Here is a 54,837-nt window from a genome sequence, read left to right as displayed (position 1 = left end):
CTATTTGGACGTGATCCGCATCGAAGAGAGCATCTATCTCTCGGCTGCGGAAGGACGAAAGATCAACCTGGAGACGCCGTGAAGGGTCAAGACGCAAAAACTCTTTCCAATACGCAACGCGCCGTCAGGGATTTGCGGCAGATGATCCTGTCCGGCGAACTTGCAGCCGGAACGGACCACCTGGAGTCGGAACTCGCCGAAACCCTTGGTATGTCCCGCACCCCGATACGGGAAGCCGCGCTCATGTTGGAAAGCAAGGGGTTGCTGGAAATGCGGCCCCGCAAAGGCGTGCGGATACTGCCGGTTTCATCAGACGATATGCGTGAAATCTACGACATCCTGACGGAGCTCGAGAGCCTCGCTGCACAACGCGCTGCCGAAGCGGGTTATTCAGAAGATGAACTTTCGGTACTTGCTGGGTCAATTGCGAAGATGGACCGAGCCATCGAATCCGAAGATCTTGAAGCCTGGGCCGAGGCCGATGAGTTGTTTCATCAAGAGCTCGTTCGGTTGGGCGGCAACAAACGGGTCGAAGCGATTGTCGCCATGATGAGCGACCAGGTGCGCCGCGCGCGCGCAACGACCTTGTTCATCAGACCCCTGCCCGTCAAATCCAATGAAGATCATCGGGTTGTTTTCCAAGCGATTAGTGAAGGTCGTCATGATGTCGCCCGTGAACGTCATCGAGAACACAGGCTGCAAGCCAAGGCTATGCTTTGCGAGATACTCGAAAAGCATCGGCTCAACAGCCTCTGATCTTCTCGTATCCGGCCATTAATCATCTAAAGTAACTGCTGATTTCCGGTACTAAAGGCGCTCCGAATACTTGTCGATAACGGCAACCCGCAGTTGCCTCCGGCTGCTCTGATTTTCTTTTTTCTAGTCGCTCAAACAATCACTGCATCGATTGGGGTTGAAATAGTACGATTTCGTATTAATTTAGTTCGATATCGTACTATTGGAGAGTCAAGATGCCAAACCGAAGACGTTTTCTCAAGATTCTAGGCGGAGGCACAATACTGGCGGCAACGGGCGCGGCTGGGTTTCTCACGACACGTACGCCCCATGAAGCTTTAGCTCCGTGGACGCCAAAACCGTATGATGACCCACGCAAGGCTGCTTTGTCCTACGCAATTCTCGCCCCCAATCCGCACAATTTGCAACCTTGGCTGATCGAGTTGGTTGGGCAAGACAAAGTGCGCATCCACCGTGATCCTGAACGTGAGCTTCCTGAAACCGATCCTTACCACCGCCAGCTCTATATTGGCCTCGGCGCATTTGTTGAGACGATGGTTCTGGCAGCAGGTGCACAGGGGTTTGATACAGAGGTCGAGTTACTGCCAGGTGGGAATGACGGACCTATCGCAGAAGCGATGTTTGTATTTGGCGGGGCATCCGATCCACTCTCAGATCAAATCCTCAAACGGCATTCCAACAAAGAACCGTACACAGAACAGCGCCTCTCTGCCGATCAAGTGTCTACGCTTGGCAACTATGCAACTTTGATTACCGATGAAGATTTGGTGGTTCGTATTCGAGACCTCACGAAACGCGCTTTTGAAATCGAAATGCGAACACCGCAGACCTTGAAAGAATCCGTGGACCTCATGCGGATCGGGAAAGGAGAAATCAACGCCAACCCGGACGGGATTGAGTTACGCGATCCGTTTCTGGAAACGCTGCGACTTACTGGCCTATTAGACAACGAGACCCTGATGAACGTTGACCACCCAGGCACTCAATCACACATGCGAGGATACTTCGCCATGCTAGATGCGACGCCGCAATACGCAGTCCTCGCGACAGCCACAAATACGCGAAGCGATCAACTTGATGCAGGACGTCAGTTGATGCGTTTCTACCTGAAGACAACCGAAATGGGCCTAGGCGTTCATCCGGTCAGCCAGGCACTTCAAGAGTATCCTGAGATGGCCGATGAGTACGCTCTGGCGCATGAGCTTCTTGCGTCACCGGGCCACACGGTGCAAATGTTGCTGCGTTTGGGGTATGGACCTGAACCAATTCCCACACCACGCTGGCCGCTGGAGACACGAATTCTGAATGAAGCCTGAAGATGAGACCAACGAAGTTTACCGGTTCTTCACCGAGGTCGGGATCATCAATCAGTTGATCTCGACCAAGTTGGAAGCGTTCTTGCCTGGTAGAATGACGGCGACTCAATTCGGAATTTTGGGCCATCTGGTACGGCGTCCCGAGGGTGAAACTCCACAGCAACTTTCGAACGCGTTTCAAGTGCCTAAAACTTCGATGACGCACATACTCTCCAGTCTTGAAAATCATGACCTGGTTACTCTTGAAGCCAACCCCAATGACAAACGTTCGAAAATTGCTCGGCCTACACCGCAAGGCGCGGAGTTTTTGAAAGCTTGTATGGAGCGGATGTCGGAATCCCTGGCTCCAGTTTTGTCCGAAATCGGGCCTGAACCATTCCATGAATCATTGCCTAAACTGACGCTCATACGCGAAACTTTGGACAGCGAGCGCGACTAGCCGAAACCTGCGCCAGCCGAAGCAAGCAACCAAATTTTCAGAACATCATGCAATCCGCGCCTGGCGGGAGCGGCGGCGATCCTTCAGGCAAAGTGGGCGTGTAGTCAAATGTCACAATCTTCGCGCCGCCGTCGAATGCAACGAACAGTTGATTGGACCCCGGCCTAATGGCGATGCCTTCTGGATCGGTTCCGAATTCCAACAAACTTTGCTGGGCGAGAAGTTGGCCATCTGCCGTGAACTCATACAGGCTGTTTGACCCTTCCCAGTCATCAACAATCAACATGTGGCCGGTACGCGGATCAATCGCGATCCCCTGCGCCTCACTCAAGGGAGGAGAGAGCTTCATGGTATCCAACCTCGCCGTCAAAGCACCCTCTGAAGTGAACCACGACAACCGTTCGGGGTCATCCTCTACGGTCACGATCTGTCCCTTGGCGTTGATCGCAATTCCTTCCGTATCCGCGAAACCACCTTCCAATTCGAAGGGTGCTCCCAGGCGTGATCCGTCCTTGGTGACACGTTGAAGACTGCCGAGACCATCGCCCAGCAACAAGTGATCCCCTTCAACAGCAATTGCTTTGATCCGAAAGAGATCGCTGGATATACGGCGCAATTCATCACCTTGCAATGTAACGAGAATTGCCTCGGGCCCCTCGTTCGCAATCCACAACCCACAAAAGGTCGGATCGTAGTCAAGACTTGCGGGCTGATTAAGTTCATAACGCCCTGTTTCGCGAAGCTGCAATGCCGTGGCCGGGGTCGACACAGCAAAAATCACTAAGGCGGTGGTCCTCACAAACACTCAGGATGCTCCGAAAATCTGCATCAAAACTGTGGGGCGGAATCGTAACACGTCAATGCTAAGAGCACCTAAACTTCCAAAATCAGAGAGCATCATTTTACCTGATCAAAGACTTATAACACGGAAACTGGTTACGAGCGGTGTGGTTCGACGCATCTGGGTTCTGCCATATTCCGTTGGAACTAGGGGTGTGTCGAAATCGCAAACCAACAACATGGCGCATGTGAGAGTTACGAAATCAACACTAGCGAACGAAACAACCTCAGGCTTCATAGAACAAACTTGCAATCGCGTGCTCGGGCGTAGTCACCTAGGGCATAGGGTTGGAGAAAGCCAATGGCGCTGTGGAAGTTCGTGATTAGTGTTTATTGCGCGCTGTTTCTTGTCGCTTGCGCTCCGAAAACCCGCACGTATGAAAAGACTGTATCTGCTGCGCTACCGGCAAATTCCAGCACTGCTCTGGGTCAGGCGGCCAATCGCCTTGGGGATCCTAAAGACGGTCGGTCAGGCATCAAGCTGATCAGTGATGGAGAAGAAGCGCTCGTATCACGGCTGTTGTTGGCCACTGCGGCCGAGCGAACGATAGACGCGCAATACTATCTTCTGCACGACGACCCAACCGGTCACCTGTTCGCTGCCAGCCTATTGCAAGCGGCGGATCGAGGTGTTCGTGTCAGGCTGTTGTTGGATGATATGGATACGTCCGGCTACGACGCGATGACCGCCGCGTTGGACAATCACAAAAACATTGAAATAAGGCTATTCAACCCGTTCTGGCGAGATCAGAGCCTTTTGATCGCGGGTCTGACTGATTTCAAACGCATCAATCGCAGAATGCACAACAAGTCCATGACAGCAGACAACGTGTTTACGATTGTGGGTGGGAGAAACATCGGTGCCGAGTATTTTTTGGCGCGGGAAGAAATGAACTATGCTGATCTGGATGTGCTGGCCGCAGGCCCAGTTGTACGCGAAGTGTCAGGTAGCTTTGACGCTTACTGGAACAGCGAATTCGCTGTTCCGGCTCGCGTGGTGGTCGGAGAACCCGAAGAATTTGACCTGAGCGATGCACGCAGCAGGTTGAATGAGCTCGTCGAGGAAGCGAAGCAAACGCAGTACGGCGCAGCGCTCAGAAAGTCGGCAAAAGAGAACTTCGCGGATGGCGCCCTGTTACTGGATTGGCTGCCAGCGAAACTTTATGCTGATCCGCCTTCAAAGGCCGCGGGCCTCGAGAACTCAGGTCCCGTTCTTGCATCTCAATTGCTTCCGTACTTTGAGAATGCCAGCAGTGAAGTGAACATCGTGTCCGCCTACTTCGTGCCACGCAACAACGGTGTGAAATGGCTGACCGAACTCGAGAACCGTGGGGTCGACGTAAAGGTTGTAACCAATTCACTTGCATCTAACGACGTCGCACCCGTTTACGCACACTACGCCAAGAAACGCCGAGCACTGCTACGCGGTGGAGTAGAACTCTACGAGCTGCGACCCGACGCTTATCAAGTCCAACGCCGCGGTATTAACTGGGCTCAGTCCAGGTCAGGCCTGCACTCCAAGGCATTTGCAATTGATGACCAGTACTTGTTCGTGGGTTCATTCAACTGGGATCCGCGATCTGTCAACATCAACACCGAGATGGGAATTCTGATTGACTCGCCAGCATTGACTGCGCAGACGATGGGAGCCTTGGACGACGCACTACCCGCATACACATATAACGTGACGCTCGAGCAAGCTGGCCAGCTTAAATGGACGACAAGAGCCAATGATGGCACCATTCTTGAGTACCAATTCGAGCCGACAGGATCGGCCTGGGATCACATAGTTGCCGGGTTATTAAGTATTTTACCAATTGGGTCCCAGCTTTAGGTTTCTGCAAACTACCTGATCGCTTGGCCGTCACCGGCGCCTGCGAAGATGGCAGCAAAAAAGAAATAGGACATCAGTCGCAGATATTTCCCAATATCCAATTCTTAATACAGACTAGATATTCATTTCATCAAATGCTGGCGGGAAAATGCCTGCTACCAAAGTCAATGGCCATGTTCATTATTCCAGGGAAGCTGAACGACAACGGGCAAGTCCCGTTTTCCGGTTACGCAAACAGTTACGTTCAGCGTGCCGCGCCTTAGTGGATTTTTGCGCTTTGTGTTTCATTTCTAGCGATCGTCTAATCTCGTAAGATGCCGAAGGTAGATTGTTTTGAATAACTACAGCTGATTATTGTGCATCTTCAGTGAGTAAGAACAATTCAATGGGCTGCGCAAGGCCACGTATTTCGTGATCCCCACAGCTAACGAACATGTTCGGAGCAGCACTTGCAACGGCTGACGTCGCCAACACTCTCCGACCAGTTGATTTTGTTAAACCTTCAATTCGGCTTGCAACGTTCACCGCCCCGCCCAGAACTGTGAAATCAAGCCTGCCGGGGCTGCCGATATTACCATAGCTGACCTGCCCAACGTTAATTCCAATACCAACATCCAAAGGCGGTTTTTGAAGCCCGTCTCGTCTGGTGTTGAGAGCGTTCAAACCACTCAACACACTCTGCGCTGCAAGAGCCGCCATTCTGCAGCGGTCGGCATGGTCTTTTTGAGCTTCAATAGTAAAGATCGACAGGATGCCATCGCCCATGAACTTCAGGACGTCTCCACCGTTGTCCTCTACGGCTTTAACCACCAGATCAAAATAGTCGCTAAGCGTGTCGAAGATATCTTCTTCCGGAGAGGTCTCGGAAAGTGCTGTAAAGCCTCGCAGATCAGAGAACATCACCACGGCATCCAAAGTTGTTCGCTCTCCGCGCTTTATATTGCCGCTCCAGACGGCCTCGGAAGGTCCATCTCCTAAATAAGTTCGAAGCAGACCTTTAGACGATTTTCGCATCGTGACAGGTTCCAAGGCGGAAGAAAGGGCCGGTAAGGCCGCTTCAATCAGCATAAGATGTTCGGGCGAGAATCCATCCTTTGCCTGAGTAACGAACGTACATCCATGCAGCGATCCATCGCCGTAATAGAGCAAAGTAGCGTAGTAGTCGGTGCCACCCTGCTCTGCAAATTCAAGATAGGATGAATGCTCTGTTTCCGAGTCCAGTCGCCGTAGACTTTTGTGAAGTGGCTTTCTGTTCGCAAGAATATACTCGAATGAACTCCCGACATAGCCATCTGTCAACATCGTCTCATGCGTGACGTCGTAGCTGTCGGTGCCTTCAGGCGTCCAAACTACCCCCCAGGCAATAAGCAATGGGTTGGCAAAGCGCTGGCCAATGTTTGCCCGCCATAGCGGCACTCCGGCTTCGATCAAGGAGGAACAAAACTGTGACACCACCTTTACAGGATCACCGGAGCGGCGACCTTCTGTAATCATCCATTCGGTCAGTCGAGTGACTTCTTCCATGGACCCAATTTAGTCGCTTGGAAACGATGAGCAAAGACAATTGGATTGGCAATGTCGGTTGCTGTTGTTGAGCAGCCTGATCAGACCTGTCCATATTGATGCTCGGGCATCAACGGAATGTATTCCATCGGGAAGATGGTTTGTAAATTTAGATCCCGCGCGGTTCCAAACAGACCTATTTGAAGATTGCAGCCCTCTCTTGGGAAACCTTCAATAGAAACCAATCTCGCTGACATCTACGCGGGCCTCGTGATCTCTCCCGTAGGCTACAACTCCAACTGAGGTGATTTCGTCAGCAACGGGAATAGCGCGCAACATGGCACCTGAAGCCTTGAAGCCTGAGAGAGGTAACCAGACTTCGGTCCAGTTGTCAGAAGTTGCGAACGCGGCCTGATAGTATTGCCATGGAAGAACCGTGCCACGTGTCCTGAGGTGGACGAAGTATTGCCCGCCATTCCCCCGTACCAACAGCCTGACGCCCGATACACCCTCATCTGGTCGATCAGACAACTTGCGTCGGAACTGGATAAAGCCGCCGTTGTTTTTTGTGCTGACGGTTCCGGTCAACCGGGCGAACGCAACATCACGTTCCGAACGAAACTGCACCTGTCCTGAAGAAACTCCTCCCATGACGGTGTCGGCAACGTAGTCCCAACTCGTCTCCGGAGACTTGGAGAAGTCTTCTGCAAGATTTTCATCAGCCTGTGCCATTATAGATCCGATGATAACAAGACCTGAAACAAGCCCAGCGAAGTTTCCACGCATATCGTTTTTTCTCAGTTCAGTATTGCAATAGAAAGGTTCAAGACAGTGGCAAATGCGACCCATGCAAAGTACGGCAGGAAGGCTAGTGCGGAAACCTGATCCGAGCTCCTGACCAGAGCGATGAACATGACGATGACAGCCAGCAACGCGGCAATTACAACAAACGCAAACCACGGTAGTTGCAGTATGAAAAAGATTGGGGACCACGAAAAGTTTAGACCCATCTGTGCCCACCACAGCTTCATGGCAGTCGAGCTTCGGTCTGTTTCGAACTGGCGCCAACCCGCCATGGCGATCAAGACATAAAGCACCGTCCAGACCGGGCCAAATATCCAATTTGGTGGATTGAAAGCAGGTTTAGAAAGCTGCGCATACCAATCGCCAGGCGCGGTCAATATCCCGATCAGGATGCCGCCTCCCAACACGAGCGCAAGAAATGCTATGCGGACCATCCAATTCGACATTGTGGGATAGCTTTCAGCAGCCCTTGGTCGTCACGTTGACAAGCGCTTCGGAAGAGAAGGTCGCAGTACTGGTCTCATCCGCGTCGGTATATGACACCGTGGCGCCTTCGATCTCCGACTCCGTTACGGTGATTTCGCGTTGCCCGATCGTGTCGTCCACATCGATGGTAAAGGCTAATTTGTCCCCGGCTGCGAGGGAAACGATCTCAAGTTCAATTGTATTCTGCCCGTCCACGACCGAAGGAAATTGACGCAGTACATCCGCACCCTCAACGAATTCGAGCGGTTGGAATACCTCTACACCCGCACCTTTTTCGGTCACGTCGAAAATCAATCGTCCGGCAGATTGCGACAGGTCAATTTTGACGCTCGAGGCTTCAACTTGGCACGTTCCTACATTTGTCAGAACAAAACGATCCTTGGGTGCGCCCTCTATGAAGCGAATTTGTACTCCGGCTTGAAGCGAAGTAGCCACGAATAATCCAATGGTCGCCGCAAGAATGCTGGTCGGGAGCATATTTATCTCCTTGATAAAGGGTTCGTGATAGATACGCTTCGGCGGATTTCTTGGATCAGACTTATGACTTTTGACTATCGTGGTTCAGCCGACAGGACCTTTCGCAGGTCCATGCACCGCATTCAGATCGGATAAGTCAAAACATGCCGTTGTCATTCTCGCTGTTTCCCGGAACTTCCTGAAGAACATCCCAGTGTTCGACAACCTTACCTTCAGCATCCAGGCGAAAAATATCTATCCCTGCGTACTCGAGACCATCGGGCCAGATTTGATGGCAATGCAGAATAACGTGATCGCCTTCAGCAAACGTACGTTTGATGTCCACACGCTTTCCCGGGTATTCGGCGGCCATGCGCTCGAAATATTCGATAAAGGCTTGCTTGCCGTCGCCAACATGCGGGTTGTGCTGCGTATAGGTTTCCCCAACAAAGATCTCTATGGCCTCGGCAGGTCGACACGCGTTGAACATCATTTCGTAGAAAGCGATGACGTTTTTCTTGTTTGTTTCGAGGTCCGGCATGCTGATCTCCAAATCGACATTTGCACCGCCCCAAAATGTTGGTCCGGATAATTATTGGAAGCAACCCGTCAAGGATCTCAATCCCTATTCGGCAAGAAGTTACGAGCTTGATTTTGCGTTCCGGCTATTTCGAGTGATTGCCACTTACCCAGTTTCTTCGAAGTCTATATGAATATGATTTCCATCAGGATCGGCCAAATGGATTTGAACTATTCGAGCCCCCGGGACGTCAGTTTTGCGATACTGGATCTGACTCGAGATCAGTTTTTCCTCGAATGCGTCCAACCCTGTGGCTGAAAGCGCAAAATGCTCGAGCTTGAGCTTCACCTCGGAACCGACATTGGGCGTTCCTTCTTGACCCACAAGGTGCACCACAGCGTCATCGCCCGCATACAACCAAGCCCCAGGAAACGGAAAATCGGGGCGGACCCCGGGCTTTAAACCCAGGACCTCTGCATACCACGCGACCATGTCAGGCAACCTGGTCGTCACGATATTCACGTGATCCAGCCGTTCAATTCTCATCTAGAAGCCCTCAAGCACCAGCTTTCCTTTGGCCTTACCGCTTTCAAGGATCGTATGCGCTTTCATTAAGTTTGTAGCATTGATCCGACCAAGTGTATCCGTTGCCGTGGATCTGATCTTTCCATCGTCTATCAACCCGGCGACCTGATTCAGGATTTCGCTTTGACGGTTCATATCTCCAGTCCCAAAAAGCGACCGAGTGTACATGAACTCCCAATGCAATGAGATCGATTTGGGTTTGAACGGCGCGATGTCGAAGGTTTCAGGATCATCGATCAACCCAAAGCGACCTTGGGGTGTCATCACCTCTCCAGCTTGAGACGCATAAAGCTGGGAATGGTTTGTCGAATAGATGAAATCCACGCTGTCGATACCGAGAGCCTTGAGTTGTGAGCCAAAAGGTTCCGCGTGGTTGATGACTTGGTGTGCACCTAACTCTCGAACCCAGTCTTGTGTCTCGGGTCGGGACGCCGTCGCTATCACTGTCATGTCAGTGAGGGCCCGTGCTAATTGAATGGTGATTGACCCTACACCGCCTGCGCCACCAATAACCAGCAACGTATTGGTTCCGCCGGAAACGGCATCTTGGACCCGCAAGCGGTCGAACAGCATCTCAAAAGCAGTAAGCGTCGTTAGCGGCATCGCCGCAGCTGCCTTTGCAGGTATGGACTTTGGCGCTGACCCGACGATACGTTCATCCACCAGATGAAACTCGGCATTGGTTCCCGACCGGTTTATTGCCCCGGCGTACCAAACTGTATCTCCCAGACTGAAAGTCTCAACCGCTTCGCCAACTGCTTCGACGATCCCTACTGCGTCCCACCCCAGAATATCTGGTGCTGGACCTACAGGAGCACGTTTTTGACGAATTTTCGTATCGACTGGGTTCACTGACACGGCCTGCACCTTCACCAACAAGTCGTGCCCTTTCGGCGTCGGTTTATCGGCCTCGAAGTCGATTAAGGCGTCCGCCCGATCAATCGACCCTGTCTTAAGGTATCCCACGGCTTTCATAACGTGCTCCTTTGTCCGGTTCTTTATCAACCGATGACTGTCATCTCATTTAGCGTGAATTCTGCAACGGCGCCTTCTGTTGCTTCCAGGTAAGCCGCAAGGTGCTGAGCACCCATGTGGGTTTGCCAAAGCTCTCGGCTTTCCCAATTTTCGTAGAACACGAAATGAGCCGGGTTGTCGTTGTCCTGGTGCAGGTCATAGTTGATGCAACCCTCTTCGGCTCGGGTTATGTCGATGAGCTTGATCAGCTCGGCCTTTACGAGGTCAATTTTGTCAGGGTTGGCTTTGATGTTGGCGACGATTGTCAGCTTGGCCATTGGAATAGATCCCTTGTGTTATTGAGCGATGCGCAAGATTTACGCCGCAGCTCCTTCGGGATAAACAGGGCAAGATCGAACATATAATCCGGAAATTCCGTTTAATGCTTTTAGACAATCTTCGCTTGTTTCTGACCATAGCCGAGAAAGGCAGTCTGGTGGCCGCGGCGCGCGAGACAGGGTTGTCGAGTACGACAGTGTCCGAACGGCTCGCGGCTCTGGAGGCACATTACGGCGTGGTTTTGTTCAACCGCACCACCCGTTCCATTAGCCTGACCGAAGAAGGCCGGACACTCGCTAATGGAGCAAGAAACGTTCTCAGTGAGGTTGCGGACTTGGACACACTTGTTCGGCACGGCGCCGAAACTCTGTCTGGTCCAATTCGCATAAGCGCGCCCATTGACTTGGGACGGAGCATTGTCTCCAAGGTTATTGCCGAATTCACCGAAAAGAACCCTGCCGTCTCAATCGAACTGTCCCTCTCGGACGGTTATGTCGACCTCGTAGGCCAGGGTTTTGACCTCGCCGTTCGCTTCGGCAACATCACAGACAGCTCGCTCAGGTTGCGAAATCTGGGAAGCTACCAACGTTTCGTTTGTGCGTCCCCAAGTTACCTGGCCTCATTTGGAACGCCTGAAAAACCAGAAGATCTATTAAACCACAACTGCTTGGTCATGAGGTTTGGCGACATGATCGACAACGTTTGGGAGTTTGGATCAGGACCAAATGCCCAGCGCGTTTCGGTAAAGGGAAATCGAATAGTCAATGATGGTTCACTCATCCGCGATTGGGCGATTGCAGGCCATGGGGTCGTATTGAAGTCCGAACTGGATGTGGGCGACGATGTTCGATCTGGCAGACTTGTTTCTGTCTTGCGCGACTTCCTCCCACCGCCGAAACCTTTGCAAATGATGTTTCCACCGAGCCGGGCCCAACCACGTCGCATAACAGCCTTAGCTGAGCATTTGCGTCGCAAATTTGGTGTGAGTTGAGGCCGCAGGGGAAGACACTAATCTGATAGCTGCTATGTCTGCTCAATGAAATTCAAAGTCGCATGTGCTAGCTCAGTGCCAGCATCTTCTTGGATGAAATGCCCGGCTTTTGGCACAACTGTATGATTTTGACCAACTGCCCCAGGGACCGACTTTTGGAACAGTTTGTCTACGCCCGCCATAACCCTGTCGTCTTCTCCAAAAACAGTCAGAAACGGGGTGTTGAGGGTCTTGAGGGTTTCCCATGCGGCTCGGTTGGCTTCAGAAGCTGGATTATCAGGTGTGTCGGGCACCAACACTGGAAACTCGCGAGCGCCTGCCAGATAGCGCGCATCCGGGAATGGTGCGTTGTAGGCTGCGACCTCTTCTTCTGAAATTTTAGATGTCGTGCCGCCGAATACGATGCGTCCCGAATTAAATGCGGGTACGGATTGTGAGTATTCCCGCCATGAAAGAAATGCATCACCCAAGGGTGCGTCACCGGTGGGCAAGGCCGTGTTTGCCACAACTACGCGCGAGAACCGCTCGGGCATACTCGCAACCAACCGCAAGCCTATTAGACCACCCCAGTCCTGGCAAACCAACGTGATGCCCGTCAGGTCAACCTTCCGCAACCACTCGGACATCCAGTCTACATGGCGTTGGTAGGTGTAGTCGGATCGCTCTGTTGGTTTATCCGACCTTCCAAACCCAATCAAATCAGGAGCCAGAACTCGATGGCCAGCGTCCTTGAATAACGGAATCATGCGCCGGTAAAGGAAGCACCAGGTTGGCTCTCCATGCATCAACAATACTGGTGATGCATGAGCCGGTCCCTCGTCCAAATAATGCAGTCGGAGAAGACTTCCCTCGGTGTCATCCACATCAAGATAGTTCGGGCCAAAGTTGAAATCTGGCAGCCCGTCAAACCGATGGTCCGGTGTACGAAGGAACTTCATCGTGAACTCTCCAAAAATGCCGACGGTCTTGGTCCAATAACAGTGATCGATAAAACAAGAACGGTCCAGTTCCAGCGTATACCGACTTCAGGTTTGGTTGAGTTGGACACATTACTTCGGTCCCTCGCGGAGGAGGCCCTTTTTGCAGACGTTTTGAACCCGCGCCAAAAAATTTGGTCTCAAAAACCTTATATTGTGAGTTCTTCTGTACGGATCGCCGAGAGGCGGCTCAGAAGAAAATCGCAAGCCCGGTCATTGAGACAACCAAGAAAAGGAGAGTCATAATTCCACCGGAGCGAACGAAATCCACCACCCGGTAGCCTGCTGGGCCCATGATCAACGCGTTCACCTGGTGTGTTGGGATCAAAAATGAGTTGGACGTTGAAATTGCTACTGTGAGGGCAAATACAGCCGGGTTACCACCCGCCGATACCGCAATAGAAACCGCCAACGGCACCAGCAGGACGGTCGCACCTACGTTGGACATGATCAGGGTGAATGCCGTTGCCAAAACGGCTATACCTGCTTGCAACGACCAGATCGGCCAACCCTTCAGGAGGGCCAACACATGCGCGGCAATCCAATCCGCAGTGCCGGTGCTCTGGACTGCCTGGCCCAACGGGATCAGTGAAGCGAGTAGAAAAACTGTACTCCAACTAATCGACTCGTAAGCTTCGTCAATCGAGAGCACCCGGCTCAACACCATGCCAACAGCGCCAATTAATAGGCACAACGACAAGCGCAGATCTGAAAACAGAATTAGGCTCAACGCTATTAGGAAGAAGGCGAGCGCCCATCCGACCTTGTGGGGCCGCAACTCTTCCTGGGGAAAATCCGAGGTGACAACGACGAAATCCCTGTCTGACTTCAGTCGTGTCAGACGATCCCACTGCACGTGAACCACGCACGTATCACCGGCCTGCAAAGGGACTTGCCCGATATGCGTAGCTGAATGATCCTCGGTTTCTACATGGCTCAGTGTTTCTTCGCCGCGCTGAATGGCCAGCAGAGACAAACCATGTGTCTGACGGAGGCGCAAATCAATCGGAGTCTGGCCGATCACTGAAGAACCGGGTGGAATAACAACCTCTGCCACCCCAGACTGCGTCGCGGCGAAATCATCCGCAAAGACATCTAGTTGGGGTAGGATCTCCAAGCCGTAAGGCTCAGCGAACTGTTGCTCAACCACCCGACGCAGGCCAAGTACTGCAAGCCGCGCCGGGGCTTCGATCTTGGTATCAGCCATCGGCGCGATGACCTTGTGGCCGCGATAGGACGTGCCAAGAATGTACATGTTATGGGCGACCATTAGATCTGCGAGCGATTGCCCAATGATGATCGAGCCTTCCGGGACACGTATCTCGAACATATCAGCCCTTAGCCCATAGGTGTTTTCGACATAGGTCTGCATGGACCGCGCTGAGCTTGCGTCTTCTCCACGATCCCGCTGCGCAGGGAGAACCCAACGACCAAAGAGCACAAAGTAAAGCACCCCAGTCAGCACCAGCATCACACCGATAGGCGTGACTGAAAATAACCCAAATGTCTCCATTTGCTGGTTAGCAGGAAGGGATGAGTTTGCCGAAACAATCAGGTCATTCAACAGGATGAGGGGCGACGACCCGACTAATGTGATGGTACCACCCAGTATCGCGCAAAACCCCATGGGCATCAGCAACCTGCTCATCGGGATTTCCGTACGTGCTGAGATGCGGCTGACAACAGGCAGAAAAAGCGCAGCAGCTCCGACGTTCTGCATGAAGGAACTGATGACACCAACCGTTGTTGATATTATGGGGATTATCCGGGCCTCTGTCGTGCCACCATTCTTGAGGATCAAGGCCGCAACCTTTGACATAAGTCCAGTCTTATCAAGCCCCGCCCCAATTACCATAACTGCGATGATGGACATCACAGCGTTGGAGGAGAAACCTTCAAAGAGCTTAGATACATCGGCTAGATTACCCAGCCCCGGTAGATAGCTCAGTGCGCCAAGCAAAACCATAACAAGAATCGCTGCAACATCGATCCGTATGATTTCGGTAACAAAAAGTAAGACCGTAAAAGACAATAGACTCAGCACGGCTATCATTTCGTACGTTAGTGTTGGTAATTCCATATCTTACTCCCAAACTAACGTTACCTGACTACCAGCAAATACGAAGGACCAACTCTGCGCGGCAGATAAGGCCAATGGACATCGGGCCTGCTTACGCCGCTGTTTTCTCGGACGAGATATCTGCTGAAACCTGGATTCTGCCAACCCAAAGATAGGTAGATGACAAATTCATAAGCCTATCTAAGCATCACAATGCGAAATGAACTTTCACACTTTCTAAAATACACACATATGGATTTTCCGTATCGTTATCATTCATATCCAGTCAATTTTACTTGCCAAGTAGGGAACGCTCTGCGCGATGCCCTCACGACGGCTCAGCTCTGCATGCTGTCTTCGCCTTTTAGGCCGTCCAGCACGATCCTGATCTTCTCTACTGCGGAATACTGTTGCGGGTCGCACCGCGAAACGCTGCATTGAGCTGGAAGCGGCAGACTTCAAGCTTCACGTGAGCCACGATCATGGCATGAATCCAACTAAAATTTGCACTGTGCAGAATTATCTTTAGATGCCAAATTCAATGGGTGGCTGGTGCACCCAAGGTTTTGGTCCAAAGATGCAAAACTTTAGACGAAATCCAAAGCTATGTGCCCCCTACAAACCGCTGTAGGGACGCTCATAACGCTACATTCCCAACATTGATTTCATTGAAGAAAATCTTGGAAGCTTGCCCATAACTCTGCGCGGTATTTGCGCATAACTTTGCACGATTTGCCCATAAGTTTGCGTGCCACAGAGAACCCATCGAACAAACCAGATCGTATGGCTTATCTGCAATTCTCATATGCAACTTATTCCCAATCGCCAGCAGACGAGCGCCACGTCTTAGCGTCCGCATCCCAAACACTGGCCGTGACGCAAGGCGTTGGGTTTATTCCGTCGCAATTGGATCCATGAATATCTGCGACGACAACGCGTTGACGCCCAAAATCAACGACCGTCCAACCTTGGTTAAGCAAAGAGTGCACCTCTTCACTAACCCAAAAGTGCGACATGCATCCGCCAGTTCCGCAATAAAGAGATGCGGCGCTTGAACACGCGAAACCAGACTCATTCAGAACCCAGTCGTGTTGAAGATCTCCGTCGAGATCGACCCTTTCAACCGCGCCCCAGGCTATGTCAAACTGACCGTTGTTGAACTCCGCGCATGCCTGCGCCGCCAGATCAACCTTTGCTCGCAAACCGGTTGGAAGTTGCGAAACGTCAGCCGCGACAACTGGTGAGGTCCAAACCAGGCCCGAACCAAGCAGGATCGCAGATACCAAACGTTTCAAGTAGCTTGCCAATTGGGAAGCCGGTTGGAAGGTGGCTTCAGTTGCATTGTTCATACCTGTAATCCCCATATTCCAGCCAGTTTGCCGAGCCTTCGCTAAAAATCAGAAACTCGGACCTGTCTTCCCCAAGCAGGGCGACAACAAATCCCGCCGGCGGCTCAGAGTTTCCGAAGTAACTGTAGGCTGTCATGGCTCTAATCGACTCGCCGTTGACTGTTACTCTTGCGTCCCACTCCCCCTCCGAATTGTCCAAAATTACGGGTTCGATCACGCGTTTTTTCGCTCCTCCACCACAATAGACGATGCCTTCGGGCGCTTCGTAGGAGGTCTCTTGGCTAACTTTTAAATCGCACGCAGAACGAAGGGACCGAATTGCTGCGCTGGAACCTTTCAAGTCAAAAATTCCGTAGCTGACATCTTGATCAATCATCGACAGATTAACCGATGCATTGGCCGCAAGCTGGTCCAGAACAAAACCATAATCCGGCTGACTATTGAAACTGACCTCGACGGGATAGTTGTCGACGATCTGCACGGCAGCGTTTTTTGCGCCAACCTGAAATGCCCCAACTTCGGTGGTGCCGTTCTTCAAGAAACGAATGGAAAGCCCCTGCTTGTCCGCAATGTCCTGGCTGTCCTCGAATCCAGCCGGAGCAAAGCGAATACGGTCACACTGAAGTTCCAGCGTCATGTTTCCTGTCTGAATAAACGCATTGGGGTTGGGCCCGGAGCTGAACGACCACTCCGCTGATGCTGTGGTCGCCACTGCCATCAGTAGCATTCCAATGGAAATGGTTTTGCAGCTCATTTTTTTCTCTCCATTGAGTTACGGTTCGCACTGTCGTTCAGCAGAAGTTCCAGCCAATTGCCCGGACAGCCAGATCAGGAAACAGGTTCGCCGTATTCGTTTGCGCCTTCTTGGGAAGGTCGTGTCAGCCACCAGATCATCAGAATGGACAGAACCAATTGAAGGATTGAGACAACAACGATACCGGTCACACCCAGGACGGCCGCAGGTCCTCGCAATGCATCGGGATTTTCGGTCCCTTGCTCCAATACTGAAAAGAACGCTACCCCACCCAGCATAACAAAAAGCGTTGTAATACTGAGCGCCATCGGCAGCAGCAAGTACCAGCCAGGTCGTCCTGTATCATGCAGCCTCCGCCAACCGGCGGCCAGCATAGGTATGAGAACGGCCAGTTGGAAAACAGAGGACAGAACCCGAGATCCCTGCCCTGTTTCAGGGTTGGTCCCGAATATGATCGTATCCAGCACAGCTAAACCAGCACTCACGACAACCACAAACAAGAAGAACCACCAATATTCTGAGCGTAAAGCCCGGCCGGAGAACTGGAAGTACTTCGAGAAACACGTTTTAACGGCTTCACCAAATCCCATCTTTCAATCCTTTTTCAGTTTCTGTGCGGCCTCAGAACGCCTCGCCGAGCCAAAAGATCACATTCGCCCTTATGGACGCTCCCACTTACCTTTTTGTTTGAAAGCAGAAGCCTATCGCACGAAAGCGTAGTGAATTTTACGCGCGGAAAAAATATTGATTTATTAAAAATTAGATTCAAACATGCGAATTCGACACAACTTTATTTTACCTCCGTTGTTGTCGTTGCTGCTCGCTGTGCCGAGCCCTTCCGACTGCTGGAGTGAGTGCTGGCGGTCGGAAGGCACTTTACAATGATTGAGCGCTGGGAGGACGCGATGCTCAGACTAAACGTACTCGCCCTATTTCCAGAATTCGCTCGAGCTTTTGCCAGTGTCGTCATTCAGCTTTCACACGTTGTCGGCGGTCTCGGTAGTCAAAGTAATATCGCTCTGCCCGCCAAGCCCCCCGCGACAAGTTGTTGGGAAGGGAAATCACAGGGTCGAAGTATGTTCCATAGCCTGCTCTGACGCGAGAACTTCAAACAAGCCCATCCAATTTCACTAATTTCAAGGGAACCAGAGGGAGAAGAAAATGTCTAACAAGATGGTGATGATTGCAGGCACGACATGTTTCGCACTGCTTGCGGCCTGCGACGATACGAGTACATCAAGCGCGTCCGCCGAGCTCACGCCGGCTCAGCAGGCGTGTTTGCGAGATGTAGCCAACACGACCAACAATTCGCAAGTCGTGGTGCTCTCATCCGCGTTTAGCGAGGCGGGAACACAGGTCACAGTCGGCGTAGGCGAGGATCGTGCTCCTTGGAATTGCATTGCTTACAGTGATGGCGCGACAGCTGGTATCGAGTTCCTGGGCGACGAAGGCGCATTGTGACCTGTCTGCTGCGTAGCTGAAAACGGCTGCGCAGCACTGGCTTGATCTGCTGAGGCTCGACTTGGTTTGTAGAACCACCATCATCGTATTCGCGGTCATGTACCTGTTGGCGTTGGTTGCATTCTTGACGGGCACATTTGGCTGGTTGGGACAGGAACGAGACCCTTTGTCCGGAGTGTTCCTGCTGCCGTTGGGACTACCTTGGATACTTGTGGCGGACTTATTTTCGGATTCCGCCAAGCCGTGGTTCGCGGCGATTGCTCCGGCGCTCAACCTGTTAGCGCTGGTTTTGATTTGCAGATGGGCACGCAGATTGCGCCAGTAGTGGTGGCTGAACTCTTTCTCACCAAAAGGGAGGAAAACATGGGAAAGGTAATCTTGGGAATTGTGATCGGGCTCGTCCTCGGCGTGGTTGGGGCGATGACCTTGGGTGGCGGGGCCGCGGTGGGTGTCGGCGTTGCGACAGGCTTGTCTGCCGGTGTCTGCACCACATTGAAAGGAGCACAAGCTGAGAACCTTATCACAGCCGAGCAAGCGGATCAGATCCTCAACCGCGTAAATTCCGAAATGGCGTCACTGCAAGGAATTGAAACGACGGACGAGATCGTCGGCAGCGCGCAGGCATGCGATAAATTTCTGTCAAAGTTACGAGACGCGAAGTGAGGTTCCGCTTTGTACGGAACAAAACTGTAAGGACAAGCCAATAGGGAACCATCTGATGAAACTCGTTGTACTCAAATTCCTCGCACCGATGTTTGCTATCGCCGGCACGGCTTCGTTTGCAATGTCGGAAGCCGACGATGCGTGTATTGACCATTTGCGGCAGGTTGGAGGACCAGACGGTCAATCAGGTACGATTGAAAGCTCACAGTTCTCGGAAGCTGGTACGCTGGTCATGCTGCGAGATGCAGGTGGAACACTTTGGCGCTGCATCGCGTACAAGGATGGAAGCATCGGCGAGATGTCGGTTGTCGAAGCGATGGATGATGGCGGTGGAGCCATGGCAGGCGCAGCCGGGTCTACTGGTAGCCAACGTGTCAAATTCGATGCTGGTTCCACCGGCGCAGAACTAGTCGGTGAACTTGCGCCCGGAGCGTCGCAGCAATACGTTCTGGGTGCCAAAAACGAACAGTTCCTTTACGTTCGCGTTGCTCCGCGAAATGGCTCCTTGGACTACGTTATTCGCAACCCCGATGGTTCTGAACTGTTGGAATTGATGTCGGCGGACAATGAGTATCGAGGGCAGCTTTGGCAATCTGGTGATCATGTTGTGGAGGTTATAAATCGCAGCAACTCTTCCGTCGGCTACAACGTAATTTTCGGGATTGAATAGGTGATCGACCAGAAGCCCTTGAGCACGTTCCCAAAACAGCCAGGAAAAAACACATGAGAACCAATGTCCTAATGGTGATCGGCGCGGTATGTATTTCTGCACTGGCAGCATGCGATGAGAGTGGCGGATCGGTGGATGCAAGTGCACCAACTGTGGGCAGTTCTAGCGATCTTTCGCCATTTGAAGGGGCAAGAGCGGGCCAAGCTGAAATGGGCATCCAAAGTCTCGGATTTGAACTCATCCGAAGCGAAGGGCTGACCTCGTACTGGTTTAACAAGGATACAGGTGCATGTGCTCAGATCACGACGTCTGAAGGAAGGTACTCAGATGTAGCTATGCTGCCATCAGGTGACTGCTGACAAATTTCCATCAATCCCATATCCAAGAGAAGGAGCCCAAACTTGCAATTCGACCTGGCACACGCGGCGGTCATCGTTGTCGCCTTAATCATCACTAACCTGGCATTGAAATCGGCAGGCGTGATCAACGAAGAAAACAAGCACCAATGGAACTGGAAAGTTGTTCTAGCCTACTTCGTAGTCGTCGTTATCATCAATCTCGTGTGGCCTATTTAAAGTTTCACAGCGGAAAGTTATTTGCCCACTTGATATGGTTGTCATGAACTAGCCTTTCCGAGAGACTATCAGGTCGCAAGAGTTTGAGCATTAAAGGTTCAAGAATAGAAAGGATTTGGCATGCGGTTTTTGGCGTCCCTCATATTCATTGTTGTTTTCGCAACCGCTGCGAATTCTGACGTGACCAGTCGAAATGGCGGTCCAAGCAACAGTCAAATGCTTTCAAAGGGTGGTGACGGAGGCATTGATGGTGTCGCTTTCTTTCGCCCAGTCTTAAGCGGAGTGTTGTATCGATCCGGCTTCAAGGGCGGCGACAAGGATCGAACTGGCCTAAGTGAAGGTCAACGCGAAACTCTGTGCGGTGAAGGGTTTTCAACCGGGTTTTATGCGGACTTTGGCAAAAACACTGAATACGGTCGCACCAGTTGTGGAAGCGGATCCTTTGACTATCAAAGTGCCAGATCCTCCCGACCCGATGCTGTCATGGCGTCCATACACGAGGTGATTAAAAACCCTGGAAAGGGCCCTGTTCTGGTGCACTGCATGTGGGGCGTTCATTCCTCAGGTGCATTGTCGGCGATGGCGCTCGTTCAGTTTTGCGGTTGGACAGAAGAAAGGGCCAAGGAATATTGGAATGATGCCCGAAACGGAGCCCCTTGTTCAGGCGGGTGCGACAAGTGGATTGACTCAAAATTTTCCAACTTCAGTGTCGACCCAAAATTGAAGATCTCCAACGAGCAACAGGCAGCGATTTGCCCCAAATGATATTGGGAGGACTATCCAAATGAAGTTCAATCTTCTGGGGTCACTTGCTTTAATTGCACCCACTGTCTTGTGGGCGAACGATGATGTTCTCGGTGAAGCCACGACCTTTGATAGTCCCAACGGCGTTACTGAACGCTGTATCCGCATCGAAAAAGTTCCAACGGGCGAGTATAAGAACAGCGATCTTGATGAAGAAACGGCCTATTGCGAGATCGATTTCTATGCCTCCGAAATTGCTATTTGCCCAAAAACCTGGAGCACCAGCCCAGGAATGGCCGTCTACGATATCTCGGAAGGACCTTACGTGGGGAACCGTTCTGAATTCGAGAGAAACGCTTGCAAAGAGGGGAAGGCGGCGAAAGATCTAGCCAAGGACAGAGTGGCCAAATTCAAATCCACCATGAACCAAAAGGGCACCAGTGGAACCTTTTCCACCTCGTCGCTGCTTTACTATCATTTCTCCAGATATTTCGACGCGATTGTCAAAGTTCCAGTCGCCGTTTGGCGTAGCATGGACGCCCAGGCGCATTTTTCCGAGGTCGCCGAGCCTGGCCTTGCGATTTCCGGTGGATCTCATGGCGGGCGCATGAACCACGAAGGCTGGCGGGTCTTCGCAGCTGCGGATGCTGAACCGAAATCATACCAGCCAACCAACGATCTTTTCACCGCAGATCGAACGCAAATTTACGGTGTACTGCTTGATAGTCCTGGGCATCGATACGGCTCGGAAATCAACGGAACCCGAAAATCTGGTTGGGGAAAAGGACAAAACCGTGATTTTCAGGAAACTCCTGCTTTCTTGGCTTTGCGTTCTTCAAAACCCTTGCCTGAGGCCATTGTAGAGGGCGTCGGAGAAGGTCGAAGAGACCGGATGATCAACAAGGATCTCGGTCCCGATGTCAGCGACCAACAGATGGCATTTTGGATGCAAGAACTTACCGAGATTGTACTCCTCGATTTCATCTTTAGCCAGCAGGACCGCGTAGGAAACATAGACTTCACACCCTATTGGTATTGGGTTGAAGACGGAAAGCTGAAGCATAAGAAAGCCAAGCACCATGAGCCAAACGATGGAGACGTTCCCGACGACGCATTATTGATCCGTCGCAGCAATCTAAACGACAACGATGCTGGTGGGCGTGTCGAATACGCCAACTTCGCGAAATCTACTCAAATGCTGGAGAAAATTCGCCACTTCTCTCCAAGCACGTATCGGCGCTTGGTTGCATTGAATAGTGACCTTCAATCCCAAGGCCCAGTCTATGACTGGCTATCGCAAAGCTTTGGGTTGTCAGACAGTCAGATTGCACAAGTCGTCAAAAATACTGCGCTGGCAACGTCCATTCTTCAGAGCAATTGTTCAAATGGCGATTTGATGTTCGACTTGGATCCTGTCGCATTCTTTTTGAGAAACGGCACCGAGGTAGAGGCTGTGGACTGTTATGTACCGTAGGTGTTCTGCTCTTATTGCGGTGTTCATTTGGACCGCTCTGCTCGCCTGCAAAGCGGTGGCATTGGATGTCATCGTCATATCGGATCTGAATGGAAGCTATGGTTCGGTAAGATACGATGCCCGCGTCGACAAAGCGATTGAGCGGATAATCGAGATTGATCCAGATCTGGTTATTTCGACCGGAGATATGGTTGCGGGACAGCGCATTCCCAACTTGTCCGACAAACAGGTCAGGGAGATGTGGAATGCGTTTCACGAGGCCGTATCAGATCCATTAGAGGCTGCCGGCATTCCATTTGCGGTCACACCTGGAAACCATGATGCCTCCGCCTACCGAGGGTTCGAGCGTGAAAGGAAAATATACGCAGAGGAATGGACGCCGAGAAAACCAGGCGTCGACTTCCTGGTTTCAGATGACTACCCGTTCTTCTACGCATTTGAGATGCAGGGCATTACGTTTGCGTCTTTGGATGCAACGACCCTAGGACCCCTATCCGGTGACCAGCAGGACCGGTTACAGGAATTGGGTGCAGACGGAGACCCGATTGTCACTTTCAGTCACCTCCCACTTTGGCCGTTCGCGATCCAGCGCGAACGTGAAATAATCGGCGACCCAACACTTGAAAAAATCTATTTGGAAAGCGGTGTGGTTCTGCATCTGTCTGGCCACCATCATGCCTTCTACCCCGGTTGGAAAGACGGTGTGGCTTATGTCTCTCAAGCTTGTTTGGGAGGTGGTCCGCGGCGGCTTATTGGCGATAGCGCCAGATCACCTCACAGCTTCACTCATGTTACGTTCCAGCCGAACGGAGAGTTTGGGATAGCAGTACACCGAGGCCCTGATTTCGAAAGGTCGGTAAACTTCAAGGCGCTCCCGAAAGAGATCAGATCCCCGAACGCGGTATTGAAACGTTTAGACCTTGTTAAATGACTAGAGGTTGAGTTTCAGCTCAACTTTATCAGGGACCAGATCGTTTATCATCTCTTCGATTCGGGCTTCTGAAAGTCCACCCGAAGTGATGAAAAGCAAAGAGACGCGAGACTTTCCGGGGACGTGGTGTTTTCTGACCAGCTTCCAGCCAGCGTCTGCGGCCATGGCTTCAATGGCGCCGCTGACGTTCAATGAGTGCTCTTCGTCAGATGCCTTGAGGGAGACTTCGACACCCTTGTTGCGTCCACCCAGCCAAATAAAACACCAACACACAATCGCCACCAGTGTGGCCATCAGCGGCAAGCCCAAACCGACCGCAAGACCAAGAACCGTTACGATTATCATTTCGACAGTGTCCACCGGATCATCGAGATTGGAGCGGAACCTGAGCAACGCGCCGATGCCAAAGATAACGAAACCAATCATTGACCCGTGCTGGACTACCAGGAATCCCACAGCCATTCCAATTAGCGCGTAAAGGAAGAACAGTCTGGGCATAACTATGTCGCGGACGCTTCTACGGGCTTTACGTCTCACCGGATGATAGACGATCAAGCCAGCCAGAATGATCGTGACGATCACATCGAGAGTAAAAAAATACAGTTCCTGTTTGCCACGAAACTGCGTCCACCGGCGTTCGATAACGATTTCCGACCCCGAAGCCCCGGCCAGCATCGTCGCAGGGTCGACTTGTGACACCGCAGCACCTGGCAACAGCAGCATCAACAACACGGTCACAAATGTGAGGGTCGTATTCAACTTGTCTTCCTTCCTGCTCGCGCCAAAGGCTTACGCTTAACCAAAGGCACATCGTGCCCTATTCAATTCAATCGCAACAGGCGGGATCAGGTAAAGAGATTACAGTGCATTCCTCGGACATCGTATCCGGACTGTGATACGAACGCTGATACAGAGATGTGGTCCAAGCGCGAGAGAATCCAATGACAGAAAACAGAGTGTTTTCGTCAAAAGCTGAAATTTCACAGTGTTTCTGCAAACTTAGACGACTCGCTTTTGCGGCCAGCTTGGTTGCGGCAGCCTTCTTGCCTTGGACCGATTTTGCCTACGCTGAAAGTGCTGGTTTGATTCTGGTCGATAAATTCAAGGTGGCAGACAAATCAGAGGGATTTTCAGAGCCTTCCGGTTTGGCAATGTCCAACGCTGAAGGCTTCTTGTGGTCTGTAAGTGATGCCGAACCTAAACTGCACCTACTCGGAGTCGACGGGGTATTAGGAAACTCTTTCAAGTTACCAGCATTGGCAGGATCAGATTTGGAGGGTGTTGCACCTCGAAAAGATGGGTCTGTTTTGGTGCTTCAAGAAACTGACCGATCAATCCTAGTCGTTCACCCAACTGATCCCATTCAACTGACGACAATACCTCTCGCATCTCTTAAAGGTTACCCGACCGCCGCTGCATTACTCGTCGGCAACCCTTTGAACAAGGGACCCGAAGGCATCGCCGTTGACCCGGAATCCGGGCGGGTCTTCGTTGGCATTGAGGGACAACCAAGGTTGTTAATGGTGTTATCGCCAGAGCTAGACGAAATTATTGAGATCATTCCTTTAGCCCGCGATGCAGGTTTTATCTCCGAGCGTGTAGATGATGATGAACTGGATTTGAGCGGCCTGGCATGGTCCGGGTCCTCGCGTTCTCTTTGGATTGTGAGTGACAAAAGCCGTCAGATCTTCGTCTACAATCCAGAGTCCAAGTCCGTAAAGTCTATCAGTTTGACGTTCACAGAAGATGGAAAACAAAAAGAAGTTAAACATCCCGAAGGGATCGCGCTCGATGAGACCAGAGGGCTTCTCTATATCCTGACAGACGATGCCAAGAAATCGCGGCTTTATGTTTTTGAGCAACCAGAATTGTGAGGACTGTCCTACTAGTTCTCTACTCTAACTTGTTGAAAAGCCGAGTTGTGTAAGTGAGCGCCGTCTTATGTGCGGCATATTAAGTAAATCTGCGTTCTGTTCACTGTGTTTCTTAAAAACATCACCCATCAATACATTCGAGTAGCGTCAGGTTCACACATGCGAACCACATAATAACATTGGACTTCAACATGCTCAGTCACTTTAAGGTTGTCAAAAATGCGCGTATTCAGCTCAGTTGTTTTTGCGATCATTTGCACTCTTGTGGCCACTGCATCAGTTCCAAGAAGTAGCATTGCCCAAACCTGGGACATCGCGTCCCAGCACTCGGTCAGCGGCGTAACGGTGTATGATGCGGATGAGCTGTTAACTTTTGCCGGTCAATTGGCCTTCAATCGGTCAGGGCGCATCACAGCGGTGGAGGTCGCATCAACGATCACTCAGATCTACCGAGAAGACGGTTACTTCTTGGCTGAGGCCTGGCCCGGTCCCGATGGGCAGAGCATAATTGTTGATGAAGGGCGCATTCAAACCATCGAAATTGAAGGCGTAGATACTCGCACGTTCCAAACACTAGAGAAGATTTTTCAGCCCCTCACCACCGCATATCCAATAACTCTCAAACGATTTGAGCGGGCGGTTATGCTAGCCGAGGACATACCCGATTTGGACGTGTCGACCGAACTTGATTACCCGGATCAGGCTGGTGCTCGGCTGAGAGTATTGGGAGAACCTCTGCGCAAACAAGCCGGTAGTGCGACACTAGACAACCCTCCGCGTGAGCTTGGGGAAGCGCTCAGTTTCTATGTCGTACAAGAGTTTTATTCGACACTGACCGTTGGGGATCTGCTGCGATTTGAGGGTTCAGGCAATTACAATTGGGACAAAGACGATGAACACTCTTTATGGGGGGCTCTTACCTATCGCACGCCGCTGAACAGCAATGGTCTGTATGGTGAGATCTTTTATGGGAACATAAACGCAAAACGTGACCTCTCGGGGGATTTTGCAAGAACCGATATAGACGGCGAGAACTTCACCGTCGCGATGGGTTACCCTGTGATCCGCGATGTAGCTCGTTACGGATACCTTCTGCTGGACTATCGCCTTTCAAAAGCGGACTCAGTCAGTGGTGGCGTTCCACTATCCAGTGACGCGAGTGTCGTTGGTCTTACATATCTTTATGGGCAAAACTATCCAAAGGGACAAGCTCTGGAAGCGGGGCTAACCTTATCTTTTGGTGACAATGACAACGACACGACAGACGCGAATTTTGACGACGGGGACTCTTCGTTCTGGCATCTACGAGGCGGCGTCGGATACGAAAGCCCGCTAACGGGCTTGTCTCCCAACACAGCTTGGCGAACCGAGATCTGGGGGCAGTACACAACAGACCGGCTGCCCTCAGTCGAAGAGTACTTCCTTGGTGATCGTTATGCTTTGCGCGGATATCGTTTTGACGAAGTGGATGGTGATTCCGGGATTTCCGCGATTTTCGAAGTGTCTCATTCCTACTTCCCCAGTTCCCAGAGCATACATCGCTTAACGCCCTTTGCCTTTTTCGACGTGGGTTACATCTCGAACAATGACCCTGCGAGTTTCGAAGTTGATAATGCTACACTGGCATCGACGGGTCTGGGCTTGGACGTTGAGTTCAAACGAAACCTATTCCTGTCCGGATACGTTGGTGTCCCTTTGAGAGACGGCCCTTTGACCGACTCTGGCGATCCTGGCGCGTATCTTGCTCTGACAACAAGTTGGTGAGGATGTTATGAAACGGAACCGCATTGTTTTGCTTACCGCAGCTTGTTTGATTGCAGAACTGGCCGCTACTCAGGTCGTTGCCCGCGGAAATCACTACGGGTGGTGCCGAGGCGTAGGGAACCCGCACCAGTCGAGCCAAGGATGCGGGCAGGCTGGTGGGCAAGGGGCAGGTAATCAAGTTACTGGCCCAACTCAGCCGGTGGCAAATCAGTTGCCGCCTAAGGGAACGCAGCAAACGCCCACGTCCGTTACTGTTCCAGTCCTTGCGCCGGGCGCGGTCCCGAACGCAATTCCCGGTCAGGTTCCAATTGCAACACCAATAGCGGTTCCTGGTCAGGTTCCCACGCCGATAGTAGCGCCGACCCTAACTCCGCCTCTGGCACCAAACGCGACACCAAACCGGGTTCCGACAGCTGTTCCAAATCAGGTTCCGCCATTGGCTACTGGTCCCACCGCGGTGCCGCCGCAAGTTCCGACTGCAACTCCCAATCAAGTTCCGATAGCTATCCCCGGCCAGGTTCCGCCTCAACCTACCGGCCCAACAGCGGTGCCGCCACTTGCGCCCACCGCAACACCAAACCAAATACCAGTCGCAGTTCCTGGTCTGGTCCCACCTCAGCCCACGGGTCAAACTGCTGTGCCACCGCTAGTCCCGACTGCAACACCAAACCAGATTCCGGTCGCAGTACCCGGCCGTGTTCCGCAACCCAGCGGCACTACAGCGACACCACCGCTTGTCCCAACCGCTACCCCCAATCAGGTTCCCACGGCGGTTCCTGGTCAGGTTCCACAGTTGGCACCAAAACCTACGGCAACTCACGTGGCAGTCCCAGGACATCCGAAACCACAAGGCGTCGTGACAATCATGCGCCCTAAGCCGAGGCCGACAACCGGTACTGTCCAGAAATCTGGCACAACACAAGTAACCCACCATTTAACCCACCAAAGCAATGCGAAGAAACACGATCACGTCGCAGCAACACCTGGACGACATGACCCGCACGACCTACCGAGATTCCGCAACGCGGCGGCCAAGGAAGACTGGGAATGCGTTGCCAGCGGATTTGGACAGCGCCGGTATGATGCTGGGCGAGGCGTGTTGCTGAACAACGGAGCGTTGCGGCACCTCGGAAACGTGGACGCAATGGCACGGGATGTACCTGCTCGGCATCCAAAACACTCTGGATGCATTATTTCGGTCAAGCGAAAGCAGCAGTAGCGCCAGGCACATCTTGAAGCCTTAGAGGAATTCTTCCGAGTGGGAAACTGGTTTCCAACCAAGGTTAAGTTGACGAATAGACATCAACCGAAGGTGTCATCTTTCAGAAGGTTAATGAGGCATACAATATGCCTTTCTGAGTGCTGTTTGGGCATCCGGCTCGAATCATCGGATGCCCCAAAAAACCGACTAGGAATTTCGCAAAAAAGCGAAACCTCTACGAGAAGGAGTCCTCCATGAGTGCTAGATTGGTCCTTCTGCTTGCTGCCGTCGGCCTCATGCCAATCGCGTTATCATACGGTCTGATGCCAAGCAGTTCGATCCCAGTTTTGCTGGGATTTTCGGTGGAAGGAACGAACCAGACGCATGTCTTCCGTGCGATTATGGGACTTTACCTGGCAAACGCTTTGTTTTGGTTAGCGGCCGTGGTGAAACCAGATCTACAACGACCGGCGCTTTGGGTTCTTTTTTTGTTTATGTCGGGACTGGCCGTTGGACGCATACTAAGCATTCTTATCGATGGAGTTCCGAACGGGATACTTCTCTTTTATCTTGCGGCCGAGATAGCTTTTGCAGCTCTGGCGGCGGTTTCTCTAAAAAAAGTACAATGAAACAGGAAGTGATAAGGTGCTGAGGTTTTTCTTTGTTCTCTCGATGATTGCAACTTCATCAGTTTCGACATCCGCTCTGGCACAATCGTCATCTGCCCAGAGTGCGGTGGACGAAAACTTCTTAGTGCTTGAGACTGCCGTTGACGAAGCGGGAGCTACTCCAATCGCATCGATAGATCATTCGCGTCTGGCCAAAGCCGAAGACGTAGAAACGCCAGCGTCCCGTGTGCTCATTTTCTCTGATCCAGAGATAAACACGCCCATTCTGAAAGAGAACGTGCGAGCAGGTCTGGACCTTCCTTTTCGAGTTCTTTCCTTCGATCAGGATGGTCGTCCACAGATCGCCTACACAGACTCTCAGTTTCTCAAAGTGCGGCATGGTCTGAATGTCACCCAAGCGTTAAATGCATTTGAGAGCAAGATGCTCGAAGTTCTAAACGACTTGGATGCAACACCAGCGCCAACCAGCGGATTGTTTGCCGACTATGGGGTCATCGAACTGCAAACTCTGCTCAGCGTACCAGAGGCAGTAGAACGTCTCAGGACAGCTGTGATGGGGCAGGACGATACTGTGTGGTTTGGGGAAATCGATTTTGCGACCGAAGCGTCCCAACTGGGGGTGGACCTGCCGGAGGCGGTACTTTTACTGTTCGGCGGACCAGCACCCGGTGGCGTAGCTATGGCGGGCTTTCCGGCAATTGGTTTGGATGCCTTTTGCCAAAAACTACTAGTTTACGCGAATGAAGAAGGCGGCTCCGCAGTGATTTTCAATGACATCGCTGCATTGGCGGAATTGCACTACGGTTCTTCAGCCGAACCTCATTACGGTTTGAACAAACGGCTTACATCAACATTTCGCACTGCAATTGAGTAGCCGCTGGTTGGAAGTCACAATTTTTCTGAATTGCTATATTCCGTATTTAGCTGCCCATTCTGGGCTGGGTACAGACCATCGCTACACTTAACCCCTAACGGCAATTTGCGGGCAATGTTGCCCTGGGCGCGAGTACCCGGATCTGATGACGGCACCAGAGGCGTGGATGGCGCTTGAGTTGACAGAAGGTTCTGTACAGAAACTGAGTGGCAAGACAAAGGCAATCACACAGTTCATGCAATCTCATTGGTGGGACACTTCCCAACACGGGTGAAGCCCTTCCGGTACCGTCGCTGAAAAACCGGAGCCCGCACTTCAATACCGCTAGTTGAAGGGCGGGTTCATTTTGCGTGGTATGAGTTAGCGCAGCTCGAGATGGACAACACGTCCTGGAATTTTCTGAGTGCCAATGTCCTGACTGAAGCTTTGCCAATACCGCTAGCTTCAGTCTGCTATCATCAGACAACAAGGGTGGATTCGATGACAAAAACAGAGACCGAACAGTTTGAGCACATCCAGTTTAGGATTCCGAAGGCGAAACTGGATGAGTTTAACGCGATGGTCTACGAGCGCTACGGTATGAAGCATGGTGGTAAGACTAAGATGTTTCTCGATCTGATTGCGGAACATCAGACATCGCAGAGGATCGCTCTATTGAAAGCCGAGATCGAACGGTTGGAACAGCAAAGGCAGGGGAAGCACGCGCTTTAGGACAAATACCTGACCGCCGGGCCGATAGTTCCTGTGTTCATCGGTAACGAGAAGCAGTTGCAAATCCGGCACAAAGAAACGCGACTTTCCTGTAGTAATAGATACTACAACTTGCAGTTGACGCCCTAAGTAAAGACCCTTGTCCTATCAAAGTACTGCCGGAACCCAATCAGAACTGTCCCCCTACCGGCGGAATTCCAGGAGGGCGCGTGGTGTCTGCAACCGAAGCCACCATCAATGTGGTCGACTACGACGATATTAAAACAAGCGTTGAGCTCGAACTGGGTGAGACCCCACTGGGCTGGTCAGGGATCGTGACTGAGTTGTTTGAACACATCAAAGCGCGCAGTGACGAGATTGGGATAGAGTATCCACAGGTACTCCAAATCAAAGAAAAATTCGGGGAGCTCCGGATCTACTTCAGCAAGGCATCCGAGGACGAACGCATACGGGGCTGGGTCGCAGCCACTATCAATAAGGCAAACCAGAGTTGCGAGCGATGCGGGAACGCGGTACGCCCACAGAATTTAGAGAGCTGGATCATGACGTTATGTTGTTGGTGTGCGCATGAAGAAGCGGCCACGCGGTTCAATGAGCACAAACGCCGCTATTTCCGCAAAACGGACGCACCCGAGCACCTCGTCTGCTCGGTTTGCGGTTATGTTGGACATATGGACCGTTCCGATGACAGGCGGAGATGCCCCTGCTGCGTGAAAAAAGGCTGGTGAGATCAAGGCAGGTTCCACTTAGACCACGATACTGATCGCCTTGTGTGGAGTGACGTACGAGCTGATAATCTGCGGCTTCGGAAAAGACACGGAAACTGCAAACCAGTTCGCGCCGACTAAGACACCGGACTTTCGGGCGCTCTTCATAAGATCAGAATCACCTGCCGATTCTCTCTTTGAGCAGGAAATCTGTATTCCTGAGACGGTCGGAAGGCGGCAATATACACAACCCATGATAGAAATTTCCCGGAACTACGCGGTAAATCACGACGTTTTGCATTCTTCATGTTGACACGATGCCTCGCGCTGGTTCAGCTTCGCCCCATGTCCAAGACACGCATCCACTGCCAACGAATATCGACTTGAATCGATACCCCACGCGAAACACGTGGGAGGCAGCATTGGTGATGCGGGCGGGGCTTATACCCCTGTGATAGCTCCAGATAAGAGTGCACGAGTCGGTTCGATTCCGACGCCTCCTACCATTCTTTGGAGGCATTCCATGTCACAAAACCCCAAAACAAATGAACACCTGAAAAGACGCCTGAAGCTCTACGCCAACGACGAGCTTCTATCGGAAGTCAAAACGCGCATCGAGACTGGTGAGCTGAAAGAAACGCTTCTGTTCCACGGCGCTACAGGTCGCATGTACTCAGACGATGGGAAAGAAGACCGACGCCGTCTTCCTCCAGACGCCATTCTGCGATTGGTATTCCCTTTTCACGAATTCGATCCTGACAGTATCAGTCATCAAAACGTCTCTGAATGCCTGTTCGACTTACCGGACGAACACTTCTCTGCTCTCAAATCGACGGTGGCGGCAGAGACAGAAAAAGGCCTGCATCGTCTTGTTGCTGTGCTGGAGGAAATCGCTTCAGTTCAAGAATCCCAGCCCCCTAGAAAAGGGGATCCGGCGGATGAGTGACATCTTCGACTACGACGACATCCGCGGCTCCGTTGAGCGATATCTTGGGAAAGACAATCTGGGCTGGGTTCGGGTTGTCACTGAGTGCTTTGAAGCGATCAAGAATCACTGCGACCGGCGTGAGGAGAGCTATCCTTCGGTCGGCCAGATCAAGCAGAAATTCGGCTCGCTTCGGATCTACCTGGATGGCGCGCAGGAAGACACGTTCATTCAACTGCGGTTGCAGCAAGCTATGCAGGAAGCTGAGATGTCCTGTGAGCGGTGCGGTAACGCCTCTACGGTTCAGGTCATCGCTGCCTGGCATGTAAACCTGTGCTGTTGGCACGCGCATGAGGCGGCCACTGAGCGGATGGAGACCTTTCCCACAGTGCGTTTGAATACTCGTGCCAAGCGAGATGCGCTTCAATGTCGTAGCTGCGGCTATATCGGACAAATTGCCTGGGGCGCATCGGGTCACCGATGTCCCGCCTGCGTGGCGAAAGGGTGGTAACCCGATGAGTGGAACAACCTGGGAAGAAGATGAGATTTTTGCGCTGGCTGGCTTTTGCCATGACGAGGCAGACATCCTCCGCCCTGTTTTGAGCGCCGCCAACTCCTTTGCGTCCTGGGAAATCGTGAAGCAAATGATTTTGGAAAGAGCCAGTTCTGAAGATCTTCTCATGGTGATCAATAAACGATCTGAAGAAATCGCGAGATTTAGCGAAGACCCTGACAACTGGCGGCAGACGGAAATTAACCGTCTAAGGGAAATCGATCCTGCTCTGGCGGTCTTTGCCCAGGGTGCGGTGGAACAGATGGCGAGCCTGAAGCGTTGGAAGGAGGTCATGGGCCTCATCTCCGAACGTCATGCTGCCGACATGAACATGGAAGCCTCTCGCGCAAAGAGTGAGAAGACCATTGCCGCACGGTATCTTCTGGACAAGGTGGACTATGAGTACCTGCCGCGCACGCTCCGAAATGAGATGCCGGAACATATCAAGCAACTCACAACCTGGAGCAATCAATTCTCCCGGCTGGCCTCACTTGATGAGTTGAACGACCTTCGTGCAGTTTCACAAAGGTTCCCTCATTGCAACTTCGTCGTCGAGGGGATGACCCATGATATCGAGTGCCTATGGAGCATCGGATCTGACATCCTTCATATCCAACCCACCCTACTGGTTGGCGAGCCCGGCGTCGGCAAAACAGCTTTTGCAAAGACAGCCTGTAAAGCTCTAGGCCTTTACGTGCAGCGCGCAAATGTCGGCGGCAAGTCGGAGAACCATTTATTCGGTCTTTCCGTCGGATGGAGTTCTGCACATGCAGGGATCGTGACGGAGGCCGTGGCAACGGCACGGGTCCTTAACCCAGTGGTCATCCTCGACGAAATCGACAAGACGCACGCGAGCCGAAACGGAGATATCACCGGCGAACTTCTGGCGTTGCTCGAGCCCTCTGAGGCCAGGCGATATCGAGAGAAGTACCTGGCTGCCGACGTGGATGCCTCACATGTGAGCTGGATTCTGACGGCAAATGATCTGAGTGGCGTTCCTGCGCCTCTTCTCAGCCGCTGCAAAATCTATGAAATCCCTCCCCCGACACCAGAGCAACTACCTGCGATCATTCAAAGCCTGGTGAGCGAATTCGCCAATGAGTTTGGGTTGAGGCCTGAGTTCTTTCGGCTGGATCTGGGCGATGTTGAAGCTTTGGTGGGCACCTATGAGCAGCACAGATCAGTGCGGGTTCTGAGGCGGCTGGTACGGGGCCTCCTGCATCAAAAGACCAAAAACCACTCGTGGAACTAAGGCGGGCCCACGAGGCCCAAGCGTGCAGACACACCAAAATAGGAAAGGCGAAAATGCTAAGAGTTGTTGTTTATGTAAACCGCACCCCAATCGCGGAAGCCCGTGCAGGAAACATGTCCGGACTTGCGGATATTTCTGACTACAAAATCCGAGTATTCGAAGATGAAGCCCCACATCTCGACATCCCGGCGCAGGATGTAACCGGCTGGATCAAGGGGCATACACGCCGCAGCAGCGTTTGGTATCTGGTTCGAAAGATCGCCGAGTTGGCCGTTCGGGAGATTGAAGCAAAGTCTGACGATGAGCAGGATGTGTCACCAGACGACACCCAGAAAAACGAGCAATGAAGAGTCCCGGAGCCGGTCTCCCGTCCTTCTAAACCATTGCAAACTACTCGCGCTGAAGGACGAGGTTGTTTGCAGAATCAGAGCCTCTCCTGAAGAAGCGCTCGCTCGCCCGAGAACTGGCTTTTCGGGGGCGGTGAAGTATTATGCAGAGTTAGCCAATTGCCCGAAAGCGTCAGATACAGAGGGGAATGGGAATGTCAGAAAAAGGGCCCAATGAGACGACCGAAGAATTCGAGAAACGCTGCGAGCTAGACGCCATCACCGTGGCCTTTCTCCTCCTCAAAGCAGCGCAGTTCGCCTCAGAGGATGAGCTAACACGAAAAAGCATGAGCGCTGATGAGTGGAACAAGCTCGCCCCAAAGCAGGTCTAACAAGGGTTAGTCCCGGCATTTTCTTATATGCGCGCAGTAGGCCGCTATTCCCGTGCTAGTTCACTTAGTCAAAACTTCTTGCAAGTGCTTTGTGAAAGCGCGGGCTGAAGGCTTTGTATGACGACCACCCGCCAGTAACGCGTTCACTTCAACGTTTCCGATTGTCCAATCAGGCAGCAATTGCACGAGACTTCCTGCGTCCAACTCGTTCCTGCAACTCCAATACGACGTGCTGACAATGCCCAAACCGGCGACCGCGGCCGTGGTTGTGCTTTCATTGACGGAAATCATCAGTTGGCTTTCGACACGAACAGACTGGACTTTTCCGTCCTTCTCAAAGCTCCAACCCGCTTTTCCAATGCTTGACGGGCCGAGGATGACCTGATGATCCACCAAATCAGAGGGCTGCTTCGGGTTGCCAGCTTTTTCCAGATAAGAAGGGGCCGCAACAATGACCCTGGGTGTCGTGCCCAGCTTGCGCGCAACCATCGTTGAATCTTCCAATGGTCCAAATCGGATGGCAACGTCTATAGCCTCATCAATCAAGTCCTGCATCGAATCCGTCAGAACAAGATCCACTTTGAGTTTTGGGTGTTGTTCCAGAAACGGTGGCAGGGCGGGTATGATCTCTCTTTGGGCAAAGCTCGCTGCTGCGCCGATTCGCAAACGACCGCGCAGTTCGCCCGTGCCCCTGACGAAGTGGTTTGCCTCCTCGATGTCGGAGAGGATCGGCTCGATACGCGTCAGATATTCTTCCCCAGCTTCCGTCAGCCGAACGGCATGCGTCGAACGCACAAACAGTTGAACACCCAGCTCTTGCTCAAGGTTGGAAATGATCCGGGACACCGAAGGCTGAGATTTGCCGGTTTCTTTTCCCGCAGCGGTAAAGCTGCCGGTACGTGCGACCCGCGAGAACAAGCGTAACGTGGAGAAGTTGTCGGACATTCACATTATGAATAACAGTTAGGTTTTTTGGCAGCCTACCTTTCAATCTCCTTATGAGCAACATTTGAGCGCAACGGCAGGCGACAAACACGTCTGGCTGGTTGAACTCTGAAAACTCCGACGTAAACGCATTCTAGTAAGGAACATCAAATGGCAACCTACGCACAGCACACGGTAGACACAGCGCCTGAAGGGTCCGAACCGATCCTCTCAGCAATCAAAGGCAAAATGGGCTTTGTACCGAACCTGATGGCGACAATGGCGGAATCCCCTGTTCTGGTCGAAAGCTACATGACCATGATGGGCATTTTCGAGAAAACGGATCTGACGCCCACCGAACGAGAAATCATACTGATGACGAATAACCGTCTGAACGGCTGCACCTATTGCATGGCGGCGCACACGGCCGTGTCGAAAATGGCAGGAGTGGATGACAGTGTCATCACGGCATTGCGCGCGGGCACACCAATCGCGGACGCCAAACTCGAAGCGCTTCGCATTTTTGCTGAAACCATCAACGAAACGCGGGGGTGGGCCAGTGTTGAGCAGGTCGACGCTCTGATCGAGGCCGGATATTCAAAGCAGACCGTTCTTGAGGTCATCGCCGGAACGGCACTCAAGGTTTTGTCGAACTACACAACCCACATCGTGAACCCGCCGCTCGACAAGGCATTTGCGCCTATGGCTTGGAACCCTGAAACCCATGCGTCGGCAGAATAGTCAGAGTTCTTTTCGCCACGGGGGGCTAAATTCGCATTGGATCGCCAGAAATACGGACGTCCGGCAAACGAGCGTCGCGCTTTAAGCGCGGCGCTGTTTTGTTTTGCAGGCGGAGTTTGTTCCAATTGGGATCCGCGGATTGGATCATTCGTTTTTTGAATAACCCTTACTCGAATTGGTCAGCTACCACCGTTTTCTCAACGGGCCAAATATCAGAACAGGCGGCACGAAAAATCCCTGAGCCGACCAGAGAACGCAATTTGAGAAGTGGAAAAGACATGACCCTCCAAGACCAACTCGACGACTTCAAGGCCCAATTCAAGACCATGGCCCCCGAAGGCGCTTTCGAAGCCTTTGCCCGTTCGACACAAGAGCTGATTGACAGCGGTCAGGCCGAGCGCGCGTTGAAAGCGGGTGACGTTGTGCCTGACTTCGTACTGACGGATTCGGATCGCAATCCGGTCGCGCTGAAAGACTTGTTAGCCAGTGGCCCGGTGGTTCTGACGTTTTACCGCGGTGTTTGGTGCCCTTACTGCAACATCGAGCTGAAAGCGCTTGAAGCTGTTGCCGAGGACATTCGCTCACGTGGTGCGACGCTTGTTGCAATCTCGATGCAGGGCGCGGCTGACAGCCGGAAGTCCCAGAAAGACAATGAACTGAGCTTTCCAATCTTGACGGACAAGAACGGCGAACTGGCTGAAAAGCTTGGTATCCGCTGGACACTGCAAGATTACGTCATTCCGGTTCACGACGGGTTTGGCGTCCACTTGCCGCGCATTCATGGCGACGGCCAGTGGAACCTGCCGATGCCCGCGCGCTACGTCGTCGATACCGACGGCACAATCGCCTATGCCGAAGTGAACCCCGACTATACGCGCCGTCCTGAACCAGCGGATCTGTTCCCTGTTCTCGATAGTCTGTCGGCAACAGCCACTGCGTAACCTGGTTGCGCGCTTCGCAAGACGGGGCGCGGGCCATCCGACCTCTCAACCCCCTGCACTTACGTGACCGATGAGCCACCTCAGGCATCTCGGCAAGATCTCGAAAGGATTTTCGAAATGAAAGGCAAACTTATTCTTCCCTATATCATGCTGAACATGCTTTCAGGCATCGGTTCGGTCATCATGTTCTACCTGTCGGACTTCGATCCGATCTGGATCGGAACATTCCTTGCCACATTCACCATGCCATTCTTTCTGATGGTGCTGGCCGGTGCTTTGGGCATTTCCAGCACCTCCAAGAACCTGCCAATCATCCAACTCATCAACCTGGCTGCGGTGGCGTGGGTGATCTACCAAATCAGCGCGCGCGGTGGTTTCACAGCTGCCAGCGAATACGTCGCCATAGGCTTAGCCTTGTTTGGCGCGATCACTATGCAATGGTATATTCACATCTTCTCGAACTATGGCCGCAAGCCAAGCGCAGCCATCGTAAAGGGCAAAGTTCTGCCTGAATTGTCCCTGCAACGTCTGGACGGAACCAGCACGACTTCCGCGTCCTTCGCAGGCGAAAAGACGCTGCTGGTATTTTTCCGCGCCAACTGGTGCCCGTTCTGCATGAACCAACTCAAAGAAGTGAAAGCAAAGGCAGATCAACTGGCGAAGGCGGGCGTAAAAGTGAAGTTCATCTCCAACCAAGGCACCAAGAACTCAGAGAAACTGGCCAGAGATCTCAAACTGCCCGCACATTTCGAGATTTTCCAGGACAACGATCTGACCGCAGCCAAAGTCCTGGGCATCGAGGATTTGGGTGGCGCTCCGTCTGGGATGCCGGGCTACCCCATCGATACCGTCAAAGCGACCGTCATTGCACTGGATGAAGACGGCAAAGTGATCTTCGGCGATGAGACAGACAACTACCGCATTCGCCCTCATCCCGATACGTTCCTACACGTCTTCGAACCGCGAGGCAGTGTCCGAGCGTTCTCAGCAGCATAAGAACTGCAACGACCCAAAATTAAGTGCCGCGTATCACAACGCGGCACTTTGCCTTCTCAGCTCTTGGCAACCGTTCGCCTTCTTCGCTTCTAAGACCGTTCACAGCCCGAAGCAGACATTCACAATCAGGCTTTTCAGTTTTGCACCAAGCCATTCACTAGGACATGCGCGACGTTCGGGAAAACATGTTGTCTGCCGTAGCTGAAGCGCTCTCGAATGACGTTAACGCGGCCAAAGTAGCCGTTTGGTTTCGCCACTCACTGACTACCTTTCGATGAAATGAAACTAAGACCGATGGAAAAGCACTTTCCCATTAGTTGGGGGATGGCCCACTCACAAACCACCCCCCAGCCGCACTGGACTGCAATTGTCCAGGACGGTTGACTAAAATCGTTCAATTGCGGTTTCCACTTGGCCGCAAAACTTATCAATATCGCGCTTTAGCATATCGCTTTCTCGGGTCTCATCTCTGACCGCAGATAGTTCATCTACAACAGCTCGCAAATCTTCTTCTGGAGCTGCCTCCGCGATGCGCACCAAAGCTCGAATAAGGGCGGCCGTTACGAGGCCATTACCCCGGGTAGCGCGTCGCAGAGCTGGCATCGAGTCGTGAAACAGTGCCTCAGCCGTGATGGACGGGTAAATCACCCGCACGTTTCCGTCATCATCCCGATACACACCCGTGCAGAGCTTGGATGACCACGCTCGAGCCAGAGATGCTGATAGACGGTCGATGCACACAATTGCGGTAAACGTGTCATTTACACCCGGCGACAAAGCCCGAAGTGCGATTTCAACGAGGAGGTGGACAGAAAAGCGGATATCTCCATTAGGATCTCGCGCGGGGATCAACGGAGCAGCCGCTTGCACCAGATCATTCAGGTTTTCGTCACTGTCACCATAAACACTGGCCAAAGTGTCCGTTGGAACCATGAAGTCACCTGGCTGCACATCAAAAACGACGACCGCTCCTACCTTCTTGGCCGCTCTCACCAGACCTTCGGTATTGATCGAGTTCACATATCCAGTGCCAGAAGCCAAGACTTGGCGCTTGTCCCCCATCTCAGGGACTGCCTTTGAAGATGGAATATCTGCACTGTTTTCGATTGCGGTGCTGACTTGGCGATCCAAGGCTTCAGAAATCCGCGCCGCCTCCTGATCAATGGTTACGCGCGTCGATACTGTATGAACGAAGAGCAGCAGCAAAAGAACTGAGATGATCGAATAGACTATTCCAATCGCGACGGCCAAATTGACGGATGTGTCATCGCGTATGAGCCACAAGATCATCAAGCTGTATAAAAACGTCGCTCCAAGTGAGCCAACTGCAATCTGATTTACCCTGTCTTCGCCAAAGCGCTGCAAGAGCCTGGGTCCAATAGATCCTGCTGCCAAGGTGTAGACCAGCAAAACAATGGAATAGACCATGACCAACGCGGACATGGATGCTGCCGAGATTGCGCTCAGTACATCGCTCGCAGTGCTATTGGACACTCTGATCCAATCGGAAGCGGACCAACCCCAACTTACGAGCGCTTGCTCCATCTTGAAGACAATCCCAGCCACTAAAAGCCCTGAAAGACTAATAGCGGCAGGGATAGTTAGGAACCCGCGAAAGTACCTCACTAATTCTCTAGGTGTTTGCATTCCGGTCCCCATTTACGACACGAGCTTTGTTCACAAACCCAGCTCTACGAGAACCGGTCGGCCGCTTCTTTCAAAGCACTCTGCATATCGCTCCATGCAGCCTCGTAGCCCTTTTTGACATCTTCCCAAGCCTCGTCGCTGGTCGACTTCAAATCATTCAGTTGAGCCTCTGCGTCAGACCTTGCCTTGTAGAGCTTACTGAGCTGCTCCTCGAGCTCGAGTTTGGCGTCCGCTTCGGCCACCTTCAGCTTGGCTTCGAGAACATCAATCTGGGCATTCCAACTATCCAGTTGCAGCTGTGCCTTTTTCTCGTACCCAACACGTGTCATCGTTTTTCCTTTCTTCGCAAACCTTGGTTCAAATCGAGGGGAGCCGCCAATTAGGCCGCAACAATTGCCTTGAGCATCCAGACCGCTTCCTCATGCTTCGCCATCCTGGCGTTCATCAGATCCTCTGTAGCTCCATCGCCATAACGGGCAGCGGTCGCGGCAGTCTCACGCAGGTTCCGGGCAATCGCTTCGTTGTCTGCGACCAATTGTTTGATCATGCCCTCTGCATCTTTAACCGTCTCTTCTTCGGTCAGCTTGGCTTGGCTAACCATGTCCGTGAACGAGATCGGTGCCACCTGACCCAACGCACGCACACGCTCGGCCAAATCATCCGCAGCTTCGAACAGGTCGCGATACTGACGCTCTGTCAGTTCATGGATCGGCAGGAATAGCGGGCCCACGACGTTCCAATGTGTGCCTTGCGTTTTCACCATCAGGACCATGGTATCGGCCAGTACTTCCGTCACCGCGTTGGCGATCCAGGCGTTCTTGTCGATGCCTGTGTCGTTGGATTCTTCCTGAACTTCAGACTTCAAGACTTGCTGTATCATTTTCACTCCGTTTCGTTGCTTGCGGAGTAAAACCTAAGGGTGTCTCATAAAAATTCAAATAAAATCATATACTTAATATAGGTATCCGACACATCATGGGGCACCTCATGATCCTGGGTATCCGGCATAACATGCCAACATTGATGTAGACATGCAGGCCCATTGGCATACATGCTTGGAGTAACTGACGTAAGCTACTGAGGTCATGCCAGTGTCTGATCAAAATCGACCACCAAAGCGCACGGAAAAACTGCAACTGATGCTCGACCTCGAAGAGCTTAAAGCCATTGATGATTGGCGGTTCGAGAACAGACTGCCATCCAGAGCGGCCGCCATTCGAGAACTCATCCGTCGCGGTCTGATTTCCAATGAGTTCGAAGAACCACCTACTGATGCGCCTTCCGGTGAGTTTCGTGTTGTGGATGAGTGACAGGAACATTCACAGAGCCATGTTCGAAAACCCTTTTTAATCAGGGTGTTGTTCAACTCGCACCTTCGCGCCGGCAGTTGACCAGTATAGCGCGCCGCGAACACATTGGGGAAGATTAGGAAGGGCTGTCATTAGAATTAGCTCTTAGCGCCAGACTCTCCTTCACATCGGGACTGGCGCCCAACTCGCTCTCAGCGTCAGCAAGGGAGATTGCCTCATCTTCACCGACAGCAAGGACGGCAGTTTCAGGCGTAACCACCCTTGCAGGAGCGCTGACCCTAAATGCCGTCTTCTCGCCCTCGGGAACTGCGGACTTAGAAAGAATTCGCCAAATCGTAAATAGGATCATCAGGCAATGCGCTGCGACGGTTGTGAGAAACAAACCCTGCGGCCCGAGTGCTGCCATGGCGAAACCAGCGATCAACGGCCCTACAATTGAACCTAAGCCGAAAACCATCAAAAGGCCGCCTGAGACTTGGATGGACGTGCCAGGTGGTGCATGGTCGTTCGCGTGCGCAACGATGATTGGATACATCGCAAAAATTGCAGCGCCGAACATCCCGACCAAAGCAAGGTTCATGACGCGCGACTCCGGCGCAAGAAGGACAAAAGCCAGATCCGAAGCAAGAGCTACGACCGCTGTAAATAGTAAGACTTTACGCCGGTCCATTCGATCACTTGCAAATCCAATTGGAACTTGCGCAAAAGCTCCGGCCAAAACCGGAATACTCGCGAACAAAGCAATTGCAGTAAGTGATAGCCCAACGCGATCCGCATACACCGCAGCAAGAGTCCCAAAAGCTGCATTTGAAATGCCGACAAGAAAGACCGCGGCGACCGCAACTGGTGAGTTTCGCCACAATGCCGGTAGGTCGAGACGCACAGATGTCAGGGGTGCTGGCGATGCCGAAGTTGACAGGGCTGTTGGTATAAGCGCCAAGCAATACACCATCGCGCCAATGGCAAAGAAGATGAAACCCGTTGCATCTCCCAGTGAGATAGCCATCTGACCAGCCGTCACCGCACCCAGGTTGACCATCGTGTAGACGCCAAAGACTGTACCACGCGTATTGGGTTCAACCTTATCGTTGAGCCAAGATTCGACGATCATTGCTGCGCCAGCAAAACAAAATCCGGAAACTGCGCGCGACGGTATCCAAGCCCACGTATCCACTACAACGGCCTGGAAAAGGATCGTTACGGCGGCGAGAGCACACATTACGCCGAAGGTTCGAATATGCCCTACTGCCCCAACAAGCCGTGGTGCAACAAGGCATCCTGCTACATAGCCAACTGCCCACCCTGTTCCTAAAAGGCCGAGAGAGCTGGCGGAAAAACCCTCGAAGGATCCACGAACGGGAAGTATCAGACCGTGGACACCACCTGCGAACAGAAGAAGCCCTGATCCAAGAAGCAGCGCTGATATCGGTAAGAGCTGTCGGAACATCGGTTCCAGCCTAATGTCAAACTGGGAAATGAGAAGCTATTTTGCGCGCAATCGGGTATTCGCGAAGGTGATCAACGCTTTCTGTGCAGCAGCTTGGTCAACCTTTGGCAACCTACTTTTGCTACAACCACTTTGAGAGTTTGAACACGACGTAAAGTGCAATTCCGATGGCAGCCGAAGCCAGTGTCAGCGCCCAAAACGCAAAGGGAGCACTCAAGCCGGGCATGCCAGCAATATTCACGCCAAATAGACCAGTCAGAAATCCAAGTGGTAGAAAGATTGCTGCCACGACAGACAAAAGATAGCCGTTTCGAGCAAGCGCATTCGCGTGCTCGGCGTTCATTTGCTCCTGAAGCGCTGTCAACCGGTCCCGGCTTGCATCCAGTTCCTCAAGCGTACGGCGAGTGCGGTTCGCGGTTTCATTGACCAATACAGATGCGTCGCTGTGAATTACGCTACTTCTCAATGAGGCTAAAGCATCGAGCGCATCGCGTTGCGGACTGATATAGCGCCGAAGTTTGATCACCGTTTGCCGCAATCGCGCAATGCGCTCTGGTTTGATTTCATTTCCTGTAAGCCCGATCTCTTCGAGAGAGTCTGTCTCGTCTTCAAGTTCAAGCGAGACAGCCTCAATCCGCTTTGTGAGCCCCGCAGCAAGTTCTGCCAAAAATGCACCAACACTTTCTGGCCCGATACCGCTTTCGGCTTTTAGACGAAGACTGTCTGCTACCCAGACTTTGCGCACACGGGCAGATACGATGGTTCTTTCCGTGGCCCAGAGCCTTAGAGAAACCATATCCTCCGGAGACGCATCAGGGTTCAGGTTAACGCCGCGTAGGTTCAAAATGATGCCATCGTCGTGCATATCACATCGTGGTCGCGTTTCCGATTGAAGCAATGCTTGCGCGGCTATGTTTGGAAGTTGTTCGGATGCCCATTGCTTTAAGCCGCTGTCGGCGAGGTCGAAATGAATCCAGCGGTAACCGTTTTGCTGCCTTGCAAAGGGTTCTGGCCAATCTGAAGAGACGGGGACTGCTTGGCCGGCTACTATATCGAACGCGCAGATGGGAGTGACTATTTGGGTGTTCATTGGCAATCCTATTTTGCGTCGATTGGGAAGCCAATGCATACCAAAGATTGCGCTCGGACTGTCCCCTAAACTGGACAGACCATAAATGGTTTAGCGACCTATGCCACTATTGGTTACTGGCAAAACTAGGCGCTTTGAACACTAAGAATACCAAGGTGCGTTCATCTTTTGAAAGGTATCAGGTATCCGATCAATCCGATGTGTGATGGGTCATTTCCCTCAGCGCTTCCAGTTCAGCTTTATCGTCGTCGTGAATACGCGCGAGGATTTCTTTGCTGCTGACGACCGCAAACGGATCCCCTCGGCGTGTGACAACAAGGTTCCTGAAACCGTGTTTTGCCATAAGGCTAAGAGCCTTTGACAGGCTGGATCCTGAAGTGCAAGTGACAGGCTTTTCGGTCATCCAATCGCTAACAGTTTGTTCATAAAATGAAGAGCCGGAGTCGGCGAGACACAGCAGAATATCATGATCAGTGATAATCCCAACTAGCTTGTCATCTTCGAGAACAGCGAGCGCATTCACATCCAACAAAGCGATGGTTACGGCCGCGTCAAAGACTGTCGTGTCGGCACTACAGAATGGGCGTTGTTTAAATTTCTGAGCTTCAACTACTTTAGCGACAGTCACTGAGTAGACTCCTTAAAATATGCCCAATGCTAGTTGGATTATAGCACGACGCGGGGCGATTTCCCGCCCCGCACCAATTTACTGGATTGCACGCAATCCGCGGCTCTCCAGCACCTCCCAAGCGGCAAGCCCGATCAGCGCCGATCCCGCTATCCATGCATTAGCCGTCGCCACAATATGGCCCGTGAAGTTCAACGCCGCCGGCGCCACGATCAACAGGAACCCCAGTGCCGATACCGGAGCCACCCGTGCGAGAAGGTGGCTCCGGCCGTCGGCGCCGGACATGACCAGAACAACAATGCCAGTTGCCATGAAGGCGATTGCTTCAAGTTCAGCCATGCCCTGCAACAGTGTTTCCTCACGAAACAGGACAAAGGGGGACAAAACCAACCAAATACCCATCGCGGCAAGCAGCCATTTGTGGGGCGGGATTGGCTTCCTCATAGCCGTGACAACCTTTGCTTACTGATCACCTGTGGGACCAGGGAGAAGTTCTGCGTCAACGGCGGCAACCAATTCGTCGTCATTGATGAAACCATCAGCATTCGCGTCGATCTCCAGGAAGAGATCATCCGAGACTTCAGGATACTTGGTCTGAAGCTCTGCCAGCGACGCCAGGCCATCACCGTCCATGTCAAGATCAGCGGGCATGGCGAATGCCGGAACAGCAAACAGCGAAGAGAGAAGAGCAACAATAGAAACTCGACTCATTTTGTTTTCTCCATGAGAAAATGGGCTTCTTGCCCATTGTGGGGTTGGTGCAGCGCTCCGGTGTTGGTGGCAAATCCACAGAGGTCAGATTGCAACGATTTCTCAGCTCGGGATCTCCACTACAAAATGAGAAATGTTGATTAGCGTTCCGATCTGGTGGGGGCACTTTCGCGCTACACTCGGTATATCGCACGAAATTTTTGTGTTGAAAAACGAATTTTATTCTCGGATGATATCGAAAAATGGAATAGATAATCCTTGGATATCGAACAAGCTCGAACCTTTCTGGCCGTTGTTGAAACGGGCACTTTCTTTGATGCTGCGAAAAAGGTCCATGTCACCCAATCTACGGTGAGCATGAGAATTCGGACTTTAGAGCAGCAACTTGGGCAAGTGCTTTTCGACCGCAGTAAATCTGGCGCATCGCTGACGAACGCGGGACAGCACTTTCTCAAGCACGCACAGTTGCTTGTGCGAACCTGGGCACAAGCGAAGTTGGATGTTGGTCTCCCTGTTCCAATAAGAGCAGCACTAGAGATTGGCGCCGCCCCCAGCCTTTGGGATGGATATCTTATGGGTGCTTTACCTGAATTGATGGAAACGCTGCCAGATGTTGCAATACGGGCTTCCGCAGCTTCTTCCGAGGCTCTGTCGCAGGAGATCGAAGAGGGCGACCTCGACTTGGCCATAATGTACCAGCCCCGACGGGCATCGGGATTGTCTGCCCTCCAACTATTCCAAGATGAATTTGTTCTTGTAAGCAGCGGTCCCATCGGTCTGCCGAACGAGCTGGGAGACTCGTACCTTCTCATAGATTGGGGCCCTGAATTTAAGGCTGAGCATTTATTGAATTTTTCAGAGCTTGATGCACCTCGTCTTCAATTGGGTATTGGGACCCTGGGCCTTCAGTATTTGAAGTCCATTCCATCCGCCGGCTACTTTCCAAAACGGGTCGTAGAAGCGGAACTTAGGAGTGGTCAACTAAGCTTGATAAAGCAAGCCCCTCGGTTTGCCTTCGCAGCATATGCGGTTTTTGCCCATGATGACGAAAGTGAGCTTCCTGGCCAAGTCGCCCGGATGTTTCGCAGCATCGCGCGTTCGTTTGGTTGAACACCTCATACTGATCGCCCCACTGCTTCATTACCAAGGATGCTTTGTCGGTTGGTTCTATTCAACCGTTGCCACGCAAAAGGCAAAGTCGCGATATCTTGATCTCTTTCATCACCAAACTAACCTTTTGTTCTGAAGAGTGGAATTTTGGTTCGGTTATGAGTGCAAGAGAATGCAAGTTTCAAAGAACGGTGGAATTGCCTGAGCTGAAAGATGCTTTGCGTAATGGCTTATGCGACCATTGCGGTGCAACTGTTTCAGAGTTGATACCCCTGGGACAGGTTTTAGAGATTTGTGGCCAGGAGTATTGTTTTGACTATGAGACTGGTGAGGCCGTTGAGATCGCGGTTGCTCTATGCCCCACCTGTCACGAAGCCAATCATTTAGATGCGCAACTACGGCACAACCCATGCCATATTTCTGCAAGGCGCAGCCGGGAAAAACTGGAGTGAAGTATTGGTGTGCTAGTTTGACAGAAAAATGAACGTGGTCGCCCATCAATTTCTTAAGCTATATTTTTGCAATTTTAAGTTTCCTGTGATCGTAGGGCCGTGCCAGCGAATAGGCCCGGAATACCGCGAAAATAGGCTTCTGTTGCGACCCGTACCAAAGACTTTGCAAAGTCCGTTTACTGCGCATCGCAGACCTTCGCGCCCTGAGCGCCGCTGGCAACTTTGGGCTCAAAGCGGGCTGTCACGGAAAATCGTCCAAATAACCGCTCTGCGGACCAAGGCAGACTTTGTCATCCGCAACAACTATCGCCATTCTGGATCGGCGGGCAAGGCACCGTGGCATAGGAGCAGTAGACACAACAGTCCCCTTCCAACGGCTTCAAGACCGCTGCGCAAGACTTGCATTCATAGAACCACTGGCAAGCATCCGTCGGCATTATTTCGGTTTCGCTGTGACCGCATTTCGGGCACGTCAGGGTGCTTTCAAGCACTACAGTTTGCTCTGTCATTGTTTCACATCTGCATTATCAGGTAATCGTTGATCCGGGCCTCGTTAAAGACGACGACCCAAGCTAACGTGGTGATTGCGGTCGTCCCCGAAAGCCACCATTTCAACTTTGTTAGGGAACCACGCTGATAAGATACTAGCCACGATATAGCGACAAGCGCCGTCGAAATCGCCAATACGTAGTAGCTTGCCGCCGCGATCTTTCCGAAAATGGCCAGCCAACTGCCTCCTAGTCCCAGCAACATCATTGTCATGGGCAATACACAGCAAATCGCAACGCCGAGTGCTGACAGTGATCCCAGGTAACTAACGCTAAGGTACTTTTGCATTTCATTCCCTTGACTAGTCGGAGTTGTCGAAGTGTCAGCCTCTCGTATAACTTCTGTAGTCGCTACAGGATCAAGACGGGAAAACTCACATGTTTGCGATTGGGGAAGCATCCCGGCAAAGCGGTGTCGGCATTGAAACGATCCGCTACTATGAACGCGAAGGGATCGTGCCCAAACCAGAGCGGGCACCGAATAACCGGCGGATGTACTCAGCGCACGATGTTGGAAGGCTTCGTTTCCTGAAAAAATGCCGTGATTTGGGCTTTCCATTAGCCGATACAAAGACGCTTCTCAGCCTGTCCGAAGGCGTCGGAGAAGATTGCCGATCCGTAAAAGAACTGGCGGAGCTTCATATCTTCAATGTGCGTGAAAAGATAAACGAGCTGAAGCGATTGGAAGCGGCGCTAAACGAACTCACAGCCAACTGTGACAGCGGGAATGTCTCTTGCCCCATGCTCTCAAAACTGCGTACCGACTAGTGAAACTTTAGGCTCAATTCGGTCATGTGTCGCATTCTGAACGAATTCCTGCTTCGGATCGCGAGAGCGCAACCGCTCAATAATTGCGACTTATGTTAAATCCCAATCAGTCTCTGGATCGGGGCAAAATTCGCATTTCTTATACGTGAGATTAATTTCGACCTGCAATGGTTGCCCGGTATTTTACATGAGGATTTGACATGAAAAAACTTGCAACCATCGACCTGCCCAGGACAAGCGCCAATGCATTTGAAGTGCTGGCACGCTGCCAGGCCGCAGCCCAAAAAGCCGGAGCAGAGCAAGCGAGAATTCAGGCCTTTCTGGAAGACGCCGTCCAGGGAGACTATGAGCACTTGTTGCGTGTGGTGAATACCCACTTCGAGGTCTCTAGCGCCAGGACTTGACTAGAGAGGGCCTGGTATGCCGCCAGGCCCCTAACTCAAAATACTCTCAGTCACCGGTAAGGTTACCTGGCAGGCTGACAGCTCATGTTGTGTTTGAGAGCCTGATCATCGCCCACGTAAAACCGGTGCGAATTTCCGACAGTTTCAGGAAAACGAATGTTTCTTCCGGTGATATCTTGAAGGACGATGCCCGCAGTATCACTATTAGACTAAGCGTCCTAAAACCAAGTCTTGTTCATTGTTTTCACTCCCTGATTGGCTGCGTTCCAAGCCAAAGCAGCTCACCGAAGCAAAACAAAAGCCCGCAAGCGAGCTTGATGCCGAACCAGTTGCGAAGGTCGGCACCAATATCGACCGGCCGGTCATCAATCTTTATCGACCCCATATCACCTCCGGGGATTGTCTGATTGTCACCGGGTATCAGGACTTCTTGTCTTCGCTGTCGATTTTGATGAAGGAATTGCCAGAGCTGAGGGATCCCGAAAACGACAGCGATATCCGGATCCGGATATCGTTCGGGATCGACACAGCGAATACCAAAAGGCTGACAAACCCCAAGCCAGTCACCGAAGAAATGAAACTCTACTGGCTGGAGCGCTCCGGGCTTCAAGTGGAGGAGGATCACGATCTCATCGCAGTGCTGGCAAAACACGCCATCAAAACCGGGAAAATTGATCTGCGTGTCTTCGATCCGGAGCTCGCCAAACGCAAGTTGGGGATATCTGGGGATCGGCGGCTACACTCAAAAATCGTCAGCTCACCAAAAGGTGCCGTCGCCGGGTCCGCAAACTTTTCCTACTCAGGGCTCTACAAAAACATCGAGTATGCCGATGACCTGGATGCGGGCACTCATGAACTTCAGGTCGAACGCACAGAAGCCGCTGAGCAGGCTTGGGATGTGTCTGTCGATTGGAATACCGAAGCGCTGGAGATACTCGAAAAGCTTATCAAACCGGTGACCGCTGAAGACGCGATGGCGCGAACTATCTCGGAGCAAAAGGGGTTCGAACCCTGGCTCACCGGAGACCGAAAAGATATCACGAGCCACACGCTGTTTGGGTATCAACAGGAGCTGACCTATGAGGCGTGTTCCATCGTCTATGACCATGGGATCGCCTTCGTAGAAGCGCCAACCGGTTCGGGAAAGACAGAGATCGGCTGTCACCTGGCTGAAGCATTGTCAGAAACATTCTCAGAAGTCGTGCCCCGCTCCCCGGTCCATGGCGTTGCGCGAAAAAATGCAGCTGTAATTGCCCCGCCCAAAGTTATTCCCAGTTGGCGCAAGTACTCGACAAACTCGCTCCAACCTGTCGCAAATAGCAAACTTGCCAAACAACATCTCCGCGGCGCTGGCGATGAAGAAAAATCTGGGCTCAGGCTCGATCAGTTTGGCATTCTGATAATCGATGAAAGCCACACAGTTACTCCGGGCTTTGAACAAGCATCTCAAATGGCCTCAGCCATCGAACTTGCCCCGCCAAGCTGGAATGTCTGTCTGTCGGCAACGCTGCTCGGGAACCGGGATGTCGACTGGTTGACCCATATGCAGGAGAAGCGGGCGTCCATTTTCATGACCCCAACCTTCATTCAGGCCATGGGTGAGTTGTTCGAGCGCGAAACCCACGTTCCCAAGGATATCTTCAACCAGGATGCACAACTGGCCGTTTTGTCAGAACCTGACACGACGCTCACGCGAGAGGCTCGCACCGAACTCGCTCAACTTGTTTCACCGTTTTTGACACGCAGACAAAGGCGATGCATCGGCGAGGACGAAGATCCCAAGAAGCACAGTTACCCGAAACTTGAAAACCACGGGCGCCCGAAGAAACTTAAGGTGACAAAGCCTCAGCAAACGCGCCTGGATGAGATTGTGGCACTCTGTAAAGAGCTTGCGCCTGGCGGTAGGGTGACCGCTGTCGAGAAAAGCCGGTTCGGGCACGTCAGCACGCAACAAAGCACGCAGGACCAACTCTACATCCGCAACCTTTTGAACATTCTGCGCGTGAGCGCCGCCCAGGCCCATTGGGAGATGTCTCATGGGGCTATTGGCAAATCGCTTCGCGACTTCGAGCGTGGTGGGAAATCGAAGAAAAAGATATCCCACCGCGACCAGTCCGACATGTTCGAAGCATTAGGAATAGAAGCGCCTGAACCCACAAAGAAATGCGACGCTCTAAACCAAAAACTGGGTCTCAGTGTTCTCAAGGAGCTTGATGAGAAGCGGTATGAGGCGTGCCTGAGAATACAAAATGAAAAAGACAGGGTCGTCTTTCTCGCGGAACGGACGGACACACTCGAGATTTTTGCAGAAGCACTGTCGCGCAGAGGCCACCACACCAACTATGTCGTGGGAAACCAAACCAAGGGTGAAGATCGTGCCGTGAAAGCAATCTTTGGAGATGGCCCCGACAGCTTCAAGCGTATCAAACAGGGCAAGTCCGTGGAGTCTTACTTCCGACCAGGAGGAAAGAACGAACCAAAAGGATCTGCATCGGTTTTTCTGACTTACAAGATGGCTGAAGGTATCAACCTTCAGTCGTCAGACACGCTGGTGTTGCTTGGCCTGACCTCGAACCTGAAAGAGCTCATCCAAGGTCTGGGTAGGATCGACAGAATCGACAGTGAGTTCGGGGTCGTCAATTACCACCTTGTTGATGTGCCAGTAGGTCAGTTTGCATCTGACGAAAAAATCGCCCAGCGCATAGAGAACTACAAAACTTTGGCTGGGGAGGCGCTAATCGACGCCGTCTTAGAAGAAAGCACCGAAGACGCAGAACTGATCCTCAATAGTGTTGTTGAATATCTGCGATCCCCACGGCGGCTTCGCGACAATAACTTTCACGACGTGCTGGAACGCACCAAGCAAACAATCTCCGAAGACCGATACAAACTCATCGACAAGGCCAAAATCCAGGGCACCTGGGGTGCAGAGTTGGCGCTCCTATCGGCCCGTGAGAAATTCACGGCGCTACATCTCAAAGGACTTAGCAAGAGCAATAGCTTCTTTCCGCCTCGCCTGCTGCTTCTTAAGGATACTGCGTCAGGCCTTATACTGGAACGCGACCAGCTAGCCTGCGTCCAATCGCTGGAGACTGCATACGAACGGACCAGAAGCCTTGGCATGGAGCACGCCCACATGTCACTGGAAGATCTCTCTGAAGCGCTAGAGACGATTTCAGTGCAGATCGGCAAGCTGACCGAGTGGGACTTACGCCCGGCGCGCGTTGAAAGCCTCATGAAAGCCTGCGCCGAATTCATGGGACGCAAAGGTGGCATCGAACTCAGTGATCAGAAACTGTTTGGCCATCTGTCCCTGCCCGCCGTGGAAATGGTGTGTGAGGCATGGAGCCGTGAGCTTGATCCCTTCTGGGAACAAGCAAAACACGAAGTGCGTGACAGCTTCGCCTATGAGGATCTCCCCAAGGGGTACATCGCGCTTAAGGTTATCTTGGAAAAGCTCGAAAGCGATCATCAGGCGTCCGCTGAGATCCATGAAAAGATGGTCCGGGTCATCGAAGAAGCAGAACATGTTTCACGCGACCACGAACCCGCAATTGGACAGCGCATTTCAGTGGTGTTCTTTTCGGATGGCGCGGGCGAGCACTAGGCGGCCTCAGACAGCAGCGAAGCCAGGTCACTTAGTTTTACTAAGTGCCCTCGCGTCGTCTTACCCTCAATTTGCGCACCATGGGTCTCAATCCCTTTGCTCTCAAAATCAGACAGGAGCTTTCGGGACGTTGTTCCTCTCGACCTAGCCAGTGTCGCAACGGGCATGTACTCGCTTTGAAAGATCGCAAGCTGCTGCGGTTTGACCAAGAAAGACTCGCTTGGTCCATGCGGAACTGTGCGAGAACCGAGCAGGCCCAGCTTGCACCAGTGAGTTACAGCCTGGGCCTTCCAGCCCGTTAACTTCGCGACATCATTTGCAGTCCAGTCCAACGAGTGCCGTTCTGATCTGAGAAGTTCTTCAACAGCAGATTTTTGGAACCTGAAATCACCGAGTCGGACATCCTGATCTTCCAATGCGGCAGCGACAGAACCTTCACAAATGAGACGAAGGAGTTTCTTCAGCGCCGTCTTGTCGGTTGTTCGATTAAGCGTAAGCTCTTTGAACAAAACTGCCTCTCCCGTCATTTCGGTGGCCGATGCTCTAATCTTGAGGACAAGATCCTCTACAGAATTTGAGTAGAACCGGCCATCCACGAGCGGTGGCCGATCTGAAACTGGGACTTCGCCGACCACACCAAGTTCTTTGAGAAATTGGAATTGTGTACGTCCAACTCCTAGATAGTCACATGTTTCTGCCGCGCTCCATAAGCGCCGACGATCTGCTGCAATGTTGAGAACTTCGAACCTGGGAACGACTGTTTGATTATGTCCAAATCCGCGTTGACTGATCTTACCAGCGATCTCTTTTTTCTGGACTGCCGCAACGAGACGCTGTGCAGAAATTCCGAGTTGTCGCGCCGCTTCCGTTGCGGGCAACCACTCTCTCGATGAAGTAGACGCCAAATGACCCGGATGGAAGCCACTGAATTCTTTCTCGATCACACGAGCCACTGCGTCCTTAAACACATCGTATTCAGGTTCTCGAAACCGCATTAGGCGCTGATACCAGTTGCCAAGCCGCTCAGGAGCAGAAGTGGCAACGGGATCACCTTCATGGAGCAGCTTTTTCACGTAGTCTTCGAAACCATGCGGCCAATTTGCCAAAAGGTGCTCGACCGGTGCCATTAATCGAACGGCATCTTCAACGGTCTTCGGAATTTTCGTTTTTCCGGACTTTCCAGTACGGCTAGCCTGAAACCCAGAAGCTAGGAAATGAACGAACTTTCCGATGTTGCTCGGGGGGCTGGTTCCGGTTTCGGCATTTGGGACCAATGACGCGGTGCCTGAGATTGCGGATGCAATATCGCATTCGTGTTCTGAAGCTTGGTATTGCGGCAGTTTATCAAGGGCAAACCCACAACTGCACAATCGATAGCCACCTACCTTTGGTGTCAATCTCTCCGAACAGTTTGGACAAACATCAACCAGCCTCAATCGATGTTCATGACACGCAGTTACAAGGGAGTGCCGCCAATGCGCTTGATACGGTTTCTTTTCCGCCAGGCATTGGGGGCAAACTGGGTCAGAGTGAAGACGTTCGTATTGCCAATCTCGACTGGAATCTTTCGGTGGCGAGCTAGGTGCGAGACGTTCAAGTGTCCCGGGTGGAACTCCCAACTCCTCTTCAATGGCTGCGATATCATCAACCAATCGACGCCCGTATCGATTGCCAAGTTCTGTCAAGAAGTCCGACGTAAAGTAGTGTGCTTTTGCTCGCCCTAGTCGCCTAAAATAGCCCAACAAGCTTTCCGAATTTTCTGGTCGCAGGAAGTTGGAGCGTTTCGATGTCATGCGGCCTCTAACGCCTCCAGGTCAATGAGTGACTCTGGGGTCACATCCAAGCCAGCGTCCTGCATGACTTGAATGTAGGATCGAACAAGGTCGATTTTCTGAGGTGCTTCCTCCCCAAAAAAGTAATCAGCGTTTAGGCTCTGTTGCGTTAACTGAATTGCGCTGTCCGAGATAATCTTAGATGTCAGCGTCTTCGACTTCATCTTGAGAGCAGCCACTTGGAGGATGCGCACGAGCATTCCAACGCGACCTCCCGTTACGCCGTATAATCTGACCACCAGTTCCTCAAAATCAAAGTCAAACTGGCCACCGGCGGCTTGCATGTTGCATAGAGCTTCAGAGAACGCTGCGGCAAAGCTTGTAGCATCGGCGCCATTCGACCAAGCATACGGAAACAGCTCGATGGTCGACAGCGTTCTATCCCTCAATTGCTCGTTTTCATCAATGAGCACCTGAAACTTAGGCAACCCGGCGAGGATCAACGTGACCCCTGTTTGATCGATTAGCCATTTGAAATGGTCGGTGGCGCCACGTTTTGACAGATGAGCACCTCGTTCGGCGCAGTGGCTACATTCATCCAACGCGATTGTGCGAATACCTTTTTCACGCACTGCGAAACACAAACGGGCCTGTAGATCATGTGCGCTTTGATTTGGTCCCGCTTTAACGCCGACGGCTTCCAGCATCGCTGTAAGCAGTGTCTTACTATTTGGTTTGGTCGGAATACTTCCGATGACAAAATCACTCGCTCCGCCCAAACCAGAATACTCAAGCAAGTCGCTACTGAGATCTGGTGGCTTGCCGAGTTCAGCTTGAACGTCATTCAAGAGTTGCGTCTTTCCGCAACGTGTAGGCCCGGACAAGAAAATTGCGGCGCCGTTTAACTTGCGAGAGATGGAGACGGCTTCAACCAATTGGTCTTTGGCAACCACATAGCTTGGATGTTCAATTGTCCGGTTGAGAACTTCAAACACTCGCTCTGTCATTGCGGGCACCCTCCTTTAGAGACAAAACTTGGCAATTTGCTGGGCA

At 52.2% G+C, this 54,837-nt stretch carries 64 protein-coding genes and 1 tRNA gene (2 of these 65 running past the window's edge); 36 read left to right on the top strand and 29 right to left on the bottom strand.

From position 1 onward, the window contains the following. The 4 genes from ACR0BT_RS13115 to ACR0BT_RS13100 all read left to right on the top strand — a co-directional run. Positions 1–82, top strand: the end of a protein-coding gene (locus ACR0BT_RS13115; RefSeq protein ID WP_480763333.1) for a Gfo/Idh/MocA family protein. It extends 950 nt beyond the left edge of the window; 82 of the gene's 1,032 nt are visible here — the last part of the coding sequence; the start codon falls outside the window, past its left edge; its stop codon occupies positions 80–82. Between the two features lie 59 nt (positions 83–141). Next, on the top strand, positions 142–756 hold the full coding sequence (locus tag ACR0BT_RS13110; protein WP_480763332.1) for a GntR family transcriptional regulator: 615 nt from the start codon (positions 142–144) through the stop codon (positions 754–756). Between the two features lie 215 nt (positions 757–971). Continuing rightward, positions 972–2,072, top strand: coding sequence for an Acg family FMN-binding oxidoreductase (locus ACR0BT_RS13105; protein WP_480763331.1), 1,101 nt, complete (start codon positions 972–974; stop codon positions 2,070–2,072). After that, positions 2,062–2,511, top strand: coding sequence for a MarR family winged helix-turn-helix transcriptional regulator (locus ACR0BT_RS13100; protein ID WP_480763330.1), 450 nt, complete (start codon positions 2,062–2,064; stop codon positions 2,509–2,511). Before ACR0BT_RS13105 ends, ACR0BT_RS13100 begins: the two co-directional genes overlap by 11 nt. Before the next feature lie 37 nt (positions 2,512–2,548). Here ACR0BT_RS13100 and ACR0BT_RS13095 read toward each other — a convergent pair whose 3' ends face one another. Further along, on the bottom strand, positions 2,549–3,316 hold the full coding sequence (locus tag ACR0BT_RS13095) for a hypothetical protein (protein WP_480763329.1): 768 nt from the start codon (positions 3,314–3,316) through the stop codon (positions 2,549–2,551). Positions 3,317–3,652: 336 nt separating this feature from the next. On the opposite strand from ACR0BT_RS13095, the gene ACR0BT_RS13090 reads away from it, so the two are divergent. Further along, on the top strand, positions 3,653–5,185 hold the full coding sequence (locus tag ACR0BT_RS13090) for a phospholipase D family protein (RefSeq protein WP_480562745.1): 1,533 nt from the start codon (positions 3,653–3,655) through the stop codon (positions 5,183–5,185). A 351-nt stretch (positions 5,186–5,536) separates the two neighbouring features. On the opposite strand, the gene ACR0BT_RS13085 is transcribed toward ACR0BT_RS13090, so the two are convergent. The 8 genes from ACR0BT_RS13085 to ACR0BT_RS13050 all read right to left on the bottom strand — a co-directional run bounded on the left by ACR0BT_RS13085 (position 5,537) and on the right by ACR0BT_RS13050 (position 10,831). Further along, entirely contained in the window at positions 5,537–6,709 is a 1,173-nt protein-coding gene (locus tag ACR0BT_RS13085) for an adenylate/guanylate cyclase domain-containing protein (protein WP_480763328.1), read from the bottom strand. A 210-nt stretch (positions 6,710–6,919) separates the two neighbouring features. Then, entirely contained in the window at positions 6,920–7,420 is a 501-nt protein-coding gene (locus tag ACR0BT_RS13080) for a CIA30 family protein (RefSeq protein WP_480763327.1), read from the bottom strand. A 65-nt stretch (positions 7,421–7,485) separates the two neighbouring features. Then, complete coding sequence (locus tag ACR0BT_RS13075) at positions 7,486–7,926, bottom strand: TspO/MBR family protein (protein ID WP_480444246.1); 441 nt, start codon at positions 7,924–7,926, stop codon at positions 7,486–7,488. A gap of 25 nt (positions 7,927–7,951) precedes the next feature. After that, positions 7,952–8,455 (bottom strand): aggregation factor core, encoded by a 504-nt coding sequence (locus ACR0BT_RS13070; RefSeq protein ID WP_480763326.1) that lies wholly within the window; start codon positions 8,453–8,455, stop codon positions 7,952–7,954. A gap of 136 nt (positions 8,456–8,591) precedes the next feature. Then, positions 8,592–8,975 (bottom strand): nuclear transport factor 2 family protein, encoded by a 384-nt coding sequence (locus ACR0BT_RS13065; protein WP_480763486.1) that lies wholly within the window; start codon positions 8,973–8,975, stop codon positions 8,592–8,594. Between the two features lie 144 nt (positions 8,976–9,119). Beyond that, the gene (locus ACR0BT_RS13060; protein WP_480763325.1) at positions 9,120–9,476 is read right to left on the bottom strand and encodes a VOC family protein; all 357 of its coding nucleotides are present in this window, start codon (positions 9,474–9,476) and stop codon (positions 9,120–9,122) included. A 24-nt stretch (positions 9,477–9,500) separates the two neighbouring features. After that, positions 9,501–10,514: a zinc-binding alcohol dehydrogenase family protein gene (locus tag ACR0BT_RS13055; RefSeq protein WP_480763324.1), complete on the bottom strand. Its 1,014-nt coding sequence runs from the start codon at positions 10,512–10,514 to the stop codon at positions 9,501–9,503. A gap of 26 nt (positions 10,515–10,540) precedes the next feature. Next, complete coding sequence (locus tag ACR0BT_RS13050; protein ID WP_170336714.1) at positions 10,541–10,831, bottom strand: putative quinol monooxygenase; 291 nt, start codon at positions 10,829–10,831, stop codon at positions 10,541–10,543. Positions 10,832–10,935: 104 nt separating this feature from the next. On the opposite strand from ACR0BT_RS13050, the gene ACR0BT_RS13045 reads away from it, so the two are divergent. After that, on the top strand, positions 10,936–11,823 hold the full coding sequence (locus ACR0BT_RS13045; RefSeq protein WP_170567635.1) for a LysR family transcriptional regulator: 888 nt from the start codon (positions 10,936–10,938) through the stop codon (positions 11,821–11,823). A 32-nt stretch (positions 11,824–11,855) separates the two neighbouring features. On the opposite strand, the gene ACR0BT_RS13040 is transcribed toward ACR0BT_RS13045, so the two are convergent. Together ACR0BT_RS13040 and ACR0BT_RS13035 are read right to left on the bottom strand one after the other, a co-directional pair. Further along, entirely contained in the window at positions 11,856–12,761 is a 906-nt protein-coding gene (locus ACR0BT_RS13040; protein WP_480763323.1) for a haloalkane dehalogenase, read from the bottom strand. A gap of 229 nt (positions 12,762–12,990) precedes the next feature. Next, the gene (locus tag ACR0BT_RS13035; RefSeq protein WP_480763322.1) at positions 12,991–14,880 is read right to left on the bottom strand and encodes an SLC13 family permease; all 1,890 of its coding nucleotides are present in this window, start codon (positions 14,878–14,880) and stop codon (positions 12,991–12,993) included. A gap of 1,067 nt (positions 14,881–15,947) precedes the next feature. Here ACR0BT_RS13035 and ACR0BT_RS13030 point away from each other — a divergent pair. Continuing rightward, positions 15,948–16,103 carry a hypothetical protein gene (locus ACR0BT_RS13030; RefSeq protein ID WP_170685155.1) on the top strand — a complete coding sequence of 52 codons (156 nt, stop codon included), beginning with the start codon at positions 15,948–15,950 and terminating at the stop codon, positions 16,101–16,103. An 88-nt stretch (positions 16,104–16,191) separates the two neighbouring features. On the opposite strand, the gene ACR0BT_RS13025 is transcribed toward ACR0BT_RS13030, so the two are convergent. Further along, positions 16,192–16,962 (bottom strand): hypothetical protein, encoded by a 771-nt coding sequence (locus tag ACR0BT_RS13025; protein ID WP_480763321.1) that lies wholly within the window; start codon positions 16,960–16,962, stop codon positions 16,192–16,194. Between the two features lie 74 nt (positions 16,963–17,036). Continuing rightward, positions 17,037–17,552: a DUF805 domain-containing protein gene (locus tag ACR0BT_RS13020; protein ID WP_170555158.1), complete on the bottom strand. Its 516-nt coding sequence runs from the start codon at positions 17,550–17,552 to the stop codon at positions 17,037–17,039. Positions 17,553–18,123: 571 nt separating this feature from the next. Here ACR0BT_RS13020 and ACR0BT_RS13015 point away from each other — a divergent pair. From ACR0BT_RS13015 to ACR0BT_RS12980, 8 genes are all read left to right on the top strand, one after another. Beyond that, a complete protein-coding gene (locus ACR0BT_RS13015; protein ID WP_058282225.1) occupies positions 18,124–18,423 on the top strand; it encodes a hypothetical protein in 300 nt (99 codons plus the stop codon). Positions 18,424–18,624: 201 nt separating this feature from the next. Next, positions 18,625–19,086: a hypothetical protein gene (locus ACR0BT_RS13010; protein ID WP_480763320.1), complete on the top strand. Its 462-nt coding sequence runs from the start codon at positions 18,625–18,627 to the stop codon at positions 19,084–19,086. A gap of 55 nt (positions 19,087–19,141) precedes the next feature. After that, positions 19,142–19,756, top strand: a complete 615-nt coding sequence (locus ACR0BT_RS13005) for a hypothetical protein (RefSeq protein ID WP_480763319.1) — start codon at positions 19,142–19,144, stop codon at positions 19,754–19,756. 53 nt (positions 19,757–19,809) lie between these two features. Beyond that, on the top strand, positions 19,810–20,115 hold the full coding sequence (locus ACR0BT_RS13000; protein WP_170515823.1) for a hypothetical protein: 306 nt from the start codon (positions 19,810–19,812) through the stop codon (positions 20,113–20,115). Between the two features lie 42 nt (positions 20,116–20,157). Continuing rightward, positions 20,158–20,331, top strand: coding sequence for a hypothetical protein (locus ACR0BT_RS12995; protein WP_157054209.1), 174 nt, complete (start codon positions 20,158–20,160; stop codon positions 20,329–20,331). Between the two features lie 120 nt (positions 20,332–20,451). After that, positions 20,452–21,096, top strand: a complete 645-nt coding sequence (locus tag ACR0BT_RS12990) for a protein-tyrosine phosphatase family protein (RefSeq protein WP_170334798.1) — start codon at positions 20,452–20,454, stop codon at positions 21,094–21,096. 19 nt (positions 21,097–21,115) lie between these two features. Continuing rightward, complete coding sequence (locus ACR0BT_RS12985; RefSeq protein ID WP_480763318.1) at positions 21,116–22,549, top strand: hypothetical protein; 1,434 nt, start codon at positions 21,116–21,118, stop codon at positions 22,547–22,549. Positions 22,550–22,568: 19 nt separating this feature from the next. Next, positions 22,569–23,480, top strand: a complete 912-nt coding sequence (locus tag ACR0BT_RS12980; RefSeq protein ID WP_480763317.1) for a metallophosphoesterase family protein — start codon at positions 22,569–22,571, stop codon at positions 23,478–23,480. Here the strand turns inward: ACR0BT_RS12980 and ACR0BT_RS12975 are convergent, their stop codons facing one another. Continuing rightward, complete coding sequence (locus ACR0BT_RS12975) at positions 23,481–24,218, bottom strand: DUF4956 domain-containing protein (protein WP_170725286.1); 738 nt, start codon at positions 24,216–24,218, stop codon at positions 23,481–23,483. Positions 24,219–24,421: 203 nt separating this feature from the next. Between ACR0BT_RS12975 and ACR0BT_RS12970 the strand changes: the two genes are divergently transcribed. Continuing rightward, on the top strand, positions 24,422–25,354 hold the full coding sequence (locus tag ACR0BT_RS12970) for an SdiA-regulated domain-containing protein (protein WP_480763315.1): 933 nt from the start codon (positions 24,422–24,424) through the stop codon (positions 25,352–25,354). Between the two features lie 219 nt (positions 25,355–25,573). Continuing rightward, positions 25,574–27,118 (top strand): ShlB/FhaC/HecB family hemolysin secretion/activation protein, encoded by a 1,545-nt coding sequence (locus ACR0BT_RS12965; protein ID WP_480763314.1) that lies wholly within the window; start codon positions 25,574–25,576, stop codon positions 27,116–27,118. 248 nt (positions 27,119–27,366) lie between these two features. Here ACR0BT_RS12965 and ACR0BT_RS12960 read toward each other — a convergent pair whose 3' ends face one another. Next, entirely contained in the window at positions 27,367–27,555 is a 189-nt protein-coding gene (locus ACR0BT_RS12960; protein WP_480763312.1) for a hypothetical protein, read from the bottom strand. 1,018 nt (positions 27,556–28,573) lie between these two features. Here ACR0BT_RS12960 and ACR0BT_RS12955 point away from each other — a divergent pair. From ACR0BT_RS12955 to ACR0BT_RS12910, 10 genes are all read left to right on the top strand, one after another. Next, complete coding sequence (locus ACR0BT_RS12955; protein WP_171237122.1) at positions 28,574–28,948, top strand: DUF4345 domain-containing protein; 375 nt, start codon at positions 28,574–28,576, stop codon at positions 28,946–28,948. A gap of 16 nt (positions 28,949–28,964) precedes the next feature. Then, positions 28,965–29,822, top strand: coding sequence for a DUF302 domain-containing protein (locus ACR0BT_RS12950; RefSeq protein WP_480763311.1), 858 nt, complete (start codon positions 28,965–28,967; stop codon positions 29,820–29,822). 480 nt (positions 29,823–30,302) lie between these two features. Then, entirely contained in the window at positions 30,303–30,533 is a 231-nt protein-coding gene (locus ACR0BT_RS12945) for a DUF1192 family protein (RefSeq protein WP_480763310.1), read from the top strand. A gap of 212 nt (positions 30,534–30,745) precedes the next feature. Then, on the top strand, positions 30,746–31,261 hold the full coding sequence (locus ACR0BT_RS12940) for a hypothetical protein (RefSeq protein WP_480763309.1): 516 nt from the start codon (positions 30,746–30,748) through the stop codon (positions 31,259–31,261). Between the two features lie 390 nt (positions 31,262–31,651). Continuing rightward, a tRNA-OTHER gene (locus ACR0BT_RS12935) sits at positions 31,652–31,746 on the top strand. Positions 31,747–31,763: 17 nt separating this feature from the next. Continuing rightward, positions 31,764–32,186 (top strand): hypothetical protein, encoded by a 423-nt coding sequence (locus tag ACR0BT_RS12930; RefSeq protein ID WP_480763308.1) that lies wholly within the window; start codon positions 31,764–31,766, stop codon positions 32,184–32,186. After that, positions 32,179–32,676, top strand: a complete 498-nt coding sequence (locus tag ACR0BT_RS12925) for a hypothetical protein (protein WP_480763307.1) — start codon at positions 32,179–32,181, stop codon at positions 32,674–32,676. Before ACR0BT_RS12930 ends, ACR0BT_RS12925 begins: the two co-directional genes overlap by 8 nt. A gap of 4 nt (positions 32,677–32,680) precedes the next feature. Continuing rightward, positions 32,681–33,970 (top strand): AAA family ATPase, encoded by a 1,290-nt coding sequence (locus ACR0BT_RS12920; RefSeq protein WP_480763306.1) that lies wholly within the window; start codon positions 32,681–32,683, stop codon positions 33,968–33,970. Positions 33,971–34,023: 53 nt separating this feature from the next. Then, positions 34,024–34,317: a hypothetical protein gene (locus tag ACR0BT_RS12915; RefSeq protein ID WP_480763305.1), complete on the top strand. Its 294-nt coding sequence runs from the start codon at positions 34,024–34,026 to the stop codon at positions 34,315–34,317. Positions 34,318–34,511: 194 nt separating this feature from the next. Beyond that, complete coding sequence (locus tag ACR0BT_RS12910) at positions 34,512–34,688, top strand: hypothetical protein (protein ID WP_170725289.1); 177 nt, start codon at positions 34,512–34,514, stop codon at positions 34,686–34,688. 60 nt (positions 34,689–34,748) lie between these two features. Here the strand turns inward: ACR0BT_RS12910 and ACR0BT_RS12905 are convergent, their stop codons facing one another. Further along, positions 34,749–35,633 (bottom strand): LysR family transcriptional regulator, encoded by an 885-nt coding sequence (locus ACR0BT_RS12905; RefSeq protein ID WP_480763304.1) that lies wholly within the window; start codon positions 35,631–35,633, stop codon positions 34,749–34,751. 150 nt (positions 35,634–35,783) lie between these two features. On the opposite strand from ACR0BT_RS12905, the gene ACR0BT_RS12900 reads away from it, so the two are divergent. The 3 genes from ACR0BT_RS12900 to ACR0BT_RS12890 all read left to right on the top strand — a co-directional run bounded on the left by ACR0BT_RS12900 (position 35,784) and on the right by ACR0BT_RS12890 (position 38,290). Further along, on the top strand, positions 35,784–36,353 hold the full coding sequence (locus ACR0BT_RS12900) for a carboxymuconolactone decarboxylase family protein (RefSeq protein WP_480763302.1): 570 nt from the start codon (positions 35,784–35,786) through the stop codon (positions 36,351–36,353). 278 nt (positions 36,354–36,631) lie between these two features. Then, complete coding sequence (locus ACR0BT_RS12895) at positions 36,632–37,294, top strand: peroxiredoxin-like family protein (RefSeq protein WP_170725292.1); 663 nt, start codon at positions 36,632–36,634, stop codon at positions 37,292–37,294. A gap of 117 nt (positions 37,295–37,411) precedes the next feature. Further along, positions 37,412–38,290, top strand: coding sequence for a peroxiredoxin family protein (locus ACR0BT_RS12890; RefSeq protein ID WP_480763301.1), 879 nt, complete (start codon positions 37,412–37,414; stop codon positions 38,288–38,290). Between the two features lie 384 nt (positions 38,291–38,674). Here ACR0BT_RS12890 and ACR0BT_RS12885 read toward each other — a convergent pair whose 3' ends face one another. The 3 genes from ACR0BT_RS12885 to ACR0BT_RS12875 are packed head-to-tail and all read right to left on the bottom strand — an operon-like array spanning position 38,675 to position 40,817. Then, positions 38,675–39,937, bottom strand: coding sequence for a DUF2254 domain-containing protein (locus tag ACR0BT_RS12885; protein ID WP_480763300.1), 1,263 nt, complete (start codon positions 39,935–39,937; stop codon positions 38,675–38,677). Positions 39,938–39,981: 44 nt separating this feature from the next. Beyond that, a complete protein-coding gene (locus ACR0BT_RS12880; protein ID WP_170332122.1) occupies positions 39,982–40,266 on the bottom strand; it encodes a sll1863 family stress response protein in 285 nt (94 codons plus the stop codon). Positions 40,267–40,316: 50 nt separating this feature from the next. Next, on the bottom strand, positions 40,317–40,817 hold the full coding sequence (locus ACR0BT_RS12875) for a Dps family protein (RefSeq protein WP_170332120.1): 501 nt from the start codon (positions 40,815–40,817) through the stop codon (positions 40,317–40,319). A 205-nt stretch (positions 40,818–41,022) separates the two neighbouring features. Here ACR0BT_RS12875 and ACR0BT_RS12870 point away from each other — a divergent pair, with 205 nt between their 5' ends. Further along, positions 41,023–41,247 (top strand): hypothetical protein, encoded by a 225-nt coding sequence (locus ACR0BT_RS12870; protein ID WP_170819353.1) that lies wholly within the window; start codon positions 41,023–41,025, stop codon positions 41,245–41,247. Positions 41,248–41,362: 115 nt separating this feature from the next. Here the strand turns inward: ACR0BT_RS12870 and ACR0BT_RS12865 are convergent, their stop codons facing one another. From ACR0BT_RS12865 to ACR0BT_RS12845, 5 genes are all read right to left on the bottom strand, one after another. Next, positions 41,363–42,694 carry an MFS transporter gene (locus ACR0BT_RS12865; protein WP_480763299.1) on the bottom strand — a complete coding sequence of 444 codons (1,332 nt, stop codon included), beginning with the start codon at positions 42,692–42,694 and terminating at the stop codon, positions 41,363–41,365. A 121-nt stretch (positions 42,695–42,815) separates the two neighbouring features. Then, positions 42,816–43,784 carry a zinc transporter ZntB gene (locus tag ACR0BT_RS12860; RefSeq protein WP_170332116.1) on the bottom strand — a complete coding sequence of 323 codons (969 nt, stop codon included), beginning with the start codon at positions 43,782–43,784 and terminating at the stop codon, positions 42,816–42,818. A 190-nt stretch (positions 43,785–43,974) separates the two neighbouring features. Continuing rightward, the gene (locus tag ACR0BT_RS12855) at positions 43,975–44,412 is read right to left on the bottom strand and encodes a CBS domain-containing protein (RefSeq protein WP_170332114.1); all 438 of its coding nucleotides are present in this window, start codon (positions 44,410–44,412) and stop codon (positions 43,975–43,977) included. Between the two features lie 78 nt (positions 44,413–44,490). Then, the gene (locus tag ACR0BT_RS12850; RefSeq protein ID WP_170332113.1) at positions 44,491–44,856 is read right to left on the bottom strand and encodes an SPW repeat domain-containing protein; all 366 of its coding nucleotides are present in this window, start codon (positions 44,854–44,856) and stop codon (positions 44,491–44,493) included. Positions 44,857–44,874: 18 nt separating this feature from the next. Further along, on the bottom strand, positions 44,875–45,123 hold the full coding sequence (locus ACR0BT_RS12845; RefSeq protein WP_170332111.1) for an EF-hand domain-containing protein: 249 nt from the start codon (positions 45,121–45,123) through the stop codon (positions 44,875–44,877). 258 nt (positions 45,124–45,381) lie between these two features. On the opposite strand from ACR0BT_RS12845, the gene ACR0BT_RS12840 reads away from it, so the two are divergent. Continuing rightward, complete coding sequence (locus tag ACR0BT_RS12840; RefSeq protein ID WP_480763298.1) at positions 45,382–46,233, top strand: LysR family transcriptional regulator; 852 nt, start codon at positions 45,382–45,384, stop codon at positions 46,231–46,233. Between the two features lie 98 nt (positions 46,234–46,331). After that, complete coding sequence (locus ACR0BT_RS12835; RefSeq protein WP_480763297.1) at positions 46,332–46,685, top strand: hypothetical protein; 354 nt, start codon at positions 46,332–46,334, stop codon at positions 46,683–46,685. Positions 46,686–46,975: 290 nt separating this feature from the next. On the opposite strand, the gene ACR0BT_RS12830 is transcribed toward ACR0BT_RS12835, so the two are convergent. Further along, positions 46,976–47,194 (bottom strand): GDCCVxC domain-containing (seleno)protein, encoded by a 219-nt coding sequence (locus ACR0BT_RS12830; RefSeq protein WP_083828990.1) that lies wholly within the window; start codon positions 47,192–47,194, stop codon positions 46,976–46,978. A gap of 4 nt (positions 47,195–47,198) precedes the next feature. Further along, on the bottom strand, positions 47,199–47,438 hold the full coding sequence (locus ACR0BT_RS12825) for a hypothetical protein (protein WP_480763296.1): 240 nt from the start codon (positions 47,436–47,438) through the stop codon (positions 47,199–47,201). Between the two features lie 173 nt (positions 47,439–47,611). Here ACR0BT_RS12825 and ACR0BT_RS12820 point away from each other — a divergent pair, with 173 nt between their 5' ends. The 3 genes from ACR0BT_RS12820 to ACR0BT_RS12810 all read left to right on the top strand — a co-directional run bounded on the left by ACR0BT_RS12820 (position 47,612) and on the right by ACR0BT_RS12810 (position 52,012). Next, positions 47,612–48,001, top strand: coding sequence for a MerR family transcriptional regulator (locus ACR0BT_RS12820; RefSeq protein ID WP_480763295.1), 390 nt, complete (start codon positions 47,612–47,614; stop codon positions 47,999–48,001). Positions 48,002–48,201: 200 nt separating this feature from the next. Continuing rightward, positions 48,202–48,405, top strand: a complete 204-nt coding sequence (locus ACR0BT_RS12815; RefSeq protein ID WP_480763294.1) for a hypothetical protein — start codon at positions 48,202–48,204, stop codon at positions 48,403–48,405. A gap of 238 nt (positions 48,406–48,643) precedes the next feature. Next, positions 48,644–52,012 (top strand): DEAD/DEAH box helicase family protein, encoded by a 3,369-nt coding sequence (locus ACR0BT_RS12810; RefSeq protein WP_480763293.1) that lies wholly within the window; start codon positions 48,644–48,646, stop codon positions 52,010–52,012. Here the strand turns inward: ACR0BT_RS12810 and ACR0BT_RS12805 are convergent. The 3 genes in view from ACR0BT_RS12805 to ACR0BT_RS12795 are tightly spaced (each overlapping or abutting the next) and all read right to left on the bottom strand, a layout consistent with a single transcriptional unit that may run on beyond the window. Then, a complete protein-coding gene (locus ACR0BT_RS12805; protein ID WP_480763292.1) occupies positions 52,009–53,805 on the bottom strand; it encodes a TniQ family protein in 1,797 nt (598 codons plus the stop codon). The two genes, ACR0BT_RS12810 and ACR0BT_RS12805, sit on opposite strands and share 4 nt — an antisense overlap. Continuing rightward, positions 53,802–54,791, bottom strand: coding sequence for a TniB family NTP-binding protein (locus ACR0BT_RS12800; protein ID WP_480763291.1), 990 nt, complete (start codon positions 54,789–54,791; stop codon positions 53,802–53,804). The genes ACR0BT_RS12805 and ACR0BT_RS12800 overlap by 4 nt, the downstream gene beginning before the upstream one ends. Further along, positions 54,788–54,837, bottom strand: partial view of a Mu transposase C-terminal domain-containing protein gene (locus ACR0BT_RS12795; RefSeq protein WP_480763290.1) — the final stretch only. Its footprint extends 1,909 nt past the window's final position; 50 of the gene's 1,959 nt are visible here — the last part of the coding sequence; its start codon lies beyond the right edge, outside the window; its stop codon occupies positions 54,788–54,790. The genes ACR0BT_RS12800 and ACR0BT_RS12795 overlap by 4 nt, the downstream gene beginning before the upstream one ends.

This window comes from Ruegeria sp. CJ6, from assembly GCF_056536665.1.
This window is presented reverse-complemented; position numbering and strand designations above follow the sequence as displayed.

Excerpts from the sequence above, each read along its gene's own strand:
- ACR0BT_RS12990 (WP_170334798.1), top strand. The coding sequence starts at position 20,452 with ATGCGGTTTTTGGCGTCCCTCATATTCATTGTTGTTTTCGCAACCGCT.
- ACR0BT_RS12955 (WP_171237122.1), top strand. The coding sequence starts at position 28,574 with ATGAGTGCTAGATTGGTCCTTCTGCTTGCTGCCGTCGGCCTCATGCCA.
- ACR0BT_RS13045 (WP_170567635.1), top strand. The coding sequence starts at position 10,936 with ATGCTTTTAGACAATCTTCGCTTGTTTCTGACCATAGCCGAGAAAGGC.
- ACR0BT_RS13105 (WP_480763331.1), top strand. The coding sequence starts at position 972 with ATGCCAAACCGAAGACGTTTTCTCAAGATTCTAGGCGGAGGCACAATA.
- ACR0BT_RS13050 (WP_170336714.1), bottom strand. The coding sequence starts at position 10,831 with ATGGCCAAGCTGACAATCGTCGCCAACATCAAAGCCAACCCTGACAAA.
- ACR0BT_RS12890 (WP_480763301.1), top strand. The coding sequence starts at position 37,412 with ATGAAAGGCAAACTTATTCTTCCCTATATCATGCTGAACATGCTTTCA.
- ACR0BT_RS12865 (WP_480763299.1), bottom strand. The coding sequence starts at position 42,694 with ATGTTCCGACAGCTCTTACCGATATCAGCGCTGCTTCTTGGATCAGGG.
- ACR0BT_RS12945 (WP_480763310.1), top strand. The coding sequence starts at position 30,303 with ATGACAAAAACAGAGACCGAACAGTTTGAGCACATCCAGTTTAGGATT.
- ACR0BT_RS12895 (WP_170725292.1), top strand. The coding sequence starts at position 36,632 with ATGACCCTCCAAGACCAACTCGACGACTTCAAGGCCCAATTCAAGACC.
- ACR0BT_RS12815 (WP_480763294.1), top strand. The coding sequence starts at position 48,202 with ATGAAAAAACTTGCAACCATCGACCTGCCCAGGACAAGCGCCAATGCA.
- ACR0BT_RS12960 (WP_480763312.1), bottom strand. The coding sequence starts at position 27,555 with ATGGCGGAACCTGATTTGGAACAGCTGTCGGAACCCGGTTTGGTGTCG.
- ACR0BT_RS12830 (WP_083828990.1), bottom strand. The coding sequence starts at position 47,194 with ATGACAGAGCAAACTGTAGTGCTTGAAAGCACCCTGACGTGCCCGAAA.
- ACR0BT_RS12920 (WP_480763306.1), top strand. The coding sequence starts at position 32,681 with ATGAGTGGAACAACCTGGGAAGAAGATGAGATTTTTGCGCTGGCTGGC.
- ACR0BT_RS12825 (WP_480763296.1), bottom strand. The coding sequence starts at position 47,438 with ATGTTGCTGGGACTAGGAGGCAGTTGGCTGGCCATTTTCGGAAAGATC.
- ACR0BT_RS13100 (WP_480763330.1), top strand. The coding sequence starts at position 2,062 with ATGAAGCCTGAAGATGAGACCAACGAAGTTTACCGGTTCTTCACCGAG.
- ACR0BT_RS13085 (WP_480763328.1), bottom strand. The coding sequence starts at position 6,709 with ATGGAAGAAGTCACTCGACTGACCGAATGGATGATTACAGAAGGTCGC.
- ACR0BT_RS13035 (WP_480763322.1), bottom strand. The coding sequence starts at position 14,880 with ATGGAATTACCAACACTAACGTACGAAATGATAGCCGTGCTGAGTCTA.
- ACR0BT_RS13080 (WP_480763327.1), bottom strand. The coding sequence starts at position 7,420 with ATGGCACAGGCTGATGAAAATCTTGCAGAAGACTTCTCCAAGTCTCCG.
- ACR0BT_RS13065 (WP_480763486.1), bottom strand. The coding sequence starts at position 8,975 with ATGCCGGACCTCGAAACAAACAAGAAAAACGTCATCGCTTTCTACGAA.
- ACR0BT_RS12805 (WP_480763292.1), bottom strand. The coding sequence starts at position 53,805 with ATGACATCGAAACGCTCCAACTTCCTGCGACCAGAAAATTCGGAAAGC.
- ACR0BT_RS12985 (WP_480763318.1), top strand. The coding sequence starts at position 21,116 with ATGAAGTTCAATCTTCTGGGGTCACTTGCTTTAATTGCACCCACTGTC.
- ACR0BT_RS12915 (WP_480763305.1), top strand. The coding sequence starts at position 34,024 with ATGCTAAGAGTTGTTGTTTATGTAAACCGCACCCCAATCGCGGAAGCC.
- ACR0BT_RS12820 (WP_480763295.1), top strand. The coding sequence starts at position 47,612 with ATGTTTGCGATTGGGGAAGCATCCCGGCAAAGCGGTGTCGGCATTGAA.
- ACR0BT_RS13090 (WP_480562745.1), top strand. The coding sequence starts at position 3,653 with ATGGCGCTGTGGAAGTTCGTGATTAGTGTTTATTGCGCGCTGTTTCTT.
- ACR0BT_RS13070 (WP_480763326.1), bottom strand. The coding sequence starts at position 8,455 with ATGCTCCCGACCAGCATTCTTGCGGCGACCATTGGATTATTCGTGGCT.
- ACR0BT_RS12910 (WP_170725289.1), top strand. The coding sequence starts at position 34,512 with ATGTCAGAAAAAGGGCCCAATGAGACGACCGAAGAATTCGAGAAACGC.
- ACR0BT_RS12875 (WP_170332120.1), bottom strand. The coding sequence starts at position 40,817 with ATGATACAGCAAGTCTTGAAGTCTGAAGTTCAGGAAGAATCCAACGAC.
- ACR0BT_RS13025 (WP_480763321.1), bottom strand. The coding sequence starts at position 16,962 with ATGAGCTGCAAAACCATTTCCATTGGAATGCTACTGATGGCAGTGGCG.
- ACR0BT_RS12880 (WP_170332122.1), bottom strand. The coding sequence starts at position 40,266 with ATGACACGTGTTGGGTACGAGAAAAAGGCACAGCTGCAACTGGATAGT.
- ACR0BT_RS13110 (WP_480763332.1), top strand. The coding sequence starts at position 142 with ATGATCCTGTCCGGCGAACTTGCAGCCGGAACGGACCACCTGGAGTCG.
- ACR0BT_RS13015 (WP_058282225.1), top strand. The coding sequence starts at position 18,124 with ATGTCTAACAAGATGGTGATGATTGCAGGCACGACATGTTTCGCACTG.
- ACR0BT_RS13005 (WP_480763319.1), top strand. The coding sequence starts at position 19,142 with ATGAAACTCGTTGTACTCAAATTCCTCGCACCGATGTTTGCTATCGCC.
- ACR0BT_RS12930 (WP_480763308.1), top strand. The coding sequence starts at position 31,764 with ATGTCACAAAACCCCAAAACAAATGAACACCTGAAAAGACGCCTGAAG.
- ACR0BT_RS12965 (WP_480763314.1), top strand. The coding sequence starts at position 25,574 with ATGCGCGTATTCAGCTCAGTTGTTTTTGCGATCATTTGCACTCTTGTG.
- ACR0BT_RS12905 (WP_480763304.1), bottom strand. The coding sequence starts at position 35,633 with ATGTCCGACAACTTCTCCACGTTACGCTTGTTCTCGCGGGTCGCACGT.
- ACR0BT_RS12885 (WP_480763300.1), bottom strand. The coding sequence starts at position 39,937 with ATGCAAACACCTAGAGAATTAGTGAGGTACTTTCGCGGGTTCCTAACT.
- ACR0BT_RS13040 (WP_480763323.1), bottom strand. The coding sequence starts at position 12,761 with ATGAAGTTCCTTCGTACACCGGACCATCGGTTTGACGGGCTGCCAGAT.
- ACR0BT_RS12900 (WP_480763302.1), top strand. The coding sequence starts at position 35,784 with ATGGCAACCTACGCACAGCACACGGTAGACACAGCGCCTGAAGGGTCC.
- ACR0BT_RS12925 (WP_480763307.1), top strand. The coding sequence starts at position 32,179 with ATGAGTGACATCTTCGACTACGACGACATCCGCGGCTCCGTTGAGCGA.
- ACR0BT_RS12850 (WP_170332113.1), bottom strand. The coding sequence starts at position 44,856 with ATGAGGAAGCCAATCCCGCCCCACAAATGGCTGCTTGCCGCGATGGGT.
- ACR0BT_RS12845 (WP_170332111.1), bottom strand. The coding sequence starts at position 45,123 with ATGAGTCGAGTTTCTATTGTTGCTCTTCTCTCTTCGCTGTTTGCTGTT.
- ACR0BT_RS12870 (WP_170819353.1), top strand. The coding sequence starts at position 41,023 with ATGCCAGTGTCTGATCAAAATCGACCACCAAAGCGCACGGAAAAACTG.
- ACR0BT_RS12860 (WP_170332116.1), bottom strand. The coding sequence starts at position 43,784 with ATGAACACCCAAATAGTCACTCCCATCTGCGCGTTCGATATAGTAGCC.
- ACR0BT_RS12970 (WP_480763315.1), top strand. The coding sequence starts at position 24,422 with ATGACAGAAAACAGAGTGTTTTCGTCAAAAGCTGAAATTTCACAGTGT.
- ACR0BT_RS13020 (WP_170555158.1), bottom strand. The coding sequence starts at position 17,552 with ATGGGATTTGGTGAAGCCGTTAAAACGTGTTTCTCGAAGTACTTCCAG.
- ACR0BT_RS12800 (WP_480763291.1), bottom strand. The coding sequence starts at position 54,791 with ATGACAGAGCGAGTGTTTGAAGTTCTCAACCGGACAATTGAACATCCA.
- ACR0BT_RS13000 (WP_170515823.1), top strand. The coding sequence starts at position 19,810 with ATGAGAACCAATGTCCTAATGGTGATCGGCGCGGTATGTATTTCTGCA.
- ACR0BT_RS13055 (WP_480763324.1), bottom strand. The coding sequence starts at position 10,514 with ATGAAAGCCGTGGGATACCTTAAGACAGGGTCGATTGATCGGGCGGAC.
- ACR0BT_RS13075 (WP_480444246.1), bottom strand. The coding sequence starts at position 7,926 with ATGGTCCGCATAGCATTTCTTGCGCTCGTGTTGGGAGGCGGCATCCTG.